The sequence below is a fragment of the Hymenobacter sp. B81 genome (assembly GCF_044628455.1).
In the GTDB taxonomy this organism is placed as follows: Bacteria; Bacteroidota; Bacteroidia; order Cytophagales; family Hymenobacteraceae; genus Solirubrum.
This window is the reverse complement of record NZ_JBIYZW010000002.1, coordinates 835,814-893,484: the sequence shown is the minus strand read 5'-3', so window position 1 is coordinate 893,484 and position 57,671 is coordinate 835,814. Positions and strand designations below refer to the sequence as shown.

The 57,671-nt window shown below is 66.2% G+C and carries 32 protein-coding genes and 1 riboswitch (1 of these 33 cut by a window edge); of the genes, 20 read left to right on the top strand and 12 right to left on the bottom strand.

Translation table 11 applies throughout. The features are described from left to right. The 3 genes from ACE191_RS14925 to ACE191_RS14915 all read right to left on the bottom strand — a co-directional run. Positions 1-325, bottom strand: the start of a protein-coding gene (locus ACE191_RS14925; protein WP_400193036.1) for a lycopene cyclase family protein. The gene continues 845 nt to the left of window position 1, outside the view; 325 of the gene's 1,170 nt are visible here — the first part of the coding sequence; it begins with the start codon at positions 323-325; its stop codon lies off the left edge, out of view. A gap of 186 nt (positions 326-511) precedes the next feature. Then, entirely contained in the window at positions 512-1,375 is an 864-nt protein-coding gene (locus ACE191_RS14920; RefSeq protein ID WP_400193035.1) for a TIGR00730 family Rossman fold protein, read from the bottom strand. A gap of 250 nt (positions 1,376-1,625) precedes the next feature. Further along, positions 1,626-2,891, bottom strand: coding sequence for an ABC transporter permease (locus ACE191_RS14915; RefSeq protein ID WP_400193034.1), 1,266 nt, complete (start codon positions 2,889-2,891; stop codon positions 1,626-1,628). Positions 2,892-3,133: 242 nt separating this feature from the next. On the opposite strand from ACE191_RS14915, the gene queA reads away from it, so the two are divergent. The 5 genes from queA to ACE191_RS14890 all read left to right on the top strand — a co-directional run bounded on the left by queA (position 3,134) and on the right by ACE191_RS14890 (position 6,875). Then, positions 3,134-4,186 (top strand): tRNA preQ1(34) S-adenosylmethionine ribosyltransferase-isomerase QueA, encoded by a 1,053-nt coding sequence (gene queA / locus ACE191_RS14910; protein ID WP_400193033.1) that lies wholly within the window; start codon positions 3,134-3,136, stop codon positions 4,184-4,186. Between the two features lie 163 nt (positions 4,187-4,349). Further along, positions 4,350-5,042, top strand: a complete 693-nt coding sequence (locus tag ACE191_RS14905; protein ID WP_400193032.1) for a 2-C-methyl-D-erythritol 4-phosphate cytidylyltransferase — start codon at positions 4,350-4,352, stop codon at positions 5,040-5,042. A gap of 63 nt (positions 5,043-5,105) precedes the next feature. Continuing rightward, the gene (locus ACE191_RS14900) at positions 5,106-5,906 is read left to right on the top strand and encodes an enoyl-CoA hydratase-related protein (RefSeq protein ID WP_400193031.1); all 801 of its coding nucleotides are present in this window, start codon (positions 5,106-5,108) and stop codon (positions 5,904-5,906) included. A gap of 264 nt (positions 5,907-6,170) precedes the next feature. Continuing rightward, positions 6,171-6,494: a hypothetical protein gene (locus ACE191_RS14895; RefSeq protein WP_400193030.1), complete on the top strand. Its 324-nt coding sequence runs from the start codon at positions 6,171-6,173 to the stop codon at positions 6,492-6,494. Positions 6,495-6,659: 165 nt separating this feature from the next. Continuing rightward, on the top strand, positions 6,660-6,875 hold the full coding sequence (locus ACE191_RS14890) for a hypothetical protein (RefSeq protein ID WP_400193029.1): 216 nt from the start codon (positions 6,660-6,662) through the stop codon (positions 6,873-6,875). Positions 6,876-6,884: 9 nt separating this feature from the next. Here the strand turns inward: ACE191_RS14890 and ACE191_RS14885 are convergent, their stop codons facing one another. The 3 genes from ACE191_RS14885 to ACE191_RS14875 form a co-directional block, all read right to left on the bottom strand. Continuing rightward, positions 6,885-7,628, bottom strand: coding sequence for an SOS response-associated peptidase (locus ACE191_RS14885; protein ID WP_400193028.1), 744 nt, complete (start codon positions 7,626-7,628; stop codon positions 6,885-6,887). Beyond that, positions 7,618-8,283, bottom strand: coding sequence for a hypothetical protein (locus ACE191_RS14880; RefSeq protein ID WP_400193027.1), 666 nt, complete (start codon positions 8,281-8,283; stop codon positions 7,618-7,620). The genes ACE191_RS14885 and ACE191_RS14880 overlap by 11 nt, the downstream gene beginning before the upstream one ends. A gap of 81 nt (positions 8,284-8,364) precedes the next feature. Next, on the bottom strand, positions 8,365-9,474 hold the full coding sequence (locus tag ACE191_RS14875; RefSeq protein ID WP_400193026.1) for a PA14 domain-containing protein: 1,110 nt from the start codon (positions 9,472-9,474) through the stop codon (positions 8,365-8,367). 123 nt (positions 9,475-9,597) lie between these two features. Continuing rightward, positions 9,598-9,711, top strand: a riboswitch (SAM riboswitch). A 70-nt stretch (positions 9,712-9,781) separates the two neighbouring features. Here ACE191_RS14875 and metH point away from each other — a divergent pair. The 7 genes from metH to ACE191_RS14840 all read left to right on the top strand — a co-directional run bounded on the left by metH (position 9,782) and on the right by ACE191_RS14840 (position 19,365). Next, entirely contained in the window at positions 9,782-13,525 is a 3,744-nt protein-coding gene (gene metH, locus ACE191_RS14870) for a methionine synthase (protein WP_400193025.1), read from the top strand. Positions 13,526-13,576: 51 nt separating this feature from the next. Beyond that, complete coding sequence (gene metF, locus ACE191_RS14865; RefSeq protein ID WP_400193024.1) at positions 13,577-14,533, top strand: methylenetetrahydrofolate reductase [NAD(P)H]; 957 nt, start codon at positions 13,577-13,579, stop codon at positions 14,531-14,533. Positions 14,534-14,723: 190 nt separating this feature from the next. Then, a complete protein-coding gene (locus ACE191_RS14860; protein ID WP_400193023.1) occupies positions 14,724-15,215 on the top strand; it encodes a tetratricopeptide repeat protein in 492 nt (163 codons plus the stop codon). A 181-nt stretch (positions 15,216-15,396) separates the two neighbouring features. Next, complete coding sequence (locus ACE191_RS14855; protein ID WP_400193022.1) at positions 15,397-15,981, top strand: energy transducer TonB; 585 nt, start codon at positions 15,397-15,399, stop codon at positions 15,979-15,981. 45 nt (positions 15,982-16,026) lie between these two features. Then, positions 16,027-16,593: a hypothetical protein gene (locus ACE191_RS14850; protein ID WP_400193021.1), complete on the top strand. Its 567-nt coding sequence runs from the start codon at positions 16,027-16,029 to the stop codon at positions 16,591-16,593. Between the two features lie 52 nt (positions 16,594-16,645). Then, positions 16,646-18,154, top strand: coding sequence for an N-acetylmuramoyl-L-alanine amidase (locus ACE191_RS14845; RefSeq protein ID WP_400193020.1), 1,509 nt, complete (start codon positions 16,646-16,648; stop codon positions 18,152-18,154). A 95-nt stretch (positions 18,155-18,249) separates the two neighbouring features. Continuing rightward, the gene (locus tag ACE191_RS14840; protein ID WP_400193019.1) at positions 18,250-19,365 is read left to right on the top strand and encodes a serine hydrolase domain-containing protein; all 1,116 of its coding nucleotides are present in this window, start codon (positions 18,250-18,252) and stop codon (positions 19,363-19,365) included. A gap of 62 nt (positions 19,366-19,427) precedes the next feature. Here the strand turns inward: ACE191_RS14840 and ACE191_RS14835 are convergent, their stop codons facing one another. Together ACE191_RS14835 and ACE191_RS14830 are read right to left on the bottom strand one after the other, a co-directional pair. After that, positions 19,428-21,758, bottom strand: a complete 2,331-nt coding sequence (locus ACE191_RS14835; protein WP_400193018.1) for a BamA/TamA family outer membrane protein — start codon at positions 21,756-21,758, stop codon at positions 19,428-19,430. 16 nt (positions 21,759-21,774) lie between these two features. Then, entirely contained in the window at positions 21,775-26,943 is a 5,169-nt protein-coding gene (locus tag ACE191_RS14830) for a translocation/assembly module TamB domain-containing protein (protein ID WP_400193017.1), read from the bottom strand. Positions 26,944-27,238: 295 nt separating this feature from the next. Between ACE191_RS14830 and ACE191_RS14825 the strand changes: the two genes are divergently transcribed. The 3 genes from ACE191_RS14825 to ACE191_RS14815 all read left to right on the top strand — a co-directional run bounded on the left by ACE191_RS14825 (position 27,239) and on the right by ACE191_RS14815 (position 40,685). Beyond that, complete coding sequence (locus tag ACE191_RS14825; RefSeq protein ID WP_400193016.1) at positions 27,239-29,974, top strand: 4-alpha-glucanotransferase; 2,736 nt, start codon at positions 27,239-27,241, stop codon at positions 29,972-29,974. Positions 29,975-30,272: 298 nt separating this feature from the next. Beyond that, positions 30,273-35,459, top strand: coding sequence for a putative Ig domain-containing protein (locus ACE191_RS14820; protein ID WP_400193015.1), 5,187 nt, complete (start codon positions 30,273-30,275; stop codon positions 35,457-35,459). A 438-nt stretch (positions 35,460-35,897) separates the two neighbouring features. Further along, the gene (locus tag ACE191_RS14815) at positions 35,898-40,685 is read left to right on the top strand and encodes an Ig-like domain-containing protein (protein ID WP_400193014.1); all 4,788 of its coding nucleotides are present in this window, start codon (positions 35,898-35,900) and stop codon (positions 40,683-40,685) included. 466 nt (positions 40,686-41,151) lie between these two features. Here the strand turns inward: ACE191_RS14815 and ACE191_RS14810 are convergent, their stop codons facing one another. Next, positions 41,152-44,913 (bottom strand): T9SS type A sorting domain-containing protein, encoded by a 3,762-nt coding sequence (locus ACE191_RS14810; protein ID WP_400193013.1) that lies wholly within the window; start codon positions 44,911-44,913, stop codon positions 41,152-41,154. A gap of 159 nt (positions 44,914-45,072) precedes the next feature. Here ACE191_RS14810 and ACE191_RS14805 point away from each other — a divergent pair, with 159 nt between their 5' ends. Then, the gene (locus ACE191_RS14805) at positions 45,073-46,032 is read left to right on the top strand and encodes an NAD(P)/FAD-dependent oxidoreductase (protein ID WP_400193012.1); all 960 of its coding nucleotides are present in this window, start codon (positions 45,073-45,075) and stop codon (positions 46,030-46,032) included. A gap of 557 nt (positions 46,033-46,589) precedes the next feature. After that, a complete protein-coding gene (locus ACE191_RS14800; protein ID WP_400193011.1) occupies positions 46,590-49,079 on the top strand; it encodes a DUF5686 family protein in 2,490 nt (829 codons plus the stop codon). 57 nt (positions 49,080-49,136) lie between these two features. Here ACE191_RS14800 and ACE191_RS14795 read toward each other — a convergent pair whose 3' ends face one another. Further along, positions 49,137-50,156 carry a helix-turn-helix transcriptional regulator gene (locus ACE191_RS14795; RefSeq protein WP_400193010.1) on the bottom strand — a complete coding sequence of 340 codons (1,020 nt, stop codon included), beginning with the start codon at positions 50,154-50,156 and terminating at the stop codon, positions 49,137-49,139. Between the two features lie 233 nt (positions 50,157-50,389). On the opposite strand from ACE191_RS14795, the gene ACE191_RS14790 reads away from it, so the two are divergent. From ACE191_RS14790 to ACE191_RS14780, 3 genes are all read left to right on the top strand, one after another. Further along, complete coding sequence (locus tag ACE191_RS14790) at positions 50,390-50,614, top strand: hypothetical protein (protein WP_400193009.1); 225 nt, start codon at positions 50,390-50,392, stop codon at positions 50,612-50,614. 365 nt (positions 50,615-50,979) lie between these two features. Next, positions 50,980-51,105 (top strand): hypothetical protein, encoded by a 126-nt coding sequence (locus ACE191_RS14785; protein ID WP_400193008.1) that lies wholly within the window; start codon positions 50,980-50,982, stop codon positions 51,103-51,105. A gap of 113 nt (positions 51,106-51,218) precedes the next feature. Continuing rightward, positions 51,219-53,003 carry a glycoside hydrolase family 15 protein gene (locus tag ACE191_RS14780; protein WP_400193007.1) on the top strand — a complete coding sequence of 595 codons (1,785 nt, stop codon included), beginning with the start codon at positions 51,219-51,221 and terminating at the stop codon, positions 53,001-53,003. Between the two features lie 207 nt (positions 53,004-53,210). Here the strand turns inward: ACE191_RS14780 and ACE191_RS14775 are convergent, their stop codons facing one another. Beyond that, positions 53,211-55,397, bottom strand: coding sequence for a bifunctional alpha,alpha-trehalose-phosphate synthase (UDP-forming)/trehalose-phosphatase (locus ACE191_RS14775; protein ID WP_400193006.1), 2,187 nt, complete (start codon positions 55,395-55,397; stop codon positions 53,211-53,213). A gap of 278 nt (positions 55,398-55,675) precedes the next feature. After that, the gene (locus ACE191_RS14770) at positions 55,676-57,601 is read right to left on the bottom strand and encodes a hypothetical protein (protein WP_400193005.1); all 1,926 of its coding nucleotides are present in this window, start codon (positions 57,599-57,601) and stop codon (positions 55,676-55,678) included. Positions 57,602-57,671: the final 70 nt, after the last annotated feature.

The window sequence follows — 57,671 nt, the reverse complement described above, 5'->3', positions numbered from 1 at the left end:
CGGGGCGCTCGGCCAGCGCGGCGTGCACCGCACGGTAGAAATCGAGGCCGCGCAGAGTGGCGTAGCGGTAGCGGCCCAGGGGCCGCACCACGTCGAGCCCCGGGCTGCGGAAGGCCAGCTGCCGCCACTCGCCGGCCAGCAGGTGGTCGAAGGGCGTGGGCTGGTCGGTCCAGAACGACCAGGTACGGTCGTTCTGGTTTTTGGCTGCGGGCTCCAGCAGCAGCACGCGCCGCTCGCGCAGGCGCGGCTCCCGGTAAATGGCGTAGGCCAGGCTCAGGCCGGCCGCGCCGCCGCCCGCAATGATGTAGTCGTAGTCGAACCGCACGGGCACAAATAAACACGAACGGCGGCCTTTGCCGCCGCCGGAAGTAATACCGCCAAGTAAGCGCGGAAGTTATCAGCCGGAGCGGAACCGACTGCGGAACCGGCTTCAGACTGGTGTCAAACAAAACCGGCGGGTGCAGCCCTGCCGCACCCGCCGGTAAACAATCTGCTGCCGCAGCCCGCTTGCTTAGAAGTTGGGCGAGAGCAGGTACTTGCTGTAGAAGTCGTCGATGATCTTCACGGCCGACTCGGCGTCGTCCACCAGCTGCACCAGGTCCATGTCTTCGGGCGAGATGTTGTGCTCGTCTTCCAGCATCACCTGCTTAATCCAGTCGAACATGCCCTGCCAGTAGCGCGTGCCCACCAGCACGATGGGGAAGCGGCCGATTTTCTTGGTCTGGATCAGGGTAATGGCTTCGAACAGCTCGTCGAGGGTGCCGAAGCCGCCGGGCATGCCGATGAAGCCCTGGGCGTACTTGACGAACATCACCTTGCGCACGAAAAAGTAGTCGAAGTTGATGATCTTGTCCGAGTCGATGTAGATGTTGTGGAACTGCTCGAAGGGCAGCTCGATGTTGAGGCCCACCGACTTGCCGCCCTCGGAGCGGGCGCCCTTGTTGCCGGCCTCCATGATGCCGGGGCCGCCGCCGGTGATGACGCCGTAGCCGTGGCGCACCAGCTTGGCCGCAATTTCCTCGGCCATCTGGTAGTAGGGGTTTTCGGGCTTGGTCCGCGCCGAGCCGAAGATGGACACGCAGGGGCCGATTTTGGACAGCTTCTCGAAGCCCTCCACGAACTCGGCCATGACCTTGAAGATCTGCCAGGAGTCGGCAATCTTAATCTCGTTCCAGTCCTTATCCACGAACGCCTTGCGGATGCGCTGCTCGTCGTCAATCTGCACCGTCCGCTCGCCGTGGGTTTGCTCGCGGATGTCGCTAATGCTCTTGGCCTTGTTTTCGTTGACGTCGGGCTGCACGATGGTCTGGCCGCTGCCGACGTTGTGGGCCTCTTCCTGGAGCTTGGTTTTGCTGGTTTTTTTCAGTTTGGTCATGGCCACGCTGAGGGTTTAAGACGGGTCCGCCTGGGAGCTTACTACCGCACAGAGTCTGGCGCGGCGAACCGGAAGGTGAAGGGGAAAGAATAAGGCAAAAGAAAAGCCGCTCCGCCGGGAGGCGGAGCGACCAAAAGTACGGACCTGCAAATTAGTTATTTATTAAGCCGGTCCAACCAGGCATGGTAAAATTGTTACTCCCGGCGGCTCCGGCAACCCATTCCCCAACCAGGATCCGGCCCCGCGGGGCTTACTTCGAGCGAATGGCAATAACCGGGTCCATGTTGGAGGCCATAACGGCGGGGATAATGCCCGACAGCACGCCGATGACCACCGACACGCTCAGGCCCAGGGCAATGTTGCCGAAGGAGAGGAACACCTTGAGCGCATCCTGCGGCACCAGCGTTATCAGGAACACCAGGAACAGGCCCGCCGCCCCGCCGATCAGGCACAAAAACACGGCCTCGAACAGGAACTGAAACAGGATGAAGTAGTTCTTGGCGCCCAGGGACTTCTGAATGCCAATGATGTTGGTGCGCTCCTTCACCGACACGAACATGATGTTGGCAATGCCGAAGCCGCCCACCAGCATGGCAAACGAGCCGATAACCGCGCCGGCAATGCCGATGACGCTGAACAGCTGGGAAATGGCGTCGGCCAGCATCTCGGGGCGGTTCAGGGCAAAGTTATCTTCCTCGCGGGGCTTCAGGCCGCGGATGTTGCGCATGGCCCCGCGGATTTCCGACTCGAGGTTGAGCAGGCCGGGGTCGTCGTCGCGGCCCTTCACGGCCAGCACGCCCTGGGCCCCGCCGCCCATGCCGCCGGTGCTCAGGGTAAACATCTTGCTGAAAGCGCCCAGGGGCACCAGGCAGTTGTTGTCGTTGCTGGGCGTGTCGAGCAGCTTTTTGCCTTCCTTCTGCATCACGCCCACGATGGTGAACTTCTGGCCGCGGGTGCGAAACTCCCGCCCCAGGGCCGAGCCGTGCGGGTACAGGTTGTGGGCTACCTCGTAGCCCACCACGGCCACGTTGGCCGAGCCTTCTACTTCCTGGGGCAGAAAATAGCGCCCTTCGGTCACGGGCACGTCGGACACGCGGCGGAAGTCGTAGGTGACGCCCTGCACGGCAATGCCCTCCACGCTGTTGTCGCCGGCCTTGAGGGTGTTGCCGCCCTGGGCCGCGAACAGGGCAATGCCGCGGTGGCTGCTGGCCGGCAGCACGCGCTGCAGGGCCCGAAACTCACGCTGGGTGGGCAAGGGGCGGTTGAAGTATTTCCACCAGGGGTAGTCGCCACCGAAGGCCCAGGGCCACTTCTGCACGTAAATCACCTTGTCGCCCACGAAGCTCATGCTCTGGCGCACGTTGGCCTCCAGCGAATCGACCACCGTAAACACGGCAATGATGGCGAAAATGCCCACCGTGACGCCCAGCAGCGACAAAACCGTGCGCAGCAGATTAGAGCGCAGCGCCTGCCAGGCAAACCGGAAGCTTTCGAAGATCAGGCGCAGGGTTTTCATTCAGTGCAAGGGTGAAAAGGTGAAATGGTGCGGGCAGAACCGCGGCGGCCGCGCTTTGGCTGCGGCTGCGGGGAGCGGGGGCCAATAAGCCAGTTGCTTAGCGGCCCGCTCGTGCTGGCAGCCGCGCGCGGCCTCACCATTTTCGGGCGAAAAGTAACGATATATCCCGCCGCGTTACGTACTTTTGCGACTCGAATTTTTTTTGTATTTACCCCAGGTCTTGCCTGCCCATCCCGACGGCCATGAAACTGTCCGAATTTAAGTTTGACCTGCCCGAAAGCCTGGTTGCGCAGCATCCGGCCAAAAACCGCGACGAGTCGCGCCTGATGGTGCTGCACCGCGACAGCGGCCGCATCGAGCACCGCACCTTCAAAGATATCATCGAATACTTTGACGAGGGCGACGTGCTGGTGGTGAACGACACGAAGGTGTTTCCGGCCCGCCTCTACGGCAACAAGGAGAAAACCGGCGCCAAAATCGAAGTGTTCCTGCTGCGCGAGCTCAACAAGGAGCTGCACCTGTGGGACGTGCTGGTCGATCCGGCCCGCAAAATTCGGGTGGGCAACAAGCTGTACTTCGACGACGACGGCATCGTGGTGGCCGAGGTAATCGACAACACCACCTCGCGCGGGCGCACCATCAAGTTTTTGTTTGACGGCTCGGACGAGGACTTCTACAAGGCCCTGCACGATTTGGGCGAGACGCCCCTGCCCAAGGAGGTAATCCTGCGCGAGCCGGAAGCGGCCGACAAGGAGCGTTACCAGACCATCTACGCCAAGAACACCGGCGCCGTGGCCGCTCCCTCGGCCGGCCTGCACTTCACCCGCGAGGTGATGAAGCGCATGGAAATCAAGGGCGTGGACGTGGCTTCGGTTACCCTGCACGTGGGTTTGGGTACCTTCCGCCCCGTCGACGTGGAGGACCTGACCAAGCACAAAATGGACTCGGAGAACTTCATTGTGCCCGCCGAGGCAGCTACGATTGTGAACCGTGCCCTCGACCGCAAAAAGCGCGTGTGCGCCATTGGCACCACTTCCATGCGCGCCATGGAGTCGTCGGTGTCGGCCAACGCCCGCCTGAAGGCCACCGAAGGCTGGACCGACCGGTTCATCTTCCCGCCCTACGAGTTCAAGATTGCCAACTCGCTGCTGACCAACTTCCACCTGCCCGAAAGCACGCTGATGATGATGGCCTCGGCCTTTGCCGGCCACGAGCTACTGATCGAAGCCTACCAGCTGGCCATCAAGGAGAAGTATAAGTTCTTCAGCTACGGCGATGCCATGCTGATTCTGTAACCAGGGCAATGAGGTGACAGGAGACCCGTAACAGGTCACGCTGGTACTCTCAAAGCCATAAAGCCCGGCCGTGTTTCCACGACCGGGCTTTACTTTTACCTCAATTCTCCGCGTGTCACCTGTTACGGGTCACGTGTTATCTGTCACCTGTTACCCAAAGCCAGTGTCACCTGTCACCCCATCACCCCAGTACCGATACGCCATCATCGTGGCGGGCGGCAGCGGCACGCGCATGGGCGCCGACCGGCCCAAGCAGTTTCTGCTGCTGCGCCACGAGCCGGTGCTGCTGCACACGCTGCGGCGCTTTGCGGCCCCCGAGCTGGGCGTGGCGCGCATCGTGCTGGTGCTACCCGCCGACCAGTTTGCCACCTGGCAGGAGCTGTGCGCGACCCACGGCGTGAGCATTCCGCACGAAGTGGTGGCGGGTGGGGCTTCGCGCTGGGCTTCGGTGCGCCGCGGGCTGGCCGCGCTGGTCGATTGCGCGGCCGGCACCGTGGCCGTGCACGACGGGGTGCGGCCGCTCACGCCGCTGCGCGTGATTGAAACCACCTACGCCGCCGCCGCCGAGCACGGCGCCGCCATTGCGGCCGTGGCGCCCAAGGACTCGGTGCGGGGCCTGTCGAAAGACGGCTCGTACGCCCTGGACCGCGCGCGGCTGCGGCTGGTGCAAACGCCCCAGTGCTTCGAGCTGGAGCTGCTGCGCCGCGCCTACCAGCTGCCTGAGCTACCCACCTTCACCGACGATGCCAGCGTGGTGGAGGACCTGCACCCCATTCGGCTGGTGGAGGGCGACTACCGCAACCTGAAAATTACCACGCCCGAAGACTTGCTGCTGGCCGAGGCGCTGCTGCGCTGAACAGCCGGCGCGGCCCCAGACTGCGGCTGGCCTGCTAACTTGCCAGTCTAACTTTCCCTTCCGATGCCCGACTACACCTGTCTGCTCTACGAGGTGCGCCCCGACGGCGTGGCCACCATCACCCTCAACCGCCCCGACGTATTCAACGCCTTCAACGACGCGCAGAGCTACGAGCTGCAGGACGCCCTCAAGCAGGTAGCCCGCGATGCGCAGGTGCGCGCGGTGGTGCTTACCGGGGCCGGCCGGGCGTTCTGCTCGGGCCAGGATTTGAAGGCCTCGCAGCAGGTGGCGGCCGAGGGCGGGCAACGCTCGTTCTACGACTCGCTGCACAAGCGCTACAACCCCATCATCCGGGCCATGCGCGCCCTGCCCAAGCCCATCATCTGCCGCCTCAACGGGGTAGCGGCCGGGGCGGGCTGCTCGCTGGCCCTGGCCTGCGACGCCATTGTGGCTTCGTCGGAAGCTTCGCTGATTGAGGTGTTCATCAACATTGGCTTGGTGCCCGACTCGGGTTCCTCGTACTTTCTGCCGCGGCTGGTGGGTTCGCTCAAGGCCTTTGAGCTGTGCGCTCTGGGCTCGAAGGTGCCCGCCGAAGAGGCACTGCGCCTTGGGTTGGTCAACCAGGTGGTGGCGCCCGAGCAGCTCGACGAGGCTGCCTACGGGCTGGCTGCCCGCTACGCCGCGGCGCCCACCAAGGCTATCGGGCTCATCAAGCAGATGCTCAATAAATCGGGAGCGGCCTCGCTCGACGAGATGCTCGACTACGAAGCCTACTGCCAGCAGATTGCGGGCGAAAGCGCCGATTACCAGGAAGGTGTGCAGGCCTTCGGCGAAAAGCGCAAGCCGGTGTTTCAGGGCAAATAAGTCCGCGCTGCAACGGTGCGCCAACGGCTGGTTTCTGCATCAGGAAGCCAGCCGTTGGCCTATACCGACGAGTCGATGCCGGAGCGGGCTTGCCGGGGCACTATGCAAGCAAGCGGAAACCCGAACCGGGGCGCTAAAGCGGGCAGGGGAAATTTTCCCGGGCGGGGCTCACCCCCACGCGGCTTTTTGCGTACACGCCCCACGGCCCCGGCCGATTCTGAACCTACAGCCAACCCCTTCCGAACCTCTTTCGCCTGCTGAACTATGGACACTCAACTGGAGCAACACCTCGAAAAGATTATGCCTGAAGACATTGCGCGCACCTTCGAAAGCGCCTACCACGTCATTCAGGGCAACAACGAGCACATGGAAGATTTGCTGCGCCACGGCGGGCAGCTGCTGCGCAAGGCCAGCCGCCGGCTAACGCCCACGCAGATGGTGCTCGGCATTGCCGTGCTGGCCGTGGGTGCCGTGTTCGTGCTTACGCGCTATTCCGACGAAATCAGCGACGCCATTGAGGACTTTACCGATGGCGACGACAACCAACAACCGGCTAAAGACGACAAAGGCCCGAAGAACAAGCAATAGACTTTCAAGGGCTTACCTGCTTCGCCCCGCCCAGCTACTACGCGGTAGTTGGGCGGGGCGAATTGCGTTTCACATCATCATGTGGTTGCACTACGACAAGGCGCGGCTGTAATCTTGCAGCACAGAAAGCTCACACCCGCCCCGAATAATACAACCTCCTTTGCTATGAAAACGCTCTGCTACACCCTGCTGTTTGCCGTACTGGTTTCGGCGCCTCTGGAATCGAGTGCTGCTGAAACGGCGGCTGCCCCGGTAACGACGGAGGCCGCGGCTTTTTCGACCAACGATGCCGGCAGCTACGCGGCCTTCAAGCGCAAAAAGCGCAAGGCCAAGCGCCGCATGGCGGCCCGCCGCCGCAACCGCATGCGCGGGGGCTTCTAGCCCCGGGCGCTACGCCGCCGGCTCCAGCACCGCAGGGTCGTTGTGGGCCGGGGAGTTGACCCGCGTGGTCACGGTGTATTCCTTGAGAATGCCGTCGGGCAACGGGCGCAGCAGCGCCTGGTGCCCGGCGGCTTTTTCGTGGTCGTCGAGCCAGGCCAGCTCGGCGGCGCGGTCGGGCAGGATGACGGGCATGCGGTTGTGCAGGCGGGCCATCAGCTCGTTGGGCTCGGTGGTGATGATGGTGAAGGTGGGCACTACTTCGCCGGTCTGGCGGTCGGCCCACTCGTCCCAGAGGCCGGCAAAGGCGAATGGCTGCTCGTCGTGGCGCAGGATGCGGTGGGGCACCTTGCCGCGCCCGGCGGCTTGTTCCCACTCGTAGAAGCTGTCGGCCAGCACGAGGCAGCGGCGGCGCTGCAGCAGCTGGCGGAAGGAAGGTTTTTCGGCCAGGGTTTCGGCGCGGGCGTTGATGGGGCGGGGGGCCTGCTTCAGCTCGCGCGTCCAGGCGGGCACCAGGCCCCAGTTCAGCAGTTGGATGCGGCCGGGCGCGTGGTTGGTGATGACGGGCAGGGCCTGGGAGGGGGCAGCGTTGTAGGTGGCCGCCAGGGGCTGATCGAATCCGGCCTCGAAGCGCTGCTCGACGCCGGGGGTGGGCGAAATGAAGGTGTAGCGGCCGCACATAGCTTTTGGGGTCTTGGGGTCCTCAACGTAGAAGCGGGGGGTGGTGTTGGGCAGCGAAGGTAGGTCAAGGCTCACTGGGATAGTCACTGCCCTCAATCTCTCTACACTGGCCTTGCTTTAGCAGCTTCAAAGTGGTTGCGAGCTGGCCCTGATCGGCCAAGGTGGTATCGCGCTGACCGCCCGGTGTCAGCGCGACCAGGAACACAGACTTCCGCCAGCTGTTATCGGCCTGCCGGTGCTGCTGGTACCAGATGACGCCTTTCGTGTTGTCCAGCACCTGTCCGTAGAATGCCCGAGCGCGGTAAATAGGTGAGTAGTCGGCGTAGTAGTGTTCGGTACCCGGCCGGGCGTAGCGGTTCTGGCCGTTGGCCACTGCCAGGGTTCCATTGGCCGGGGAGTGGATGTAGAGGCCGGGGTTGGCGTCGCACTGGTTGCAGTAGCGGCCTGCGAAGATGAGATAGGGCGCCTGGCGACCGTTGGCTATCTGGCCGATGTAGGCTGGCTGCAGTAGGCGGGTATCGTACTCTTGACCGTCGCGGAACTTCAGCACCGAGCCGGCTACCTGTTGAAATAGCCACGCGTCCTTTTGGGCCTGGGCCGCTGCCGCAGGCTTGGCCGCGGGTTTTGACGACTCATCGGCGGCCGTGGTTAGCGTTTCCCTATTGATGGTGCAGGAGCCCGCGAGGATCAGCAAGCAGAGGCCAAAGCCGGGTTTAGCAAGCGGAAGCATAACATAATAAAACAAGTGGGTATTATTCTGGGCACTGCGACTAACGGGCGAGCTGACTCTGCCTAAACACGCTGCCCTTCCCTACCGGACGATGACTTCGACGCGGCGGTTGCGGGGGCGCTGGCGGGGGTCGGCGTTGTCGGCCACGGGGCGGGTGCCGCCGTAGCCCTGGGCCAGCAGGCGCAGCGAGTCGATGCCGCGGCCGACGAGGTAGCGGCGCACCAGGGCGGCGCGCTGCTGGGAGAGCTGTAGGTTTTTGGCGGCGTCGCCCACGTTGTCGGTGTGGCCGGCAATTTCGAGGCGCAGGCTGGGCTGGGTTTGCAGCACCCGCAGCAGGCGGTTGAGCTCGGGCTGGGAGGAAGGCAGCATGCGGGCTTTGCCCTGCTCGAAGTAGAGCTGGCGCAGCTCGACGGTGGTGCCCTTGCTGAGGGTGGAGAAGTCAGGCAGCGAGTCGGTGGGAGCGGCTGCCGCGGGACCCAGAGTAACCTGCGCGGGGAGTTGCTCGGTTGCAGCCGAACGAGCGGCAGCGGGGCGCACGGCGGGCCGGGCGGCGGAAACGGCCCGGCGGCCTACTACTACGGCCGTCGGGGTAGGCGTGATTTTGATGGCCGGCTTGGGGGCAGCGGCTACCGGCGGCGGGGCGGGTGCGGGCTTGGCGGCGGTTACGGGCCGGGCCGACTGCGGCAGGGCGGCAAACAGGGCCTGCTGCCCTACGGGCACAAAGTCTTCGGCCCGGTCGGCGCGGCGCCAGCGCAGCAGGGCGCGGCTGTCGAGGATGGTCTGGAAGTAATCGACGCGCAGGCGGTAGTAGCGGCCGGCTTCGAGGCGAATGCGCACGGTGGCGGGTACGTGGTCCTGCTCGCGCCAGGCGTTGATGAGCTGCTTGCCGCCCAGCCACACCCGCAGGCCGTCGTCCATGACGGTGGAAAACTCGTACTCGGCCGTGGCCGGCACCAGAATCCAGCCTTCCCAGCGCACGGAGAAGTACTCGCCGCCCAGGCCCGGCACGGGCGGCTGCTTTTTCCAACTGAAGTCGATGGCGGGGTCGATACGCCGGTGCACCAGGCGCTGGAAGTTGGTACCGTTGTAGTAGGAAGCCTGCAGCCCGGTGCCGGTGGGCAGGGCCGAGGTCTGGGCGCGGCTCAGCAGCGGCAGCAGGGCCAGCAGTCCGGAAAGCAACAAGGGTTTCATAGCTTAATGATAACGCCGGGCGCCAAGTATTCCGTGTGCGGCGGGCGTCCCGGGCTACCGGCTAGCCTTTTCCCGGCGCCGGGCGCGGTTTCATTTTCGGGGCGGCTGTCGTATCTTCGCTGCAGCTTATCCAGAAAGACCGAGGGACTGGGCCCTGTGACGTCTTAGCAACCAGCCACTGCGGCGGAGGTGCTAACTCCCATCCGAAGCGAGTTTCGCGTTCGGAAAAGATGAGCGGAACCGGCACCTTCTCGGGGCGCCGGGGCTTTCTGGATACGCTAGCGCGCACCTATTCCGGAAAGCCTTTATGCCCCAGCTCCCTGCCTCACCCCTCGCCGATTTGCTCGCCCGCCGCGCCATTGTGCTCGACGGCGCCATGGGCACCATGATTCAGCGCCACCAGCTCACGGAAGAAGACTTCCGCGGCACGCGCTTTCAGGACCACCCCAAGCCCCTGCGCGGCAACAACGACCTGCTCTGTCTGACGCGCCCCGACGTGATTCGCGGCATTCACGCCGAGTATTTCGCCGCGGGCGCTGACCTGGCCGAAACCAACACCTTCTCGGGCACCACCGTGGCCCAGGCCGACTACGGGCTGGAGCACATCGTGTACGAGCTGAACTTCGAGGCCGCCCGCCTGGCCCGCGAAGCCGCCGACGAGTACTCCACGCCGGAGTGGCCGCGCTTCGTGGCCGGCGCCATTGGGCCCACCAACCGCACCGCCTCGCTTTCGCCCGACGTGAACCGGCCCGGCTTCCGCGCCATCACCTTCGACGAGCTGGCCGAGGCCTACCACGAGCAGGTGCGCGGGCTGGTGGATGGCGGCGTGGATGCGCTGCTGATTGAGACCATTTTTGATACACTGAACGCCAAGGCGGCCATGTTTGCCGCCCAGCGCTTCTTCGACGAGGGCGGCCGCGTGGTGCCCATCATGATTTCGGGCACCATCACCGACGCCTCGGGCCGCACGCTTTCGGGCCAGACGGTGGAAGCGTTCTGGAACTCGGTGCGCCACCTGCCCATCCTGAGCGTGGGCCTGAACTGCGCCCTCGGGGCCAAGCAGCTGAAGGTGTACCTGCAGGAGCTGAGCCGCCTGGCCGACTGCTACGTCTCGGCCTACCCCAACGCGGGCCTGCCCAACGCCTTCGGCGGCTACGACGAAACGGCCCGGCAATTTGCCGACGTGCTGGAAGAGTACCTGCAAGAGGGCCTGGTGAACATTGTGGGCGGCTGCTGCGGCACCACGCCCCAGCACATTGCCGAGGCCGCCAAGCTGGTAACCAAGTACCCCGGCCGCGCCATTCCGGAGCGGCCCCGCGCCACCCGCCTGAGCGGGCTGGAGCCGGTGAACATTTATCCCGAAAGCCTCTTCGTGAACGTGGGCGAGCGGTGCAACGTGACCGGCTCGCGCGCCTTCGCCAAGCTCATCCGGGCCGGGCAATACGAGGAAGCCGTGGCGGTGGCCAAAGCCCAGGTGGACGGCGGCGCCCAGGTGCTCGACGTGAACATGGACGAAGCCCTGCTCGACTCGGTAGCGGCCATGACCACCTTCCTGAACCTGATGGCTTCGGAGCCCGACGTGGCGCGCCTGCCCATCATGATCGACTCGTCGAAGTGGGAGGTGATTGAGGCCGGGCTGAAGTGCACCCAGGGCAAGAGCATCGTCAACTCCATTTCGCTTAAGGAAGGAGAGGAAGCCTTTAAGCACCACGCCCGGCTGGTGCGCTCCTACGGGGCGGCCGTCATCGTCATGGCCTTCGACGAGCAGGGCCAGGCCGACAACTTTCAGCGCCGCATCGACATCTGCCAGCGCGCCTACCGCATCCTCACCGAGGAAATTGGCTTCCCGCCCGAAGACATCATCTTCGACCCCAACATCCTCACCGTGGGCACCGGCATCGAGGAGCACCGCCGCTACGCTATCGACTTTATCGAGGCCGTGCGTTGGATCAAGCAGCACCTGCCGGGCTGCCTCACCAGCGGCGGCGTGAGCAACGTGAGCTTTGCTTTCCGCGGCCACGACCAGGTGCGTGAGGCCATTCACGCCGCCTTCCTCTACCACGCCATCAAGGCGGGGCTGGACATGGGCATCGTGAACCCCGGTCAGCTCATCGTGTACGACGAAATTCCGGGGCCCTTGCTCGAAGCTGTGGAAGACGTGCTCTTCGACCGCCGCGCCGACGCCACCGAGCGGCTGGTGCAGCTGGCCGACATGCTGCGCCTGATGAGCGGCGGCGCCGGGGCCAAAGCAGCGGTGACGACCGAGGAGTGGCGCGGCTGGCCGGTGGAAAAGCGCCTCTCGCATGCGCTGGTAAAAGGCCTGACCGACCACATCGAAGCCGACACCGAGGAAGCCCTCAAGCTGCTGGGCCGCCCGCTGGCCGTAATTGAAGGCCCGCTGATGGCCGGCATGACCGTGGTGGGCGACCTGTTCGGCGCGGGCAAGATGTTTTTGCCGCAGGTGGTGAAGTCGGCCCGGGTGATGAAGCGCGCCGTGGCCTGGCTGGAGCCTTACATGCAGGCCGAGCGCGACGCGGCGGCGCTGAAAGGCGGCACCGAAGCCCGGCAAACGGCCGGCAAAGTACTGCTGGCCACCGTGAAGGGCGACGTGCACGACATCGGCAAAAACATCGTGGGCGTGGTGCTGGCCTGCAACAACTACGAAGTCATCGACCTGGGCGTGATGGTGCCCTTGGAGCGCATTGTGGACGAAGCCGAGCGCATCGGGGCCGACATCGTGGGCCTGAGCGGCCTGATTACGCCTTCGCTCGACGAAATGGTGTACGTGGCCCAAGGGCTGGAAAAGCGCGGCTTGCGCGTGCCGCTGCTCATCGGTGGCGCTACCACCTCACGCCTGCACACGGCCGTGCGCATCGGCCCGGCTTACTCCGGCCCGGTGGTGCACGTGAACGACGCTTCGCGCGCCGTGCCGGTGGCGTCGGCCTTGCTGGGCCTGGGCCGCGACGCTTTCGTGAACGACATTGCGGCCGAGTACCTGCAGCTGCGCAACGACCACGCCGGCCGGCAAAGCAACAAGGATTACGTGCGCATCGAAGACGCCCGCGCCGGCGGCTTCCAAGCCGACTGGGCCGCGGCCGACATCACCAAGCCCTCGTTCCTGGGCACGCGCGTGTTCGAGGATTACCCGCTCACCGAGCTGCTGTCCTACATCGACTGGACGCCCTTCTTCCACGCCTGGGAGCTGAAAGGCCGCTACCCGCGCATTCTGGAAGACGCTACCTACGGCGAAGCGGCCACCAAGCTATTTGCCGACGCGCAGATGCTGCTCAAGCGCCTGGTCGACGAAAAGCTGATTCAGGCCCGCGCCACCGTGGGCTTCTGGCCGGCCAACACCGTCGACCACGACACCATTGAGCTGTACCGCGACGACACGCGCCAGCAGGTGCAGGCCCGCACCTTCACGCTGCGTCAGCAAAGCCTGAAAGCGCCCGGCCTGCCCTACCTGGCCTTCTCCGATTTCCTGGCGCCCAAAACCAGTGGCCGCGCCGACTACCTCGGCGGTTTCGCCGTGACGGCCGGCATCGGGCTCGATGAACTAGTAGCCAAGTTTGAGGCCCAGCACGACGACTACTCCGCCATCATGGCTAAGGCCCTGGCCGACCGCCTGGCCGAAGCCCTGGCCGAGCGCCTGCACGAGCGGGTGCGCCGCGAGCTGTGGGGCTACGCGCCGCAGGAACACTTCTCGAACGAAGACCTGATCAAGGAAGAGTACCGCGGCATCCGGCCCGCACCGGGCTACCCCGGCTGCCCCGACCACACCGAGAAAATCACTTTGTTTGAGCTGCTCGGCGGCCCGGAGCAAACCGGCATCACGCTCACCGAAAACCTGGCCATGCACCCCACCGCGGCCGTCAGCGGTTTCTACTACTCACACCCCGAGGCGCGCTACTTCGGCCTGGGCCGCATAGCCAAGGACCAGGTGGAGGACATGGCCCGGCGCAAGGGCCTGCCGCTGGCCGAGCTGGAGCGCTGGTTGTCGCCGAATTTGAACTACGAACCCACCGCCGAGCCCGTGCCGGCCGCCCAGTAACCGTCTTTTTTTGTTGAGCCACGCCTCGCAGACTGCCAGTTTGCGCCTCCTATGAAAGTTACCGACCACCTGGCCCGCGCCAACGGCAAAACGCTGTTTTCCTTTGAGGTGCTGCCGCCCAAAAAGGGCGAGAATATTCAGACGCTGTTCTCCAACATCGAGCCGCTGATGGAGTTCAAGCCGCCGTTTATCGACGTGACCTACCACCGCGAGGAGTACGTGTACCGGCAGCACCCCAACGGCCTGCTTGAGAAGAAAACCGTGCGCCGCCGCCCCGGTACCGTGGGCATTTGCGCCGCCATCAAAAACCGCTTCGACGTGGACACCGTGCCCCACCTGATCTGCGGCGGCTTTTCGAAGGAGGAAACCGAAAATGCCCTCATCGACCTGCACTTCCTGGGTATCGACAACGTGCTGGCTTTGCGCGGCGACCCAATCAAGTCCGAGGGCCGCTTCGTGCCCGAGCCCGACGGCCACGCCTACGCCTGCGACCTGATCGGGCAGGTGGCCAACCTCAACAAGGGGGAGTACCTCGACGAGGAGCAGGACGACACCTGGGCCACCAACTTTTGCATCGGCACGGCCGGCTACCCCGAAAAGCACTTCGAGTCGCCCAACTACGCCGCCGACCTACGCTACCTCAAGCACAAGGTGGACCGCGGCGCCGAGTACATCGTCACCCAGATGTTCTTTGACAACGAGCAGTTCTTCAGCTTTGAGAAGCGCTGCCGCGAAGCCGGTATTACCGTGCCCATCATTCCGGGCCTGAAGCCGCTCACGGCCAAAGCCCAGCTCACGGCCCTGCCCCGCTCCTTCTTTCTCAACATTCCCGAGGAGCTGGCCGAAGCCGTGCACCAGTCCGCCACCAACGAAGCGGCCCGGCAGATCGGCATCGAGTGGTGCATCAACCAGTCGAAGGAGCTGATGGCCCACGGCGTGCCGGTGCTGCACTACTACAGCATGGGCAAGTCGGAAAGCGTGCGGCGGGTGGCCGCCGAGCTGTTTTAGCGCCCGTTTTCTTGCTGACTTGCGCTGCCGGGCCCCACCGCCCGGCAGCGGTATTTTGGGGGAGCCGGTTTGGGTTGCACCCGCCGGCTTCGAACGCCGCGCTGTGGGCTGCGTACATTATCGACCGCGCCGGCTCACTGCCCCTGCTGGTTTCCCGCTCCTTATGCGCTGATACCGGATCATTGCCGCCATGACTGACCGCCAGCAACACCTCGACGAGCTTTTTCTGCGCCTGCGCACGGCCACATCCCCGCTCGAAATCGAGGCGCTGCAGCAGGGCATCTGGCAGCTGTGGCTGGAAGTCGACGACCCGGCCCTGAACAAGGCCATGGAAACCGGCATGCGCGCCCTCTCGGCCGGCGACTACGGCCAGGCCATTGCCGACTTCACCTGCCTCATCGAGCAGCTGCCTGACTACGCCGAGGGCTGGAACAAGCGGGCCACGGCCTACTACCTGCGCGGCGAATACCGCGCCTCCCTGCACGACATTGCCCAGACCCTGCGCCGCGAGCCCCGCCACTTCGGCGCCCTCTCGGGCAAGGCCAACATGCAGCGCATGGTGGGCGACCAGCGTGGTGCCCTGCGCACCCTGCGGCGGCTGGGGAGGCTGTGCCCCCACCTGCCGGGCCTGCAGGAACAGCTGCGCGATGTGCAGGACAACCTGGACGAATCGGGTATATAGTCACCCGGGCTTTTTCATCTTTTGAAGATAAAGGCGCTGGCACTCACGGCAAAAAGTTGTAACTTTCCCTTCGCCTAGGCCTGTACCTTAGGCGCTAAGCCCGTTTTTAACGGCTTTTTCGCTCTACCTGCTTCTTTCCCCGTCATTTGCATCCAACTGCGAATGCCCAGAATACCACTCAATGAAAGCACTCGTACTCGCAGCATGTTTGGCGGCCTGTCCGCTGATTTCTTCGGCCCAGGGAAAAGTTCGGACCACCGACCTGGACAGCGGCCGGGTGGACAAAGGCCAGAAGGTGGGTGTGTGGAGCTACTACGCTTTTACCGCCAGCGGCCGCAAAGTGCTGGTGCAGCGCTACGACCACAGCAAGCGCAACCTGCTGTTTTTCCGCCAGCCCGATGAGCGCCCCTACCGCCTGCAGCTCGACGGCGAGTGGAAGCGCGACTACCTCGACCGCCCACCGCTGTTTCTGGGCGGCGACGGCGCCCTCTCGGCCTTTACCCGCCAGCTGCGCTACCCCGACCAGGCCCGCAGCAAGCAGGTGCAGGGCCGGGTGGTGGTGACCTTCGTCATCGACACCCTGGGCGCAGCCCACGACCACAAAGTACTGACCGGCATTGGGGCGGGCTGCGACGAGGAAGCCCTGCGCGTGGCCAGCCTGATTCCGGCCCAGTGGATTCCGGCCCGCAAGAACGGCCGCGCCGTGCCGGTTGAGTACGAGCTGCCCTTCGTGTTCCGGGTGCAGAACGCCTCGGGCGGCCAGTAAGCCCGCCGTAGTATCCCTGCGCAAAGGAAGCGCGTACATTGGGGCATGAAATACGCCGTTGCCGTTCCTTCCTTCCGCGCTGCCGGGGCCGTTTGGCTCGCGGCCGCCCTGCTGCTGACTGCCTGCGACTCTACCCCGCGCGAGCGGCAGGAGGCCGTGCGCAACAGCGCCCGCGAAATCGATACCATTGCCAACGAAGCCGGCAACGTGCTCAAGCGCGCCGGCAGCCGGGCCGCCCGCTGGGACTCCGTTTCGCGCCAGCGCAACCGCCAGCCCCTCGACGATGCCGCCACCCGCGCCTTCAACGAGGAGCTGATGGGTACCTACGCCGACGTGGAAAAGCTCACGGCCCAATCCATCGAGCCGGCCTACGCCCAGCTGCTGCAGCAAACCCGGGCCAAGCGCAAGACCTGGACCCAGCGCGACTGGGACTACGCCACGGCCGTATTCCGCCGCCTCAACGAGCAGTACCGCGCCGTGCGCCTGGATTTGCCCGCCCGCGACGAACTGCGCATCAAGGCCCGCCAAGCCGAGTTCGAGGCCCTGGAAACCAGCCGCGACCTGCGCGACCTGGGCCAGGCCGTGCGCGACAAGCCCGTAGACCGTCAATAACCGCCGCCGTTTTCCCGCCTGCCCCGCCGCCGTGCGGGGCTTTTGCTTGCCCATGCTGCGCCTGATTTTCCGTTGCCTGCTGCCAATCCTGCTGCCGGCAACGCTGGCGGCCCAGTCGCCGCGGCTGATTGAGAAGGCCGAGCTGGTTCCGGCGCAGGACCAGTGGCTGATGCCCGGCGACCGGCTGCAGGTGCGCGTGCTGGCCCTGCCCGGCGCCCGGGTGTCGATGCTCAACGGCCGGCCGCTGGCCGAAATGTCCCCGGCCCTGGTGCAGGGCCAGCGCGGCGTGTACCAGATCAGCTACGTAGTGCAGCCCGGCGACACGCTCTTCGGCCGCCCGCTCAAAATCAGCCTGACCGCGCCCGATGGCCGCCGCGACTCCCTGCTCACGCGCCATACCGTGCGCTTTCTCGACCCCCATCAGCCGCAGCTGGCCCGCACCCGGGGGCCACTGGCCTACCTCAACTACGGCCTGGGCGAAGACCGGCTCGGCGGCGCCAAGTTCGGCTACCTCGACTCGCTGGTGCAGCTGCACCTGACCGGCCGCGTGGGCAACCAGTACCGTGTGCGGCTGGCCGAAAACCAAACGGCCTGGGTGCCCCAGGAAGTGGTGCGCCTGCTACCGCCCGGCGGGCTGCTGCCCCCGGCTCTCACCGGCTCGTGGAGCGTGAGCGGCGACGAGCAGTTCGACTACGTACGGGTGCCGCTGCCCGAGCGCCTGCCCTACCGCTCGCAGCTGCTGCCCGAGCCCACCCGCCTGGTTATCGACGTGTTCGGAGCTACTTCCAACACCAACTGGATAACCCAGCGGGCAGGTCTGCGCGCCATTGGCGACGTGTACTACGAGCAGCCCCAGGCCGACGTGTTCCGCCTCGTTATTCCGCTGCAACACCGGCACAGCTGGGGCTACAGCGTGGGCTACCAGGGCAAGGTGCTCATCGTGCGCGTGCGTCGCCCGCCCGAGCAGCTGCGCCTGCGCGGCCTCACCATTGCCGTCGATGCCGGCCACGGCGGCAGCAATCCTGGCGCTACGGGTGCCACCGGGGCCCGCGAGAAAGACCTCACGCTGGCCATTGCCCGGCAGTTGCAGGCCAGCCTGCAAAAGCAGGGCGCCACGGTGCTGATGACTCGGGAAGCGGACGTGAGCGTGGACAACGCCGACCGCATTCTGCGCCTGCGCCAAGCCCTGCCGCACCTGCTGGTGAGCATTCATGTGAACTCGGCTGGCAGCCCCGAGGTGCAGGGCACCGCCACCTTCTACCGCTACGTGGCGTTCCGGCCGCTGTCGAGGGCCATCTACGACGAGCTGCTGAAAACCGGGCTCAAGCCCTGGGGCAACGTGGGCGCCTTCAACTTCGGCCTGAACGGCCCCACCGAATACCCCAACGCGCTGGTGGAAACCGCTTTCATCTCGAACCCCGACGACGAGCGGCGCCTGATTGACCCGGCCTTTCAGCGGCAGTTGGCCGAGCGCATTGCCGCGGGCCTGAAGCAGTTCCTGAAAGATGCCCGCCAGCCCGGCCTGCGGGGCTGGCTGAAGCGGCGGGCCGCCCTGAATTAAGTAGCGGCTGTGGACGTCACATGATTATGCGATGGACAGACATACGAAGACGTTCGTAGAATTGCAGCACCTCTCACTTCTGCTGATTCGAAGCTATGCGTGCTGTCGTTTTCGTTGCCTTCCTGCTGGCTGCTGTGGCCTTGCTTCCCGGCCTGGCCCCCTCGGCCGCCGCGGCCCCACCCGATTCGGTTGATGCCTTTATGCGGCGTGCCATGCTGCGCCACCACATTCCGGGCGCGGCCGTAGCCGTGGTGCGCAACGGCCGGGTGCTGAAGCTGCAGACCTACGGCGTGGCCAACCTCTCGTGGCAGACCGCCGTGACGCCACAAACTGCTTTTCAGTTGGCCTCGGCCACCAAGCCGCTCACGGGTACCTTGCTGGCTGTACTGGTGCAGGAGGGCCGACTGAAGCTGGACGCGCCCATCACCGCCTACCTCGACTCGGTGCCACCGGCCTGGCAGAGCATCACGGTGCGCGAGCTGGCGGCCCACCAGTCGGGCATCAGGCTGGTGCCCCTGGAAACCACCCGCAACACCCGCCACGCCCTGCGCACCGCGGCAGCCCTGCCCATGGACTACGCGCCGGGCACCAAGGACTTTTACGTGAGCACCGACTACGCCCTGCTGCAGGCCATCATCGAGCGGGCGACCAAGCTGCCGTTTGAGGAAGCCCTGCGCCAGAAGGTGCTCACGCCGCTGCGCATGACTGCCACCCGCTTCAACCAGGCGCAGGACGGCGGGCTAGTGCGCAGTGCCCGGGTGCTGCCGCAGGTAGCCGAGGTGTATTCCTGGCACGCTCCCGCCGGGGAGTACCGCGTCAGCGACATGCGCTTTCCCGATTGGTTTGCGGCGGCCGGCGGCATTTACGCTTCCATTCAGGATTTGAGCAACTGGCTGGTGAGCCTCGACCGGGCCACGCTGCTGAAGCCGGCCAACGCCGCCCTGCTCTGGGCGCCCAACCGCCTGCGCAACCACACGCCCACCAACTTCGGGCTGGGCTGGATTGCCGAAACCTATCAGGGCCACCGCTTGGTGGGCCACAGCGGCGGCCCCGCCCTGGCCGACATCGTGCGCTTTGCCGAAGGGCCCGAGCCGCTCAGCATTGTGGTGCTCACCAACACCCGCGGCGGCTTTCCGCCCTACCTGGCCAAGGCCCTGGCGCACTACTACGTGCCCGGCCTCCAGCAGGACCGCCCCGAAAACTACAAGTGAGGCAAACGAAGCAGGCCGCTCCAATTACCGGAACGGCCTGCTTCGCTTGGCTGATTGTTCGTTTAGAAGGGGTAGCCAATGCCCAGGTTGAGGCGCATGCTGCGGCTGGGGCTGCCGCCGTAGGGCACGCGCACGGGCACGGCCGCATCGAGGCGGATGACGATGAACTGGATGTCGATGCGGATGCCGGCGCCGGCGCCCACCGCCAGCTCTTTAAAGAAGGAGCCCGGCTTGAACTGGCCGCCCAGGCGCGTGGAGTCTTCGTTGACCAGCCACACGTTGCCCGCATCCACGAACAAGGCGCCCTTCACGTAGGGAAACAAGTCCTGGCGGTACTCCAGGTTGCCTTCCAGACGGATGTCGCCCACCTGGTCGTAGAAGCGGGTGCCCAGCTCCGATTGCGCGGGCCGGTAGCTGCCGGGGCCGATTTCGCGCGGGGCAAAGGCCCGCACGCTGTTGGGGCCGCCGATGCCGTACTGTTTGAGGTAGGGCATCACGTCGGAGTTGCCGTAGGGCCGGCCTACCCCGATGAGCAGGCGCGAGGCAATCTTGTTGCCGCTGGTGGGGTTGGAAGTGACGCGGTAGTAGTTGCGCAGCTCCAAATCGACCTTGGCGTACTGCGAGTACTCCTGGCCCAGCAGCTCGCGGCCCTGCTCGCCCTCGCCGCCCAGCCCGCCCAGGCGGCTCAGCCCGCTGGCCAGCAGGCCCGCCGACTCGATGCCCCCGCTGAAGTACACCTGGCTGCGGCGCTGCTCATACACCTGGGTGTTGTAGGTATAGCGGTACGAGCCGGCCGGCACGAACTGCTGCCGGAAACTATTGGCCAGGAAAGGCCGGTCGCGCAGCAGGCGGCTGAACTCGGCCGAGCTGTCGGCCAGGCGGATGTACTGCAGGTCGATGGGGCGCAGTTCCTGCTCGTTGGTAATCTTGGTTTTCCAGCTGTAGCCGTAGTTTAGGTTGAAGTAGTCGACCTTAAACGCCTCGCGCCGCTCCACGAAGCGGTAGCCCGCCCCGAATACGGTGCGCGGCTGAAAGTCGGAGTTGGGCAGGCGCACGTCGAGGAAAGGCAGCGGGGGCGTGATGAGCCGCGGCACCAGCAGCTGCGCGTTCACGCCCAGCTCGTAGGAGGTCAGGCCCAGCGCCGGGCCATTGGCGCCTTCGGTGGCGCTTTTGCCGCCCTGTCGGGTTTCAAACGAGCCCACCAGGTTTAGCAAGAGCTGCTCGGCACCGCGCAGGGCCGAGCGGTTGCGGTACTGCACCGTGAAGCCCGGCCCGGTGAAGCCGTTGGTTTTGTTGACCAGCTGAATTTCGGCCCGTAGCGACTTTTTCTTGAGCTGCGTCATGCGTACCGAGGCGTTCAGGAAGCCGTAACCGGCCGAGTCGGGCTTCTGGCGGGCCTGCCGAAACTGGATGTCCACAAACTTGAAGGTGCCCAGGCTCATCAGGCGGCTCAGGGTCTGGTCCTGCCGGCGGCGGCGGTACAGGCTGTCGGGGTACAAAAACACCGCGTTGGTAATGGCTTTGGCCTTGAAGACTTTCTCGTCGGGCACATAGCGGTACTTCTTGTACATAATGGGCCGTACCGACTCGGTGGTATCGGTGAGGCCGTAGCGGGTGTTCAAGGTCACGCGGTTGAGCACGTAGGGCTGGGCGGCGCGGTCGGGAATGCTGCCTTTCACCCGCAGGTACACGTCCACCTGGTTGTGCTCGGTGCTGTCGACCTCGTAGAGAATGTAGTCGGGGTTGAAGAAGTAGTAGCCGTGCTGCTTGAGCTGGTCGTCGATGCGCGAGCGTTCGGTGATGAGCGTGTTCAGGTTGTACGGCTCGCCCACCTTCAGCAGCGTGCCCGCCTGGGTTTTGCGGATGTCGTTGTCGAGCAGGGTGTCGCGGTCGGGAAAGTGAATTTCCTTGATGGTGTAGGGCCGCTGCACCGTGGCGGTGTAATCCACGGTAGCGGTGCGCCCCTTCACGTTGGGTTTGGTTTGCACCCGCGGGCTGGCAAAGTAGCCGTTGTTGTAGAGGCGATTGATCATCAGCCCCTTCACCTTCTGGGTATCTACCTGGCTCAGCAGCACCGGGGCCTCGCCGTACTTCTCGGCCAGCCACTTGCCCAGGCCCTTAGTTTTGCCTTCGCCCATGTGCCAGAAGTAGAGCTTGGGGCGCAGCCCCAGAATGGAGGCGTTGGGCTTGGGCGTAATCACGGTTTCCAGCTCGGTCTGAATTTCTGCCTCGCGCGGAATGGGGTAGGGCGAGGTGAGCTTGACCGTGCTGCCGGTGTAGAGCTTGTCGTTGTCGGGAATAAACTTGGTGCCGCTGCACGAGGCCAGCAGGGCCAGCGCCGCCAGCACTGGTCCCCAGGTCATCGTCCGCATTCCCGTCGGTAGTCGTTTCATCAGGGTCATCGGCGGGCTAGTTCAGGGCGTTGTTTTTGAGCGTGTCCTGGGCGGCGGCTTTTTCGGCCTTGCGGGCGCGGCGGTCGGTGCGCACGGCCTGCTTCACCTCGGGCGCCACTTTGGCAAACAGCTCCTGCAGGTTGTTGTAGTCGCGCTGGAAGATCAGCGAGGTGCCGGTGCGGATGAACTGCCCGTCGATGTCCTCGTAGGCGTTGTTGCGGAAGGCGCGCAGGCGCAGGCGCCCGTCGCTCAGGATGTTGTACTCGATGCTCACGTCGCCGGCAAACTGGCTGGCCGCCGAGGCCCCGCCCGCGGCCTGGTTGCCGCCCCCGCCCAGCGGCACGTCGGTGCCCAGGCGCACGCTCAGCCGGTCGTTGAACAGCTGCCGGCGCACGGCCACGTTCAGGTCGGTCTGGTTGTACTGCTGCCCGGTGCCCGACACGGCCGCGTAGGAGTCGACGCCCAGTTCCAGGCCGATGCCCGCCAGGTACTCGCCGGTGAGGTTGTTGAGCTGGTCGGTGAGCACCTGGCTGGCCGAGCCGCGCAGCTGGTTTTCCACCAGCCCGCCCGGGGCAGCGGTGCTCTTCAGCGGGTTGTCGGCAATGAAGCGGTTGAGGGCGAGCAAGGCGAACACCTGCTTGTTTAGCTCGTTCTGCTCGGAGGGCTGGCGCAGCTGCTCCAGCTTGGCGCGCACCGGCTCGGCCACCGGGCTGGTGGTGTTTTCGGGCACCCGAATATCGAAGCCGATGGTGGGCTTGAGCAGCTCGTCGGTGACCTTCAGCAGCACCTCGAAGGGCAGGCGGTTGCGCGCCAGGTTGCTGATTTCCGAACCCGCGTCGAGCTGATTGGCAATGAGGTCGGCGGCCACGGCGCGCACCCGGTAAATGGCCGTCACGCTCACCTGGGCGTTGAACGGGTCGCCGTTCCAGAGAATAAACGAGCCGGGCTCGATGTCGAATTTGCGCTCGGCCAGGTCGTAGAGCGAGAGTTGGTACTGGCCCTCGGTCACGCCCAGGCGGCCGGTCAGGCTCTGGGCGCCGCGCTCGTCGAGCACCGCGTTCAGGGTGCCCTCGGCCCGCACGCGCAGGTTGTCGCCGGCCGCTTCGTCGATGACGATGGTAAAGGGCGTACGGTCGGTTACGGTGATGGTGGCGCGCACGTCGTAGCCCGTGGCCACGGCGGCGCTGTCCACCTCTACCTGCGCCAGCAGCGCCGAGTCGGGCTTGGGTGCGTCCTTGTCGATGAACACCACAATGCCTTCGCGCTCCACCGCCACGGGGTCGTCGGTGGGCACCACCACGGTCAGGTCCGAGCCGTCGGCCACGGTGGCACGGGTGCGCACCACGGGCCGGTTCAAGTCGCCGCTCACCCGCGAGTCCGAGTCAACGAACAGCTTGCCGTAGTACAGCGGGTTGTCGCGGCGGGTGCTTTGCACGGCCAGGAAGTTGTTGGTTACGGCCGTCAGGTCGAGGCGGTACTGGCCCACCTGCGCCAGGTCGCGGGCCGGAATGATGTAACCATTGACGACGGCCTCACTACCCAACGAGTCGATGATGGCGAAATCGTTGAAGTGCAGGCCCCGCTCGTTGAGCACCAACTCCTCGTCGCTCACGCGGAAGGGCGCGCCCAGCTGCGAGAGGGTGAAACCGGCTTCCTGGAAGCGCACCGCCCCGCGCAGCTGCGGGGCGGCCGTGGTGCCCCGGATGGTGAGCTGGCCGGTGAGGGCGCCGCTGGTTTCGCGGATCTGCCCGGCCGAGAAGGGCTCCACGGTTTTTAGGTTCAGCCGCGCGATGTTGGTGGTTACGTCGATGGCCCCGCTGGTCTGGTAGTAGCCCTGCACGCGCACGTCGTTGCCGTCCTGGCTGCTGAGCTGGGCCGTCAAGTCGTAGCGGTCGGCCACGTTGTTGACGGCCTGGGCGCGCACGTCGCCGAGGATAAACTTGTTGTAGGCCAGCTGCGTGAGCGTGAGGTCGGCGGTGAAAGCCTGGCCGGGGCGGCCCAGGTTGTAGGCCACGGCCTGCCCGTTGAGCGTGCCGCCGATGAGGGAGTCCTGCAGCCCGGCGGCGCGGCCGATGGCGTAGAGGTCGAAGTTGCCGATCTGCACCTGCAAGGGGTTGCGGGCGCCAGGCAGGGTTTGCAGGGCCAGAAAGCGGTCGGCGGCGCCCTCGTTGCGGCTCAGACGCACGTTCTGGGCCTCGATGGCGCCGGTGGCGGGCGTGTAGCGCACGAAGTTGTTGGGGGCCACCACCCAGTCTTTGCGGTCCACGGCCAGATCGGGTGCGAAGCTGAACTGGTAGGTGCGCCCGCCGCCCAATACCTGCAGGGTGCCGCCCAGGTTCAGCCGCTCGGCCGAGTCCGACTCGGCGATGCGCAGGCGGGTGCCGATCTGGTTGTTGGCGATGCTGCCCGTCAGGCTGGGGTTGGGCACGCGCAGGGTCGTGTCCTGCCGAATCTGGTCGAGCAGCACGGCGTAGTCGAGCTTCTGGGCGTCGGAGCCCACGCGCAGCTTCAGCGAGTCGAAGGCAATGCCCTGGTAGCGCATAAAGGCCACGTCGGAGCGCACAGCCAGGCTGGCGGCGCGGCTGTCGTAGCTGCCGCTGGCCTTGAAAGGCGAGATGCGCGTGAGGCCGGTCACGAACTTGGGCAGCAGCCGGGCCCCCGATTGCGGCACCTGCACCTCGAAGGTGAAGTTGCGGGCCACCGACGAGGCGCGGTACTGCACGTCGGGCAAATCGAAGTAGCGGTCGACGTGGCGCTGCAGCTCGGTTATCATGTCGCCCAGGCGGGTATTGCCGCGCACGGTGGCATTCAGAATGCTCGAAGCGAAGTCTACTTCGGTGCGGCCGGTCTGCTGCACGATGCGGGCATTCACCGAGTCGAGCGGAATGGTTTGGTTGTTCGACACCACCACGATGTTGTTGCCCACAAGCGTGCCGTTGATGGTATTCAGGTCGGAGCCCGACAGGTTGGCGTCCAGGTCGCCCTGCACGCGCAGGTCGCCGCCCGAGTAGAAGCCCAGCGCCGTCAGGTTCAGGCTCTGCAGGTTGCCGCTGAAGGCGTACACCGGCGCGTTCGGGTTGCGCAAATCGATGTTGCCCTTGATGGCGAAGGCCGCGTTGGCGTCGCCGCTGCTGCGGGCGTCGATGGCGTACTGCTGGCCCGTGATGCCCACCGTCGCGTCGATGTTGCGGTAGGTGTAGTTGCCGTAGCGGGCGCGGTCGAGCCGGGCCACCAGCTTGCCGCGCATGGTCGTGGGCTCGAAGCCGGCGCCCACGTAGGAGCCGCGGCCCGTAACGGGGCCGATGTCGGGCTGCTTGAGCAGCCGGCCGAGCTGGAAGTTCTGGAAGCTGAAGCGCGCGTCCACCGGCTCGCGGCCCGCGGGGCCGGGCCGTAGGTTGGCCGCAATGGTGGCCCCGCCGAAGGAAGTGTTGGCTTGCAGGTTCAGCGCCAGGTCGTTGGCGGTGGGCCGGCCGCGCACGGTGCCGCTGAGTGTGGCGCGCTCGGGCAGCTCAATCACGTCCTGGGGAATCAGGCCGGCCGGCAGCAGGTCGTTGAGGTCGCGCTTCGTGGTGGTCAGCTGCCGGATGTTCAGATCGGTGTAGAGGCGGCCGTCGGTGTTGGGCAGCCCGCGAATGCGGCCCGAGGCGCGCACCACGGTGTTGCGCAGCCCCACGATTTCCACGTTGTTGAGCGCGAAGTTGTCGAGGCGTCCGTTCACCTGCCCGCTCAGCAGCACCGACTGGTTGGGCCCACTGGTGAAGGGCTTTTCGGTGATGAGGTCGGGGGCCAGGTACAGAATGTCGCGGAAGCCCAGGCGGGTGTCGCGCAGGTCGGCCTCCAGGCGCGTTTTGCCCAGCTGCCGGGTGTCAGCCAGCGCCCCGAGCGAGTCGAACCCGATGGCCAGGGTCCGGCGGATGCGGGTGTGCGGGGTCACCAGGTCGAGGTTGTCGAGGCGAATCTGCACCGAGTCGTACACCACGTCGGCCGCGGCCCGGTCGACGCGGAAACCGCTTTGCTCGCGGCCGGCCAGCAAATCGATGCGGCCGGTGGTGCGGTTTTCGGAGTAGCTCAGGTTGCGCGTTTTCAGGGCCAGGTCTTCAAACAGCAGGTGGTTGTAGTCCATGGCCGGCAGGCGGGTGCGCTGGGGTTTTTCGTCGAGGTTGTCGAAGGCGAACTTCACCCCGCTGATGTCCGACTCGCGCAGCGTGAGGGCCCAGGAAGTAGCCGCGCCGGTGGCCTGCGTCACGGCCGAGTCGAGCTTGCGCACGGCTTCGGCCGGGTTTACCACCCGCTCGGCCACGGGCACCGTGGAGTTCTGGGCGTAACGGATGTCGGCCTCGCGCAGCACCAGCTTGCGCAGGCCGATGCGCTGGCGGATCAGGTCGATGTTGTCGGCTGTTACTTCGGCCTGCCCGATGCGGGTGCTGATGTATTGCTTGGCGGCTTCGTTGCGGTAGTTGAGCGCCACGTTGTCGAGCACGGCCTGGTCGAGCCCCAAAGTGAGCGTGAGCGGCTCGGCGGGCGTGTCGGGCGGCACCTTGGTCTGCGTAATGTTGATACCGGTGTTTTTGAGTGCGGCGCGGCTCACCCGGTACACCGAGCGGTCCACGTCCACTTCATCCATGCGCACGGCCAAATCGCCCACCCGGGTGCGCACGTTCATCCCATCTACTTCCTCGCGGTAGGTCAGGAAGATGTTCTGCAGGTGCGCGTCGCCGATGTCGTACTTGAAGCCGCCCGTGGAGTCGGCGGGCGTTACGGTGGTGGTGTCGCCGGTGGCAAAGGCCGCCAGGATGTAGTCGAAGTTGTAGGTGGAGTCGGGCAGGGTGCGGGCAATGTGCACGGTGCCGTCCACCAGCTCCACGTTGCTCACGTTGATTTCGGACTTGGTCAGGGCCCACAAATCGATGCCCACGGCCAGCCGGCCCACCGAAACCAGGGTGTCGCCCTGCTGATCTTCCAGGTACACCCCGTCGAGGGCCAGGCCACGGCGCCAGTCGGTGCGAAACTTGGCGATGCGCACCTCGGTGCCGATTTTATCCTGCAGGTAGCCGGCGGCCTTGCGGGCGGCAAAGTCCTGCGCCGCAGGAAACTGCAGGGCCACGACGACCCCGATAATGAGCAGCAGGACAAACGCCAGCAGCCCAAGCACGACGTAGAACAGGCGGCGTAGGGAAGTGGACACAGAGTAGCGTTAAACGGGCAGACGGAGAGAGGCAGGCTTTCCCAACGAAAAAACCCGGTCACGGGTTAGCTTGCCGCTACGTGCCGGCCCCGGCCTTGCCCCCGTCGGCCCGGCGCTTTGGGTGCGGCAATTGCTCTCGGTGGCGGGGGCCGCAGGCGGCACGGGGGCGGCTTTTTCTTTTTGCCGGGCCGCAATCGTTTCCGGTCCGGCCGGAATTTGATTCCGGTTACGGAGCGCGTAGCTTCGGGGAATGTTTCGCCGAAACGCCCGTTTCGGCTGGCTTTGCATTTCCCCTATGCGCGTTCGTTTCCGCCTTCCCTATTTCACCGCCTGGGGCCAGCGCCTCGAAGTACGCGGTGCCGGCCCGGCCCTGGGCGACTGGCACCCCGAGCGGGCGCTGCGCCTTGCCTACGACCCGGCCACCGGGCTCTGGGAGCAGGAAACCGAGCTGCCCGCCGGCACCGCCGAGCTGCGCTACAAGTACGTGCTGGTGGAAGCCAGCGGCGCCACGCACTGGGAAGGCGGCCCCGACCGCGTGGTAACCCTCGGCGGCGAGTCCTACGGGCGCCTGATACTCGACGAGTTCTGGCACGCCCCCGAGCTGCCCGACTACGAACTGCAAACCAACGCCTTCACCCAGGCCATTTTCCGCCGCCCGGCCGACTCGCAGTGCCGCCCGGCCCCGCTGCGCGCCCGCACCGCCGACGCCACCGTGCGCTTCGCCCTCACCGCCCCGCGCGTGCCCGCCGACCGCTGCCTGTGCGTGCTGGGCTCCGACGAAGCCCTGGGGGCCTGGGACAACCGCAAGGCCGTGGTGCTGTCCGACGCCGGCTTCCCGCAGTGGCAGGCCGACGTGGCCCTGGCCACGCCCGAGCGGCCGGTGATGTACAAGTACGGCCTCTGGGATGCCGAGCAGCGCCAGTGCGTGGACCTGGAAGCCGGCCCCGACCGCGTGCTGCCCGCCCTGAGCGGCCGCGACACCCTGCGCTGGCGCCGCGACGAGCAGTACCGCCACCGCGAAGGGGCCTGGCGCGGGGCCGGCGTGGCTCTGCCGGTGTTTGCCCTGCGCAGCCGCCAGGGCCTGGGCGTGGGCGAGTTTCCCGACCTGAAGCTGCTGGTAGACTGGGCCGTGCAAACCGGCCTGAAAATGGTGCAGGTGCTGCCCATCAACGACACCACCGCCACCCACACCTGGGTCGACTCCTACCCCTACGCGGCCATCTCGGTGTTTGCCCTGCACCCCCAGTACCTGCGCCTCGACGCGGTAGCCGAGCTGCAAGACCCCGCCCTGCGCGCCGAGCTAGACCAGCTGCGCGCGGAGCTCAATAGCCGCGACCACGTGGACTACGAGCCGGTGATGCAGGCCAAGTGGCGTTTGCTGCGCCAGCTCTACCAGCAGGAAAAGGCCGGCTTCCTGGCCGACCCCGACTACCAGCAGTTCTTCCGGGAGCAGCAGCAGTGGCTGGCGCCCTACGCCGTGTTCAGCGGTCTGCGCGAGCGGTTCGGCACCGTTGACTTCCGCCAGTGGCCCGCCGCTTTTCAGCAGCCCGGCGAGCTGACCACCACCCTGCTCGACCCGGCTCACCCCGAGTTCGACGAGTTCGGCCTGCACCTGTTCACCCAGTTCCACCTCGACCGGCAGCTGCTGAGCGCCGTGGCCTACGCCCGGGAGCACGGCGTGGTGCTGAAGGGTGATTTACCCATCGGCATTTACCGCCACTCGGTGGAAGCCTGGACCCAGCCCGAGCTCTACCACCTCGACCAGCAGGCCGGCGCCCCGCCCGACGACTTCTCGGTAACGGGCCAGAACTGGCGCTTCCCTACCTACAACTGGGAAAAGATGGCCGAGGACGGTTACGCCTGGTGGCGGCAGCGCCTGGGCCACCTCAGCCGCTACTTCGATGCCTTGCGCATCGACCACATTCTGGGTTTTTTCCGGATCTGGGAAATTCCGGCCCACGCCGTGGAAGGCTTGCTGGGCCACTTCTCCCCCGCCCTGCCCTTCTCGCGCCAGGAAGTGGAGCAGCGCCTGGGCTGGTTCGACTACGACCGGCTGGCGCGGCCCTACATCCGCTGGCACATTCTGGAAGAGCTGTTCGGCGCCGAAGCGTCGGCCGTGCGCGACGAGTTTCTGGACGAAGCCGGCTACGGCGCCTTCCGCTTCCGCGAGTTCGTAGACACCCAGCGCAAAATCGAAGCCGTGGTGGCCGACCGCCTGGCCGCCGCGCCCGCCGATCAGCACCCCGCGCTGCTGCGCCTGCGCGAGGGGCTTTACCGCCTGCACACCGAGGTGCTGTTCGTGGAGGCCGAGGGCTCGGGCGGCCAGCTCTGGCACCCGCGCATCACGGTAGACAAGTCGCGCACCTTCCGCGACCTGGACGACGAGTCGCGCCGCCGCATGCACGAGCTGTACGTGGACTTCTTCTTCCGCCGCCACGAGGAGTTCTGGCGCGAACAGGGTTTGGTGAAGCTGCCGGCCATCCGCTACGCCACCAACATGCTCATCTGCGGCGAAGACCTGGGCATGGTGCCCGCCTCGGTGCCCGGGGTAATGCGTCAGCTGGGCATGCTGGGCCTCAACATTCAGCGCATGCCCGCCGCCACCGGCATCGAATTCTCGCACCCCAACGACGCGGCCTACCTGTCGGTGGTGTCGCCTTCCTGCCACGACATGAGCACCGTTCGCGGCTGGTGGGAAGAGGACCCGGCCCGGACGCAGCGGTTTTTCGAGCAGCTGCTGGGTCACCGCGGGCAGTCGGCGCCCTACTTCTGTGAACCGTGGGTGGCCCGCGAGATGGTGGTGCAGCACCTGCACTCCCCCGCTATGTGGGCTATTTTCCCGCTGCAGGACTTTCTGGCCCTCGACGAGCAGCTGCGCCGGGTAAATCCGCAGGACGAGCAGATCAACGTGCCGGCCAATCCCGAGCACTTCTGGAAGTACCGCCTGCACCTGCCGCTGGAAGAGTTAATTCAGGCCACCGGCTTCAATCAGCAGGTCCATCAACTCATGGAAGCCAGCCAGCGCAGCTAGCAGGTATTAGATTTTTTTTAGCCCGTTGAACTGTCCGGGCCCGGCAATTGTCCCGGGCTCGGACAGTTTTTTTATGCCCGGCCCTGGTACTGATGAGCTTCCCCGCAGAAGGCAATTTGTTCGTCGGATAAGTCAGGATGGCACCTTGCAAAATATCATTCTTGCTATATACCCTCACGAATAATCATTCTCGCAATAGCAGCATTATCAGCTCATTGAGTTAATTTTACGCGCCGTTATAGAATTCACAACTATAACTGTACCAAGACTCGCTTTTTTCACACTTCTCATACGCTTAATGACAACAAGATTACGACTGCTGACCTTGCTGCTGGCGCTGCTGCCGCTGGCAACCTGGGCTCAGACGCCTTTTCTTCGGGAAAGCACGGGTAGCCCCTACCCGGCCGGTTTTGAGCATCCTATTCAGAGCCGCCGCCCGGCGGCGGCCAGCACGGCGGCCCGGGCGGCAGCCTGCGCCGTTACTACCACGTTGAACTTTGCCCAGCGCACGGTTGGGGAAGACTGGAAAAACCTTGCTCCTATTGTGGTGGGCGCGGCCCCGCGCAACACCACCATCAGCACGGCCGGCACCTACGTCGAGCCGGTGGGCGGCACCGAAACCTCGCTGGCCGTAGGCGACCCCAACTTCCTGGGCAACACGCTGATGTGGTACACCAACTACACCGCGGCCACCAGCTCGACCACGCAGATTACCTATTCCTTCAACCGCCCGGTCAACAACTTCTCGCTGCGGATTCAGGACGTGGACGTGGGCAGCAACTTTATCGACGCGGTAACCTTCGACGCGCTGCAGCCCGACGGCACCCCGCTGAGCCTCTCGACCGCCAACGACGCCTCGGTGCAGTACAACTCGGCCTTCACGCGGCTGCAGAACAACACCATCCTGGGCATTCAGAACAACGCCGACGGCCAGGCCAACGGCACGGTGACGGTGACTTTCAACAAGCCCATCACCAGCTTCAAGATTACCTACCAGAACCGGATTCAGAACCTGGCTGACCCGGGCGTGCAGTACATCGGCATCGACTACATGACCTGGTGCACCCAGGCCAACATCACCACCACGCTGGTGGGCCCCGACCACGCCCAGCCGACCACGCAGGTTACCTACAACGTGGTGACCCGCAACTCGGGCGACTACGCGGCCACCAATGTAATTCCGCAGGTGCAGCTGCCCGCCGGCATGCGCACCCGCCTGACCCTGCCCACCGGCAGCGTGTACGACAACGTAACGGGCCTGCTCAGGCTGCCCGCCGTGGCCAACCTGGCCGTGGGCGCCACCAATACCACCTCGTTCAGCTTCACCATGAACGGCACCGCGGTAACGGGCACGGCCAGCGCCACCATGGACACCGACGACTCGGACCCGGCCGACAACAACGGCTCGTTGCCCGCGGCCACGGTAACCACCGGCGTAAACGTGCGCCCCAACGCCCGCAACCAGAGCGCTACCATTCGCAGCAGCGCCACGGCATTTTCCAGCCTGCCCGCCCTCGACGCTACGGATGCCGACGGCGACGCCATGCAGAGCTTCACCATTGTGGGCTCGACCCTGGCTAACCTGACCACCTACGGCCGCCTGTACTACATGGATGGTGCGACGCGCCGCCAGATTTCGGGCAGCAGCGACGTAACGCTGACCCCGGCCCAGGCCGCCAGCCTGCAGTTTCAGACCCTGACGGGCGCTACTACCGGCACTACCAGCTTCCAGTACACCGCTACCGACGTACCCGGCGGCGTCGACTTGAGCCCGGCCACCTACACCATCGATATCGTGGCCGACCTGCCGGCCGTGTACACCTCGCCCAACACCTATTTCCGCAGCACGCTGACCAACGGACAGGTTCTGGCTACGGTGAGCGACCCCGACGGCAACATCACCGTGGCTACCGTTACCCGCACCGGCGGCACGGCCGGGGGCATCAACTTCAACCCGGTCAACGGTGCCTTCACGGCTTCGTTCAGCAACAACCCTGGCCGCCCCGCGACCGGCCTGCACACCTTCTCGGTAACCACTACCGACGCCCTGGGCGGCACCACCACCCAGAACGTGAGCATCCGCATTCTGGGCGACGCCGCTGAGGTAGAGGCCGTGTACTCCACGCCCAACCGCTTCAACCGCGACGGGCTGGCGCTGAACTCGGTACTGGCCACGGTTACCGACGGCAACGCCGACATCGTATCGGCCACGCGCACGGCGGGCACCCTGCCCACCGGCATGGGCTTCAACACCACCACGGGCGAGTTCTTTGTTAGCTCCAACACGCCGCCCACCGCCGCTACCCGCAACTTCACGGTAGACACCCGCGACGCGGCCGGCGGCACCTCGTCGGACGTGCCGGTGAGCATCGTCATCTTCAACGACACGGAATCGGCCTACACCGTGGCCGCGGCCCGCAACGTGGATAACTACCCGGCTGGCTTTTCGCTGGCTTCGGCTTCGGATGCGGATGGCGCTATCAGCTCGGCTTCGCTGGCCTCGGGCACCCTGCCCGCCGGCGTAGCGTTCAACACCACTACCGGCGCATTCACCGTTTCGGACCCCGCGCTGCTGGTAGCCGGCAACTACGCCTTCTCGGTTAACACCGTGGATGCCACCGGCGGCAAAACCACCCAGCCGGTCATCTTCAGCCTGACGCCGGACCGCGAAGCATCCTACGCGGCCTCGCCGGTTTCCTTCAACCGCGACGGGCTGGCCCTGAACAGTGTGCTGCTGGCGGCCCCCGCCGACGCCGACGGCACCATCTCGACTTTCACGCTGGCCTCGGGCACGCTGCCGGCCGGCATCAACTTCACGGCCAGCGGCCGCTTCGTGGTCAGCTCGAACACCCCGCCGGCCGTGGGCACCTACAACTTCGTGGTGAACACCGTGGACGCTACCGGCGGTAAGACCGCCGTGCCGGCCACCATCAACATCTTCGAGTCGGAGGCCGTGTACACGGTAGCGCCGGCCCGCAACGTGGAAAGCTACTCCGCCGGCTTCTCGCTGGCTTCGGTAGCCGACGCCGACGGAGCTATCAACTCGGCCACGCTGGCTTCGGGCACCCTGCCCGCCGGCGTAGCCCTGAACGCCACTACCGGCGAATTCACCGTCTCGAACCCGACCTTGCTGGTAGCCGGCAGTTACGCCCTGAGCGTGGCCACTACGGACGCCACCGGCGGCAAGACGACCCAGCCGGTTAGCCTGGTCTTCACGGCCGACCGCGACGCCGTGTACTCGGCGCCGGTTTCCTTCAACCGCTCGGCCCTGACCAACAACCAGGTGCTGGCTTCGGTAACCGACGCCGACGGGGCCATCAGCTCGGCCACGCTGGCCTCGGGCACCCTGCCCGCCGGCATTGCCTTCAACCCCAGCACGGGTCAGTTCACGGCCGCGTTCGGGGGTAGCACGGGCGTTACCCGCCCGGTGGCCGGCACCTACAACTTCACGGTGAACACGGTGGACGCCACGGGCGGCCGCACCACGGCCCTGCCCGTGCGCATCACCATCTTCAACGACACCGAAGCCGTGTACTCGACGCCCAATAGCTTCAACCGCGACGGGCTGGCTAACGGCACCTCGCTGGCCACGGTTACGGATGCCAACGGCGCCATTACCGCCGCGACGCTGGCCTCGGGTACCCTGCCTTCGGGTATGGGCTTCAACCCCGGCACCGGCCAGTTTACGGTGAACAACGCCATGGCTCCCCTGGCCGGCACCTACGACTTCACGGTAGCCACCACCGACGCAACGGGCGGCACCTCGCCGGCCGTGGCCGTGAGCATCACGGTGTACAACGACACCGAAGCGGCGTACTCGACTGCCAACACGTTTAACCGCGACGCGCTCAGCAACGGCACTTCACTGGCTACGGTAACCGACGGTAACGGCGCCATCAGCTCGGCTTCGCTGGTTTCGGGCACCCTGCCTTCGGGCATGGGGTTCAACCCCGCTACCGGTCAGTTCACGGTGAATTCGGCTACGGCTCCCGCCGTCGGCGTGTACAACTTCACGGTGAACACGGTAGACGCCACGGGCGGCCGCACCACGGCCCTGCCGGTACGCATCACCATCGGGGCCGACCAGGAAGCCGTGTACAGCTCGCCCAACCGCCACAACCGCGAGGCGCAGGTGCTGAACTCGGTACTGGCCACGGTAACCGACGCCGACGGCGCCATTAGCTCGGCAGCTATTACGGCCGGTACCCTGCCCTCGGGCATGGGCTTCAACCCGGCTACCGGCGCGTTCTTCGTGAGCGTAGGTGGCGCGGGCCGGCCGGCCAACGGCACCTACACCTTCACGGTGAGCACCACCGACGCCACCGGCGGCACCAGCAGCCAAGTGGTATCCGTGGTGCTGTTCGGCGACGCCGACGCGACGTACTCGACGGGTAACGTCTTCAACCAAGATGCGCTCAGCAATGGCCGCACCCTGGCCACGGTCACCGACGCCAACGGCGCCATTACCACGGCTTCGCTGGCTTCGGGCACGATGCCCGCCGGCCTGCAGCTCGACGCCACCACCGGCCGCGTGTCCGTAGCCAACGCCGGCGCCGTAGCCACCGGCAACCACGTTCTGTCGGTAAATACGGTGGATGCCACCGGGGGCCGCTCGGCCGTGCCGGTGACCATCACCATCAACCCCGACAAGGAGGCCCAGTACACGGTGGCGCCCAAGCCCAGCGGCGCCTACGCCGACAACCAGGCACTAGCCACGGTAACCGACGCTGACGGCACCATCACGGTGGCCCAGCACAGCGCCGGCGTACTGCCTCCCGGCGTGGCCCTGGATGCGGCCACCGGCCGCCTGTTCGTGAGCAACCGCCGCGAACTGGTGCCCAACGGCAACTACCGCGTCACCATCACCACCACCGACGTCACCGGCGGCATCACCACCCAGGAGCTGCAGCTGAGCATCAACGCCCTGCCCCTGCCGGTGGAGCTGACGCGCTTTGAGGTGCAGGCCGCGGGCTTCGACGCCCAGCTGAACTGGACCACGGCCTCGGAGAAAAACAACGACCGGTTTGAGGTGGAGCGCAGCTTCGACGGCCACGCGTTTACGGCCGTAGGCCAGGTACAGGGCCACGGCAGCACCGCCCAGGCCACTACCTACGCCTTTGCCGACCGCGGCGTGGGCCGCCAGCCCCGCCTGGTGTACTACCGCCTCAAGCAGGTCGACTTCGACGGCACCACCCAGTACGGCCCCATCCGCTCGGTGCGCTTTGGCGCCAGCCCGGCTACCCCGGCCGTGGAGCTGTACCCCAACCCGACCACCGGCCTGAGCTACCTCGACCTGCAGAGCCTGCCCGCCGGCACCTACCAGGTGCGGGTAAGCGACCTGGCCGGCCGCACGGTGCTCACGACTACGGCCGGCACGGGCAGCCCCGAAAAGCTGGACCTGAGTGCCCTGCCCAGCGGCTCGTACGTGGTAACCGTCAGCAGCCCGGCCCTGCGCCTGACCAAGCAGCTCGTCAAGCGCGACTAGTCCGGTTTTACTTGCCCGGCAAAGCCCCTTCCCTCCCCGGGAAGGGGCTTTCTGTTTTTACTGCCCTGGGCCGCGGGGAACTACGACTTGCTGAATAGCTGCTTCAGCCCGCCTAATGCTCCCAAGAATAGTGCGCCGCGAATCATCTTTTAGCGCACAAGATTCTCGGAATGTTTCTGTTAAATGCAAATAATATATTTAGCTTTGCCCGTCCGAACCATCCTGAATTTTGCCGATTAAGCACCATTCAGCTGACTATGGGTCTGTTTGACTGCCTGCCCGGGCACGGGTTTTGGGGTATGAATTCTGGGTTGTCCTTGACGATTTTCTCTTTACCCGCTATCTGCTTTCCCCAAGCACAAGGCCCCGCCGTGGCCGTCAACCCCGCTCCTGCCCCGATCTAATTTGCCATTTCGCTCTTCTAACTTTTCCGTGCGCATGAAAAACCTTACTACTGTTTACGGCCCGGAGCCGGCCGGCCGCTCGTTGCGACAACGAGGGGCCGGCGCCACTGCTCCGGCTGAGCGGCTCACCCGCTCGATGTACTACCTGCTGACGCTGCTGGGCCTGTTGCTGGCCCTGGCCCCGGCCGCCCAGGCCCAGACGACCTGCACGCAGACCACCAGCCTGCTGTTTTCGGATGCTGCCTACAGCGGCAGCTGGATTAACCGAACCGCGACTCCCGTACCAGCCAACTCCGAGCTGACGACCATTGAGACCGGCGCGGTGCCCAATGGCGGTGGTAGCGTAACCCTTACCCGCAGTAACGCTCAACTGGGCGGCGCCCAGTCGCTGGAGTGGTCGGCCGACTATGGCAGCGGCGACGACGATGAGACGTCGGTAACCTTCACCTTTTCGCGGGCTGTCACCAACCTGCGCATCAGCGTCATCGACATCGACGCCGCCAGCTCAGCGGCCGGCGCCAACTTCATCGACGAAGTAACCTTTGCCGGTGCCAATGGCGGCACATCCGTTGTGCCTTCCCTTAGCAAAAGCGGAACTGGCTCGGGTACCGTAACCATCACCGGAACCACGGCCCGCGGCAATAACTCCAACGCCACGGCCGCCAACTCGGTCGTGACGGCGCAGTTCGCTTCTCCCATTACTACTCTCACCCTGACCTACCGCAACCGCAGCACCGATAACAACCCGGACGCGCAGGCCATCGGTATTACCAGCATTCTGTGGTGCACGGCCCCTCCCCAGGCCGTGAATGACGTGGCGGCTGCGGTCAGCTACCTGGCTACCGGCATCAGCCTCGACATTTTGGCCAACGACCTGCAGGACGCCGAGCTTCGAGCCACCAACAAAGTAGATCTGAACCTCAGCTCCGGCGGGGTTCAGAGCACCTACACCAACCCCGCTACCGGCATTCAGTACACGGCCAACACCAACACGGGTGCCATCACCTACACCAATCCCAGCAAATTTGTGGGCACCACCACGATCAGCTACGAAGTCGTGGATGTGAACTTACTACGCTCCAACACGGCCACGCTGACCCTGACCCTGACCAACACCGCCCCGGTAGCCACCGACGACCCGCTGACCACCGGCACCGGCCAGAACGCCACGGTGAACGTGCTGACCAACGACACCGACGCCGACGGCAACGCCTCCATCAATGCCGCTTCGGTGCTGCTGATTCAGGGCGCCAGCACCGGCACTTCGGGCATCGCCGGCTCCAACGGCGGCGGCACCTTCTCCGTCAGCAATACCGGCGTGGTCACCTTCGTGCCGGCTGCCGGTTTCTCGGGGACTTCGGGGGTGCGCTACACCGTGCAGGACGAGAAGGGCCTGACGTCCAACCAAGGCATCATCAACGTCACGGTGGTGGCGCCTCCGGTGGCCAACAACGACTCGGATACGCGCTCGTACACCAGCACGGCCACTATCAACATCCTCGGCAACGACTCGGGCGGCCAAAGCACCCTTAATGCGGCCACGGTTACCCTCATCGGCACCACTACCGGCACCAGCAACATCAGCGGCACCAACGGCGGCGTGTTCTCCGTCAATGGCAGCGGCGTGGTGAGCGTGGTATCGGCGCCGGCCTTCACCGGCAGCAGCCGAGTTACCACCATCAACTACACCGTACGAAACCAGCAGGGACAGACTTCCAACCCGGCCACGCTCACGGTTACCTTCACCAACGCCGCCCCCGTGGCCGTGGCCGATGCAGCCAGCACCGGCACCGGCCAGAACGCCACGGTGAACGTGCTGACCAACGACACCGACGCCGACGGCAACGCCTCCATCAATGCCGCTTCGGTGCTGCTGATTCAGGGCGCCAGCACCGGCACTTCGGGCATTGCCGGCTCCAACGGCGGCGGCACCTTCTCCGTCAGCAATACCGGTGTAGTCACCTTCGTGCCCACCGTCGGCTTCTTTGGCACCTCGGCCGTGAACTACACGGTGCAGGACGCCAGGGGCCTGACCTCGAACCAGGCCACCATCACCATTACCGTCACGCCGCCGCCCACCATCAGCGGCCGGGTGTTTGAAGACGTGAACTACGGCGGTGGCTCGGGTGTGGACTACGCCACGGCCAACGCCAGCGCCGCTACCTCGGGCTTCCCGCTGCTGAGCGGCAGCGCCACCGACCGCATCGGCCGGCCGAACGTGCGCGTGGAGCTGTACCAGGCCAATGGCACCTACACCCAGCAGTTTGTCACCACCGGCCCCAACGGGGAATACAGCTTCCCCAGCACGGTGGCCCTGCCCAACACCGGCTACATCGTGCGCGTGGTGAGCGGCACCGGCACCGGCCTGCGCTCGGTGCGCACTCCCGGCGCCACGGGCGTGTTTGCCGTGCCCACCTATGTGGGCGCCGGCCCCACCGCTTCCGAGCGCGTGGGCGGCCAAGACCCCACCCGCATTGACGCCGGCAACAACACCGGCTCCCAGGCCATCAGCTCGCTCACCGCGGGCGGTGCCACGGCCCAGGTGCAGTTTGCCCTGACTACCGGCGGTGCTGGCACCACCAGCACCGCCGACTTCGGCTTCAGCTACGACGTGGTGGCCAACAGCAACGAAACCGGGCAAGGCTCGCTGCGTCAGTTCCTGACCAACGCCGGGGCCCTGGCCAACACCAACCTCGACCAGCGCCCCTTCAACAACAACGGTACCCCGCTGGGCCGCGACTTTGCATCCGGCGAGGAAACGTCCATTTTCATGGTGCCCGACGGCAGCCAGCGCCCCGGCCTGCGCAGCGGCCTGACCAACCAGCTGCGTAACGCGGCCGGTGCCCTGGCTGCCACCGGCGACCGGCGCGTGCTCATCACCCTGGCTTCGGCCCTGCCCCAGATGGCCGCGGCCGGCACCGTGGTCGATGGCACCACCCAGAGCACCCTCTTCAACTCCAACCCCGGCCAGCTGGGTAGCGGCGGCATCGGCCCCGGCTCGGTGCGCGTGGGCACCAGTGGCCGCGTGCTGGCCCTGGTCGAGCGCCCGGAGGTGGAAATCTCCTCGCCCTCGTTTAACATCTTCACCTCCACGGCCAACAACAACGCCCTGCGGGGCGTGTCGGTGCACGGCGGCGGGCTGAACGTACAGGTAACCGGCGGCACCAACTTCATGCTCGACCAGGCGCTGGTGGGCATTGACGCCTTCAGCCTTGCGGTGCCGGCGACCAACGCCACCTCGGGCACGGCCATCACCCTGACCAATGCTTCGGGTACGGTGCAGAACTGCATCATTGCCTACGCCGGCAACTCGGGCCTGAACTACTCGGGCGGCAGCGGCCAGGCAGGCTACACCATCCGCCAGAACGAGTTCGTGCAGAACGGCCGCACCACGGCCGGCGGCGACGCCATCAGCGTGGGCGACAACGGCGCGGCGGGTCCCCTGCTGATCGAGGAAAACATGATCCGCCTCTCCAACAGCAGCGGCATTCAGTTTGAAATCGGCAGCGTGAGCAACAACATCGTGCGCCACAACACCATCCGCGACAACGGCGAGGGTGGCCTGGCCTCCAGCCGCCTCGAAGGCTCGGGCATTCACTACCTGCGCCGCAACACCTCGGTAGTGAGCAACAACCAGGACCTGATCGAACAGAACGTCATTACCAGCAACCAGTCGTCGGGCATCGTGGTGAACACCGGCCAGTGGGGCCTGCGCTTCAGCCGCAACGCCATCTACGACAATGGTTCCCGCACCGACGCCGGCGCCCGCGGCCTGATCAGCATTGACTTTACGGCCGGTCCCAACGACCGCGTGGGCGGCGACGCCAACTACGGTCAGGGCAACGGGGTGACGCCCAACGACGGGGCCGTAACGGCAACCGGCGCCGCGGCCGCCCCCAACCGCGGCATGGACTACCCCGTCATCACCAGCATCACCAAAACGGCCCAAGGCAAGCTGCGGGTGCAGGGTTACGTAGGCTCGGCCCCCGGCCAGTCGCTGTTCGGCGGCGCCATCATTGAAGTCTTCAGCGCCGATGACACCGACACCAACCAGAACGGCCCCACCACCACCACCAGCGGCGACAACGTAGCCCACGGTGAGGCCCAAACCTACGTGGGCACGGTAACAGCCGCCGCCAACGGCAACTTCGACGGCGTCATCGACGAGCCGGCCGCCAACATCAACATCGGCGACAACATCACGGCCACGGCCTACCTGCCTGCCTACGGCACCTCCGAGGCGGGCGTGAACCGCGTGAGCTCCTTCCAGGTGCTGCCCGTGGAGCTGACCCGCTTCGTGGCCACCCGCCAGGGCACCGACGTGGTGCTGGACTGGGCCACGGCTTCGGAAAAGAACAACGACCGGTTTGAAGTTGAGCGCAGCCTCAACGGCACCGACTTCGTGCGCGTGGGCTCCGTGGCTGGCCACGGCACCACGGCCGCGCCCCACAGCTACCGCCACACCGATGCCGGCGCCGGCACCCTGGCCCGCCAGCTCTACTACCGCCTGCGCCAGGTGGATATGGATGGTACGGCCACCCACTCGGGCATCCGCACGGTGGAGTTTGCCGCCAGCACGGCCCCGGTAACGCTGGCCCCCAACCCCACCACGGGCCAGCTCCACCTCGATCTATCGTCGCTGCCCGGCGCCACGCTCACGGTAACCGTGACCGACCTGCTGGGCCGCCGCGTACTCACCCAGACGGTGGAGCGTAGCACCAAGGCCCCGCTGTCGGTGCGCGCGCTGCCGGCCGGCACCTACCTGCTGAGCATCGACGCCCCGGGCGTACACCTGACGCGCAAGTTCATCAAGCACGACTAAGCCCCGCGCTTATTCCGGCAAAAGCCCCGCATCAGCTCGATGCGGGGCTTTTTTTGTCCTGGGCTAGGCCTAGGCTGCCGAGGCCGGGACAGCCGGTGACCTAACACTTTTCTCGCGGCCTTAAAAAAGTGTTAGGTCAATGGCTACTAACATTTTTCTGTCGATGTGTAAAAAGTGTTAGGTCATCAGTTACCTAACACTTTTTATGCGGGGCGCCCCGGTTGTTAGGCAGGCGCAGACTGGCCCAGAGCAGCAACGCCACCCATGAACCGGATTTCCCCGACCAGCCTATCCAGCCGGGGCTTCGATAAGCTCACCTAAAATTGCGGGCCACGAAACGTGTGGGTACCACCCCGCACCCACACCAGTTCACCGAAGCTGAAAACGAGTGAGAATACCGGGGATGGTTCACAAAAAAGCCCCGCACCAGATCGGTGCGGGGCTTTTGCTTGAAGCGGAAGTGCCGTTAGCGCAGCACCACGCGGTGGGTGCTCAGCTCGGCGCCGCTGCTCAGACGCAGCAGGTACACCCCGGCGGCCTGACCGCTCAGGTCGAGCGGGTGGCTGGCGGTGCCGGCCCGCAGCTCGGCGCGGTACACCGGGCGGCCCAGCACATCGAGCACTTCCAGCTGCAGAGGCCGGGCGGCCCCGCGCACTTCCACGGTCAGCTGCCCGGCGGATGGGTTGGGAAACACCTCCGTCTGCCAGCTGGCGCGGGCGGCGGCCACGGCCGTTACGCAGCCGGTGCCCACGAACTCGTCGGCGCCGATGTCGGGCGTGGTCGAGCGGGCTTCGCCGTCGATGTCGATCCAGGTGCCCGGCAGGGCCAGGGCCTTGCCCTCGAGGCCGCAGTTGTCGGCGGCGGTCAGGTGCAGGTCGTTGGCCGACACGAACACCGGCGGCACCGACACGCTGCGCTGGTCGGCGCCGGTGGCGGTGCGCAGGGCTGGCAGGGTGGCGGCGTCGGTGCCGGCCACGCTGGCCAGCACGCCGCGGGGGCCGCTCACCACGTAGTCGTTGGCGTTGGAGGTCGTCAGTGCCGAGGCCGCGCCGGCCAGCAGCAGGGCGTGGGCTTTGCCGCCCGCGGGCGTCACGCTGAGGTTATTGACCAGGATGTTGTTGACCGCCGTCAGGCCCGTTACGCCGGTGTTCACGGCCAGGGCCGCCGATACCGGGGTGGCGCCGCCGGCCAGGGTACCGCTCAGGTTCACGGTGTTGTGCGTGAGGTTGTAGCCCCCGCCGCTGGCCACGTAGATGCCGTGGGGCGCAAAGGCAAAGCCATCGTCGCCGTAGCTGAGCACGTTGCCGATCATGTTGGCGTCGACCAGCACGCTGGCGGCCGCGTCAGTTGAAGCCAGGCGCAGGCCCACGGCCCCGTAGGAAGTAGCGGCGGTGCTGCCGGTGTGGGTGATGTCGTTGATGACGTTGGCCCGCACGAAGCCCTCCCGCGAGGTGCCGCTCACCTGCACGCCCGACACGGCCGGGCTGGCGGCGCGCGTCACGCCCGAAATCAGGTTGTCGCGCACGTCGAAGTGCTGGCTGCTGAGCACCACCACGCCGGCGGTGCCCAGTTTCTCGGCCGCGGCCACCGCCCCGATGACGTTGCCCTGCACCCGCACCGAGTCGCAGTTGCTTTGCAGCTGCACGCCCACGTTGGCGCGGCTGATGCGGCAGTCCTCAATGCGGCCCGCCACCACGCCGTCGAAGGCCACGCCGTAGCCGGTGGTCGACGAGCCGGCGCTCAGCTCGGTGTTCTGAATGATCAGGTTGCGGCCCGAGGCGAAGACGACGCCGCTGGCGCCGCCGGTGCCGTTGTTGCGCAGGCGCAGGCGGCGGTTGGTGCCCGCCGTGCCGCCCCCGTTCAGCACCACGTAGCTCGCGTCGATGATGAGCAGCGGGGAGCTCGACGAGCCGCTGAACTGCACCGGCCCGGTGCCGGCGGCCGGCTGAATCACTACCGCATTGGGCGTGGCCGTGGGCGTGGGCCGGGTGCCGGGGTTGGCGTTGATGGTGATGGGGTAGGTTTCGCTGGGATAATCCGCGTCGATGAGGCGCAGCAGCAGGTTGCCGCCCAGCTGGCTGCGGTTCAAATCGGCCACGGCGGCGGTCAGCGTGGGGTAGTCGGCCGGGGCCGAGACGCCCACCGTCTTGATGCCGCTCAGGAAACCCAGCACGCGGAACACGTTGGGCTGGTTGGGGGCGCTGCTGATGGCGGCCACCGAGGTAGCGGCAAAGCCCGCGCCCGGGCTGGCGCCCACGTTGGGTGTGGCGGCCAAATCCTGGGCCACCACGAAGTACTCGATGGAGTCGCCGGCGGCCGGGGCCGTGCGCAGCTTGCTCACGTCGAGGCTGAAGCTGAAGGGCGAGGCCGCATCGGGGGTTTCGGTCCACTTCCAGCCGTTGCCCGAGGCGTCGTTGGCTACCCCGAAGGCGTTGGCGTCGGTGGTTTTCTTGTAGTACAGCCGCGGGCGGGTGCCGGGGGCCACGTTCACCCCGCTGGGGTCGGTGATGCTCACGCCGCTGAGCGTGCGGTTGGTCAGGGCAGCGGTGTTGCTCAGCTCAGTGTACACGATGGCCGGCCCGGCCAGGTCGGCGCGCACGAAGCTGCCCTCGTCGGCGCCGATGTCGGGCGTGGTAGTGGAGCGGGTTTCCAGGTCGATGTCGGTGGCCACGGCCAGCGCGCCGGCCAGGGCCTGCCCGGCGCTTTCGGCCTGGGTGGGCACGGTCGGGCTCAGGTGCAAATCACCCGCGGCGGCATCCACGAAGGTGGGATTCTCGCTCACCGAGGTTTGCTCGGCCGGGGCGGCCAGCTGCTGGTAATCGGCCAGCGTGACGGCCACCACGGGCGGGGTGGCCACGCCCACAAAGATGGGGTGCTCGGCCGAGGGCGAGGCGCTGTAGTAGAGGTTGTTGCCCGAGCCCGGGGCCAGGGTCGCCAGCGAGGCAGTGGCCTTGAAGAAGGCCGCGCCCACCCCGCCCCCGCCCGGCGTGAGGCCGGTCACGCGGTTGACGAAGATGTTGTTGGCCACCAGCCCGCCGGTATTGGCACCCGAGATAAAGAAGGCGCCGCTGCGGTTGCTGGCCACGGTGGCGGCGTACTCCACCAGCACCGTGTTGTGCAGCACGCGGTTGGTGGTGCCCCCGCGCAAACTCAGGGCCCGCACCGCCGTGCCGGCCGTGCTGTTGGGCGCCTGCACCCCGCTCACGAAGTTATTGACCACGTTGTTGGTGGTGCCGCCGGTGATGTCGATGCCCACGGCGAAGGCCGTGGTGCCGGTGGCGCGCACGTCGTGGATGCGGTTGCGCAGGATGTTGTGGGTCGCGCCGTTGTTGACGTAAATCACCTCCAGAATGCCGCTGCCGGTGGCGCGGGTCAGGAAGTTGCTCAGGCGGTTGTCGGTCAGGTCGGCGCTGTTGTTGGTGCCGGTCGAGTACAGACCGTACACCGAGCCGGGGCCCTGCACGTCGCTGATGTCGAGGCCGAACACCTTCACCTGCTGCTGCCCGCTCAGGTACACCGCGTACACGCTGCCCGTGGCGGGCGGCCCGCCGGTGGCGGGAATGCCCAGCTGCCGAATCTCGCTGCGCCCGCCCGGCAGGGTGCCGATTTCATTGTCGCTGTCGTTGTTGGCGCTGGGTCCCACGAAGTAGTAGGCCACCGTGCAGTTGCTGACGGCGTTGTTGTAGAAGCGGTTGGCGTTGTTGCCGCCGTCGAGCAGGTACACGCCGTAGCTGCGGGTGGGGTTGCTGCGGTTCAGCTCGATGCGGCAGCCCTCCACGCGGTTATTGGTGGCCCCGCCCTTCAGCCAGAGGCCAAACTCGGAGTGGGCCACGCCGCTGTTGCTGGGGTTGTCGCGCAACACCAGGCTGTCGAGGCGCACGTAGTCGGCCCCGTCCAAGGTCAGCACGGCGTCGGTGGTGCCGCTGCCCACCTGCTGCAGCACCGGCAGCCCGCCGGGGCCGTCCTTGGTGAAGCGGATGGGGTTGGCGGCGGTGCCCGAGGCCGTCAGGGCCGGGATGGTTTCGGTGAACGTGGCGCCGGCCTTCACGCGGAAGGTGACGCCGCCCGGCCCCACCCCGCCCGCGTTCAGCGCCTGCACGGCGGCCGTCACGGTGGCGTAGTTGTCGGGGCCCGCCCCCGCGGGGTCGATGGTCTTGGTGCCCGATAGCTGGGCAGCGGCGGCGTGGCTCAAAGCCAGGGCCGCCAGCAGCAGGTAAGGGTGTCTCATAGGCAGCAGAAAAAGGAAAAGTCATTCAAGTACTGCAAAATCCCGCAGTGCATCAACGTTCCGGCCGCCCGCCTCCAGCGGAGCGAGGGTTTGCCAACAGCTCGGCCGTAACCCCCGGGGCCGCTTGGGGGTTTTAGGCCGGTACCCACTCGCGCTTTTATGGTCACCAAACCCCGTCGCCCCATTCGCCGCCCCCGCCACGTGCCGCCCACCGACTACGACGTGGTGATAGTGGGGGGCGGGGCCGCCGGGCTGAGCGCCGCCCTGGTGCTGGGCCGCTGCCGCCGCCGGGTGCTGCTGTGCAGCAGCGGCGCCCCGCGCAACGCCCCCGCGCCCGCCATGCACGCCTTCCTCTCGCGCGACGGCACGCCCCCGCAGGAGCTGCTGCGCATCGGCCGCGAGCAGCTGCAGCCCTACGCCACCGTGGAGCTGCGCGAAGCCTGCGTGCAGGCCGCCCGCCGCGACCCCGCCACCGGCACGTTTGCCCTCGACCTCGACAGCGGCGCCACCGTGTCGGCGCGCAAGGTGATTCTGGCGACGGGCGTGGTCGACGTGCTGCCGCCCGTGCCGGGCATGCGCGAGCTGTGGGGTCGGGGCGTGCTGCACTGCCCCTACTGCCACGGCTTCGAGGTGTGCGAGCAGCCCCTGGCCGTGTATGGCCGGGGCAAGGCCGTGGCCGGGTTTGCCCTGCTGCTGAGCCGCTGGTCGAAAGACGTGGTGGTGTGCACCGACGGGCCGGCGGGCCTCACCGAGCACGCCCGGCGGCGCCTGCGCCGCCACGGCATTGCAGTGTACGAGCAGAAGCTCACCCGCCTGGTAGGCCGCCGCAACGGGCAGATCAACTACCTGGAGTTTGCCGACGGCGAAAAGCTGCCCCGCTACGCCCTGTTCGTGCACCCCGATCAGCAGCCGCGCAGCGACCTGGCCGACCAGCTGGGCTGCCGCCGCCTCACCCGCGGAGCCGTGTGGGTGGACAAACGCACCATGACCACCGTGCCGGGCGTGTACGCCGCCGGCGACGCCACCCCCGCTGCCCAGCAGGTGCTGGTAGCCGCTGCCGAGGGCGCCCAGGCTGCCATCAGCCTCAACGAGCAGCTCACCCGCGAAGAGTGCGCCTAACCGCCGCGCAACCAAATTCTGCAATGGCGCAACGAAAGTCGCACCGGCGCAACCAAAGTCTGCGTTGCCGCAACCAAAATCCGCACCGGTGCGACAAAAGTCCGCCCCGCCGCGATAAAAAGCCGCGTGGTTGCGGTTCCGAACCGCAACCACGCGGTAAAAAGCCGCGACTTCGCGGTTCCAAGCCGCAACATTGCGGTTCCGAGCCGCGAAGTCGCGGCTCGGAACCGCAGTGGCGCGGTAAAATGCTGCGACTTCCCGGTTCCGAGCCGGTCGGTCGCGGTAAAAAGCTGCGAAGTCGCGGCTCCCGAACGCGACTTCGCAGCCCGGAGCCGCGATGGGCGCACGCGGGCGGCGGGTGGAGCCGGCGGCGGCGGGCAAGCCCCGCCAAGAAGCGGCGGCGCGGCGGAATTTATCCCACTTTCAATCAGCTACTTGCCCGGAAAATATATCCCACTGATAACCTTCTTTAAAGTAATTGGCTCTCTAGCGCGTCGTACCTTTGTGACGATCAGGAAGTGCGTAAGATGAAGTCAGTATATCCGTGGCTGGGACTGTTGCTCCTGCTCACGCTTGGCAATAGCGCCTGGGCCCAGCGCATGGTGTTTTCGGGCCGCGTTACCGAAGCCGCCACCGGCCAGCCCGTACCCTTTGCCTCGGTATTTGTGAAGGGCACCACCTTCGGCACCACCGCCGACGACGAGGGCCGCTACCAGCTGCCCGTCGGCCACCCCGTCGACTCGGTTACGGCCTCGGCCGTGGGCTACCGGCCGCGCAGCCGCGCCGCCGGCTCCCAAGCCCAGCAGGTGCTGAACCTGGCCCTGCCCTCGGCGGCTGTGGCCTTGGGCGAAGTCACCATCCGGCCCACTGAAAACCCGGCCTACGCCATTCTGCGCCGGGTGCAGCAGCACAAGAAGCGCCACGACAAGCGCGAGCTGTCAGCCTTTGAGTTCGACAGCTACAACCGCATCGAGGTGTCGCTGTCGGACATTTCCAACCGGCTGGCGCGGCGCAAGGTCATCCGCGACATGACGGCCGTGGCCGACGGCGTGGGCGAATTGGCGCGCAATGCGGCGGGCAAGCCCACCGTGCCGCTGTTTGCCTCGGAGGTGCTGTCGCGCTACTACGTGCGCCACCGGCCCGCCCGCGAGCGGGAAGAAATCAAGCACTCCAAGCTGCACGGCGTGGCCCCGCAGGACGGCACGCTGCTCTCGCAGGTGCTGGGCTCTTCGTTTCAGGACTACGACTTCTACCCCAACTGGCAGGTGGTGATGGGCAAGGACTTTATCTCGCCCATTGCCGACGGCTGGCGCCTGACCTACGACTACGACTTGGAAGACTCGGTGATGATTGGGGCCGACCGCTGCTACCAGCTCAAGGTGATGCCGCGCCGCCCGCAGGATCTGGCCTTCACCGGCCGCATCTGGATTACCACCGACTCCTACGCCCTGCGCCGCGTCGACCTGGAAGTCGACCCCAAGGCCAACATCAACTTCGTCGACCAGATTCGGGTGTACCAGGATCTGGCGCCCACCGCCGCCGGGCCCTGGCTACCGCAGCGCACCCGGGTGGTACTGGGCCTGAAGCCCACCAAAAAGCAAAGCGGCCTGCTGGTGCGCTTCACCACCGTCAACTCCCGGTTCGACGCCGGCCACCCGCGCGCGCTGCCCTTCTACGACCAGCCCTTCGCCGCCGCGCCCGACGCGCTGAAAACGCCGGCCGGCTTCTGGGAGCAGCAGCGCCCCGACACGCTCTCGCGCCAGGAGCAGCAAACCCTGGCCGTGCTCGACTCGGTGGGCAAGCTGCCCTCGGTGCGCACCTTCCTGGAAGTGGCCGACCTGGTGGTGAACGGCTACCAGGAATTGGGCCCGCGCGGGCGCTTCGAGCTGGGGCCGATTTTCAGCACCTACAACTACAACAACGTGGAGGGCCACCGCCTGCGCCTGGGCTTCCGCTCGACGCCCGAGCTGAGCCCCAACTGGCTGCTGCAGGGCTACACCGCCTACGGCACCCGCGACGGGGAATTCAAGTACAGCCTCTCGGCCGACCGCGTGCTCTCGCGCCCGAACTGGACGGTGTTCAGCCTAAAGCACAGCCACGAGCTGGATTTGGTGGCCTTGCTCGACAACGACCTGGCCCTGGAAAGCCCGCTGTTTGAGGCCGCGGCCCGCTTCGGCAACATCCGGCCGCTGCTGCCCCTGTGGCGCGACGTGACCAGCATCGGGGCGCAGTCAGATCTGTTCCACAACTTCACCCAGAAGCTCACGCTGCGCCGCCAGCACTTCGACCCCATCTACAACTTTGCCTACTACACCACGCCCGAGCACCAGCCCGGCGCCCCCACGGCCGACCAGCTGACGCTGGCCGAGCTGGTAGTGGAGTCGCGCTACGCCCCCGGCGAGGTGCTGATTCAGAATCAGAACCGCCGCTACGCCGTGGGCCTGATGAAGTGGCCGGTGTTTACGGGCCGCTACACCCTGGGCATCGACGGGCTGCTGGGCAGCGACCTGCGCTACCAGAAGTTCAACTTCACCATGACCCACAGCGTGCAGCTGGGGCAGCTGGGCCGCACCGAGTACATCGTGGACGCGGGCTACATTCCCAGCACCGTGCCCTACCTGGTGCTGAAGGCCCACCTGGGCAACGAGTCTTTTATCTACACCACCAACGCCTACAACCTGATGAACTACTCCGAGTTCATCAGCGACCGGTACGCCTCGCTGCACGCCGAGCACTACTTTGAGGGCCTGCTCATCAACGCCGTGCCCCTGCTCAAGAAGCTCGACTGGCGCCTGGTGGCCTCGGGCAACCTGCTCTACGGCGGCCTAAGCCAGGCCAACCGCGAGGCCGCCCCGGCCACCGACCTGGCCGGCACGCCCCTGCCCACCTTCCGCACCCTGGGTAGCACGCCCTACGCCGAGCTGGGCTACGGCGTGGAGAACATCTTCAAGTTCGTGCGCGTCGACTTCGTGCACCGGCTCACCTACCGCGACCTGCCGGGCGTGAAAACCTTCGGCGTGAAGGTCTGCGCCCAGTTCAAGCTGTAGCCGCCGGCGCGGCGACCCACGCGGGCCCAAACCCCGAAAACGAAAGCCCGGCCGGCATCAGGCCCGCTGCAGCCACGGCTCGGCCGGCGCGGCGACGTGGCGGGAGCGGCGTAGCTGGGAGGGTGCCACGCCAAACTTGCGCTTGAAGGCCGTGGCGAAGTGCGCCGGATTGCTAAAACCCACCGACTCGGCCACGTCCTGCAGGGGCTGCTCGGTGAGGGCAATCAGCTGCTGGGCAATGGTGAGGCGGCGCTCGGCCACGTAGCCAAACACGGTGGTGCCGAACAGCTGCTTGAAGCCCTTCTTGAGCTTGAAGTCGTTGGTGCCAAACTGCCGGGCCAGCTCCAGCAAACTCGGCGGCTGGGCGTAGTGGCAGTCGAGAAAGTCACGGATGGCGTAAAACAGGTCACGCTCCTGGGTGGAAAGCCGCGTCAGGGCCCGGGCCATTTGCTCGTGCTGCTCCACAAACAAGTCCAGGAACCGGGCTTCGAGGAACATCTTCTTGAGCGCGCCGGAGTACGGGCACTCGGCAATCTGCTGGATGATGGCGCGGGTGGCAGCCGAGGCGGGCGCGCCGTCGGGCACCAGCACGAAGGGCTCGTTACCACTCAGCCGCCGCTCGTGCAGGCGCAGCCACTCGTCGTTGCTTATCACCAGGTTGCGGAAGAACTCCGGCTTCAGGTGCACCGCGAACATGTGAAATTGCTGCCCGGTGCTTTGCTGGGGCCGAAAGGTGTAGTGGTTGCGCGTGGTCTGGTCGGCCACGATGTTCTGCCGGCCTTCGCCCAGGTGCAAGGGCCGGTTGGCGCAGCTGCGCGATTCGACGCCGCCGGTAAACTGGAACAGCATGCCCACCCACGGACCCAGCACTTCCAGTTCGGCTTGCAGGGGCTGGTGCAGCCGCCCGGTCATGCTGGAGAGCTGATACCCGTCGAGGAAGTAATCGGTAATGGTGGCAGAACTGCCCTGCTGGCCGCGCCAAATGGTATCGGCCTGAATGACGCTGGCGTGCTGCTGCACCTCCGTCTGGCAGTTGTCCAGCACTTCGGGCGACAGAAATTCAAAGAAAGTATCCATAGGACGAGCGGTGCGACAAAAGTAATGATGAACAGGACTTTGCGCCCCCGACCTGTGATAGGAGCAAATACGAAAATCCGTTTGAGAAAAGGAAAGCTCCGCCCCGCGAAAGTATCCTACGGCCGTGCCTTCAGACCTTTGAGACGCAAATGCTTGGTGGCCCGGCCGCTGGGTTAGGCCAGGTAGCCGGGCCGCCACGCATTTGCCTGCCCTCTTCTCTACCCACCGTTGCTATGACTACCTTTTTCTCCCAACCGGCCGGGCGCCTGAGTTTGCCGACCCGCCCCGGCTCCGTGCTTTGGACCGCACTGCTGGCCACCTGGAACGCCGGGCTGCCCCAGGAGCCGGGGGCCTCGCCCCGTTACCAGCAGCTGCTGCGTCGCCAGCACCGCGTTACCCGGCTGTTCTGGCTGGGCACCGCCGCCATCTTTCTGAGCGCCCTGCTAGTCGCGGCCTAGCCCCGCGGCCAACCGCGTTCAAGGCATTCTTGATTTCAATCAAGTCGGAGCCGGCAAAAAAGCCCCTGTTTTGCGGGGCCAAAGTCCCTGCTCATGCCCGCTGTGTCCGCCCGCCTGCCGCTGCTATCGACCTGCCTTCGCGGGTTGAGCGGGTGTGCCGGGCCGGTTCGCCCCCGGGTTATTACGGTTCAACCGGGTTTGCGCCCGTTTGGGCCGGCTGAGCTTGCGCTAGCCTTGTTTCGCTTGCATCTTTACGTAGACCCGCAGCCAGTCAAGGGGTTAGAGTTTTGCCCCCCAGGCAACCCTTTTTCCCGCTGCGGACTCTATGTGCTGACTACCGCCCCGCTCTTTGCCTACCTCTTGCTATGACACACCCCACTGCCCCCCGCTACGTTTCGCTGGAAAAGAAGCTGCGCCTGACCAACGTGCTGCTGCGCGTGTGGCTCACGGCGGGCGCCGCCGCCACCGCCGCCTCGGCCCTGCTGCTCTAGGCCCGTTACGGCCAGGCCGATAACGACCCGGCCGCCGCCCGAAAGCAACCCCCGGCGGCTGCTTCGGGTACACGGTAGCTCATGCGGCCCCGCACCCGGCCGCGGCCCGGCCTATGAGCAACCGACACACCTACGACCTGGGCCTGGTAGGCAACTGCGCCTACCTTGCCCTCATCCGCCAGGATACCTCCCTGCAATGGCTTTGCTGGCCGCGCTTCGACAGCGGCTTCGTTTTCGGCGGCCTGCTCGACGAGCAGCAGGGCGGCGCCTTTAGCCTGCTGCCGGCCGACGGCGAGTACCGCACCCGCCAGTACTACCTCGACAACACCAACGTGCTGTGCACCGAGGTGGAGTGCGCCCGGGGCCGCTACCGCGTCACCGACTTCGCACCGCGCTTTCACCAGTACGAGCGGTACTACAAGCCGCTGATGCTCATCCGCAAGCTGGAGCCCCTGGAGGGCACGCCGCGGGTGCGGGCCGTGTGCCGGCCGGTGGGCGACTACGGTCGCACCCCGCTCACGGCCCGCCGCTCGTCCAACCACATTGCCTTTCGGGGGCTGCCCGAGGAAATTCGGCTGACCACCAACGTGCCGCTGAGCTACGTGCTGGAGGAAGAAGACTTTGCCCTCACCGAAACCAAGTACCTGGTGCTGACCTACGGCGCGCCGCTGGAGGCCGCGCTGGAAAATACCTGCGAGCAGTTTCTGCGCCACACCGTGCAGTACTGGCGCACCTGGGTGAAAAGCACCAGCATCAGCAACTTCTACCAGACCGAGGTGATTCGCTCGGCCTTGGCCCTGAAGCTGCACCAGTACGAGGACACCGGCGCCATCATTGCCGCCACTACCACCTCGCTGCCCGAGGCCCCCGGCTCGGGGCGCAACTGGGACTACCGCTACTGCTGGATGCGCGACACGTTCTACATCCTCAATGCCTTCAACAACATCGGGCACTTCGAGGAAATGGAGCAGTACTTCCACTTCATTGCCAATATTTCGACCAAGGTGGGCGACAAGTACCAGCCGCTGTACTCCATCAGCGGGGCCTCCGAGCTGGTGGAGCAGGAGCTGGATCTGACGGGCTACCGCGGCAACCGCCCGGTGCGCATCGGCAACGACGCCTACACCCACGTGCAGAACGACGTGTACGGGCAGGTGCTGGTGGCTTTGCTGCCGCTGTACGTCGACCGGCGCTTCGTGACGCGGGAGCGGGCCAATTCGGAGAAGCTCATGTTCGATGCGCTGTCGTTTATCGAGCGCACCATGGAGCAGCCCGACGCGGGCCTCTGGGAATTCCGCAACCTAGCCCAGTACCACTGCTACACCTACCTGTTTCACTGGGCGGGGGCCCACGCGGCCTACAAGGTGGCCCAGTACCTGGGCAACGCAGGCATGGCCGCCCAGGCCAGCCGGCTGATGGAGCAGGCGCGCGAGAAAATCGAGGCCTGCTACGACCCAGTCCGGGGCGTGTACACCAACGCCATCGGCTCGCCCCACCTCGACGCCAGCGGCCTGCAGCTGATTCTGATGGGCTACCTGCCGCCCGACTCGGAGCGGGCCCGCACCCACCTGGAGGCCCTGGAGCACGAGCTAAAAACGCCCGAGGGCCTGTTTTATCGCTACCGCCACGCCGACGACTTCGGCACGCCCGAGACGACCTTCCTGATCTGCTCGTTTTGGTACATCGAGGCGCTGGCCTGCGTGGGTCGCCTCGACGACGCGACGCGGGAGTTTGAAAAGCTGCTGGGCTACACCAATCACCTGGGCCTGCTGAGCGAGGACGTAGACGCGCGCACCGGCTCGCAGTGGGGCAACTTCCCGCAGGCCTACAGCCACGTGGGCCTGGTGAATGCCGCCTACCGCATTGCCAAGAAGCTGGACCGCCCGAACTTCCTGTAGGCTGCCCCCTGATTTTTTGCACGCTGCCCGGGCACTCTCGTGAGTTGCCCGGGCAATTTTGCGCGCTGCCTGAACGCTTTCGCGGGCTGCCGGGCAATTTTGCTGGACTGCCGAACGGCTTTTACAAGCGGCCGCGGCACTTTCGCCCGCACAACTTTCGGATGGCTCCTGACTGTCTGCACATAGAGGACGTGGCAGCCGGCCGCGCTAGGGCTGCTCGGCGAGGCTGGCCAGCAGGCGGCGCACCTCGGCGGGGCCGGGCAGGTGAAAGCGCGCCAGGGAGCGTTCGTGAGCCCCGACCTTAACGGTGTAGGCCGAGCGGGGCATGGCCCGGAAGGTGTCCTCGTCGGTGCGGTCGTCGCCGATGGCCAGAATAAAGTCGGGTTGCAGTTCCTGCAGCCAGCGTGAGGCCGCCACGCCCTTGTCGACGCCGGCGTTCTTGATTTCGATGACTTTGTTGCCCTCCAGCACCTGCAGGCCGGTGCTGCCGGCCACGAAGCTCAGGTGCGACACCAGCTCGCGGGCACGCAGCTCGCCCAGCTCGTCGTCGGTTTTGCGGTAGTGCCACACCAGGGAATACTCTTTTTCCTCGATGAAGGAGCCGGCCGTGCGGTTGACGTGCAGTTCGAGCACCGGGCGCAGGTCGCGCTTCCAGTCGTTGCGCAGGGCCTGAATCATGCCCCAGTCGTGGCCGCGGCGGCGCAGCCACACGCCGTGCTCGGTGATGAAGTCGAGCGGCAAATCACCCAGCCAGGTGCTGAGCGTGGCCCGATCGCGGCCCGAGATGATGACCACGTGGTTGCGCTCGTCGGCCGTAAGGGCGCGCAGCAACTGGCGCAGGGCCTCGTCGGGCTGCACGCGCTGGGGGTTTACGTGAAAGTTGACGAGGGTGCCGTCGTAGTCGAGCAGCAGCAGGCGGCGCTGGGCGCTGTGAAACTCGCGGCGCAGTTCGTCCGCTACGGCAGGGCCCAGGGTATCGGTGGCCATAACCTGCTGCTTGATTTTGATGTAGGCGAGGCGGTTCATAAACAGCTCGACCCAGTTGTGAATGTCGTAGCGACGCACCAGGGCCTGCATGCTGGTCAGGTGCTGCTGCTGCTCGTCGACGGGCATGGTGAGGGCGCGCAGCAGGGTTTCGGACACGGCGGCGGTATCGGTGGGGTTGATAATGAGCGCGTCGGACAGCTCGCGGGCGGCCCCAGCCCGCTCGCTCAGGATGAGCACGCCGCGGCCTTCGTTTTTGCTGGCCACAAACTCCTTGGCCACCAGGTTCATACCGTCGCGCAGGGGCGTAATCAGAGCCACATCGGCCAGGCGGTAGAGAGCGGCCAGCTCTTCGAGCGGAAACGAGCGGTAGAAGTACTGGATGGGGTTCCAGGTGATGGTGCGGTAGGCAGCGTTGATGCGGCCCACGCGCTCGTCGATTTCCTCCTTGAGCTGCTTGTACTGGCTCACCTGGTCGCGCGAGGGCACCACCAGCATCAGCAGCGTTACGTGGCCGTGCAGCTCGGGTTGCTGCTCCATCAGCAGCTCAAAGGCCTGCAGGCGCTCGGGTATGCCCTTAGTGTAGTCAAGGCGGTCGATGCTGAGCACCACTTTTACCTCGCTGCCCAGGGCTTGGCGGTAGTCCTGCTCGATGCGGCGCGCTACTTCCGACGCGGCCTCGGAGGCGTACTTGTCGTAGTCGATGCCCATGGGAAAGGAATCGACCAGCACCGAGCGGCTGCCGGTTTCAATGAGCCCGTTCTGGTTGGTGTGGCCCAGCAGGCGGCTCACCGAGCTCAGGAAATGCCGCATGTAGCTGTAGGTGTGAAAGCCGATGAGGTCGGCGCCGAGCATGCCGCGCAACAGCTGGGCGTTCCAGGGCAGCACCCGCATCAGCTCGTAGGAGGGAAACGGAATGTGCAGGAAAAACCCGATGCTGGCCCCGGGCAGGGCCTCGCGCAGCAACTGGGGCAGCAGCAGCAGCTGGTAGTCGTGCACCCAGATGGTATCGTCGGGGCGGGCCACGGCCAGCACCGCCTCGCAGAACTTCTGGTTGACGGCCTGGTAGGCTTGCCAGAGCCGGGGCTCGTAGACGGCGTGCTGGGGAAAGTAGTGAAAGGTCGGCCAGAGGGTTTCGTTGCTGAAGCCCTCGTAGTAGTCGCGGATTTCGTCCTCGGTGAGAAACACCGGCCGCATGTGGTCGGCCTGCAGCTGCTCGGTGACGTGCGCCTGCTCGGCTTCGTCCTGCAGAAAGGTGCCGGGCCAGCCCACCCACAGATTGTCGCCCTGCCGGTAGACGGCCCCCAGCCCGGTAGCCAGGCCGCCTTCACTGGGCGAAAACGCCAGCCCGTCGTCGGTGCGGCGCACTTTGGTGGGCAGGCGGTTGGATACGATAATAGTCCGGGACATGCGCGGAATTCGGTTGGTTCAGCCTAGGTCTTACGGGCAATCAACCATTTCTGCCGGAATTATTCTCCTAGCCTTGCTCCGCGCTGACCGCCGGCCAGGCCCGCAACCATCACATCATCATGCGGTAGCGGCGCTTGTTGCCGGGGGGTATATTTGCTTTTGATGTTGGCGCTGCTGAGGCGCCGCGTCTCATTGAGTAATGGTGAAAGCTCCGCTCCTCTGGGCCGGAGCTTTTTGCCTTTTCAGCCCCCTGAAGTTTGCCGGGTGGCCGCGCCCAACTACTGCTCCGCGCGCCTGTGCACCACCAGCCGCCGCGGGCCCAGCAAGGCAGCCAGGTCGGGCAGGTCGTAGCGGCGCAGCACGCCGGGCAGCACCAACGCGTAGGGCGCCGGGGCTACGGGCTGCTCCAGCAGCAACTGAAAAGAGGGCAGCCCCTGGTACAGCTCGAGGCGGGCAACTGCCGGGGTGAGCACGGCCGCGTGCAGCGCCGCCGGGGCTGCCCAGCCCGCCGCGTGGATTTCCAGCGGGGCCGCGCGCCAATCGGGCTCCTGCTCTACCAAGCGCAGCAGTGCCAGCACGTCGGCTACGTGCGCGGCCAGCAGCGGCTCGCCAGCCGCCAGGGCCAGCTGGGCCGGGGACTTGGTATCGGAGCCGGGGCCGCTTACCGGCTGGGCGCTACCCAGCCCCCGCAGGTCGGCCAGCACTACGGCCCAGCCCTGGCGGCGGTACGCCGGCAGCAACGCCGCGCTGTCGGCCAGGGCCTGCCGGCCGCGGTCCGACAGCCACAGCACGACTTTGCTGGGGGCCGCGCCATTAGCGGGCCGCGCCACCCAAACCGATAGCGGCTCCTGGTTCGGGCGCCGAATCACGCCGGCCCGCAGCCCGGCGGCCGCGCCGGGCTGCCATTCCACGCTCACCGCGGGCTCGGCGGTCGGCAACCCCAGCTGCTGGCGCACGGCGGCCGTTAGCTCGGCGGGGCGCAGCTGGCGGCGGCGAGCGGCCCACTCGCGGGCCAGCAACAGGTGGCGCTGGGCCAAGTCCTGCTCGTCGCCGAAGGTGGTGTTGACCTGGCCAGTAAGGGTGCAGCGCAAGGCTTTTTCCGGTAGCACGGCTTCTTCGCCGCCCCCCACCGCTTGCTGGTCACCCGCCAGCTGGCGGCGCAGCCACTGCGCTACGGCCTCACGCTGCAGCCGGGCCGCGTCGGCTTCCACCGCCCCGGGCAGCTCACCGATCTGTCCGGCCTCGCCCAGGGCCGCGTACACCGGCTGCAGTTCCTGGTAAATGCTCGGCTGAGCGGAAGCGGCGGCCGCGTGGGGGCCGGCAGCCAGCAGCAGCGGGCGGGGCGCCACCATAATAGGCCAGTCGGCGGCGGTGAGGCCGGCTCCCTCCAGCCCCGGCACGGGGCCACAGTCAGCGGCGTGGTAGCCGCTGAGCGCGGCCACCCGCACGCGCTCGTCGTAGCCAGCCAGCCAGGCAGCCCGGCTGGCACCCTCGCCCTGGCCCAGGCAACCCAGCCGCTCGGGGTTTACTTCGGGGCGGGTGAGCAGGTAGTCGAGGCCGCGCACGTTGTCCCACAGCTCGGCGGCGGCGGTGCTGGTACCCAGCAGGCTGGCGCCGGCGTTGAGCAGGTGGCGTTCGGCCGCGGCCTCGGCCACCAGCGGCTGGCCCTCGGCATCGGTCAGCTGGCGCCGCTCGCCCTGGCAAATGGGGTCAGCCACGAGCACCACCAGGCCGTGGCGGGCCAGCAGACCGGCCGTTTGCTGGGTTGCCACGGCGGCCTTACCGGCGGCATCGGCCGCGCCCAGCAGTAAAACGGCCGGGAACTGCCCGGCGCCATCGGGCACGTAAAGGTTGGCGGTGATGCGGTGCCGCGGCAGGCTTTCGTAGATGACGCGCTCGACGCGGTAGCCGGTCTGCGGCACGGTGCCCACCACCACGGCCTTGAACTTAGCCTTGAGCGGCAGCGGCCCCAGCAGCCGCCCGAAGCGCGCCCGCACCGTGTCGCGGTAGGCCCGCGTGCCCGCCGCCGACGCCAGGGCCTGGCGGAGGTGAACCTGGCGCTGGCTGCCCAGCCCGGCCGGTTGCGGTGCAGAGTGGGCGGCGAGGTTGGTGGTTTGAGTAGCGGGCGGAGCGGACAGCAGCTGGGCCCGCAGCGCACCCGGCAGCAGGCAGCCGGCCAGCAGCGCGGTAAAAAAGTGTTTCATAGCAGGGCGTAAGGCGGCGAAACGGACGGCTCCGAAACGAGAGCGGCGCCCCGGCCAGCAAGGCCGGGGC

Excerpts from the sequence above, each read along its gene's own strand:
- ACE191_RS14920 (WP_400193035.1), bottom strand. The coding sequence starts at position 1,375 with ATGACCAAACTGAAAAAAACCAGCAAAACCAAGCTCCAGGAAGAGGCC.
- ACE191_RS14785 (WP_400193008.1), top strand. The coding sequence starts at position 50,980 with ATGACACACCCCACTGCCCCCCGCTACGTTTCGCTGGAAAAGAAGCTG.
- ACE191_RS14900 (WP_400193031.1), top strand. The coding sequence starts at position 5,106 with ATGCCCGACTACACCTGTCTGCTCTACGAGGTGCGCCCCGACGGCGTG.
- metH (WP_400193025.1), top strand. The coding sequence starts at position 9,782 with ATGCCCCAGCTCCCTGCCTCACCCCTCGCCGATTTGCTCGCCCGCCGC.
- metF (WP_400193024.1), top strand. The coding sequence starts at position 13,577 with ATGAAAGTTACCGACCACCTGGCCCGCGCCAACGGCAAAACGCTGTTT.
- queA (WP_400193033.1), top strand. The coding sequence starts at position 3,134 with ATGAAACTGTCCGAATTTAAGTTTGACCTGCCCGAAAGCCTGGTTGCG.
- ACE191_RS14850 (WP_400193021.1), top strand. The coding sequence starts at position 16,027 with ATGAAATACGCCGTTGCCGTTCCTTCCTTCCGCGCTGCCGGGGCCGTT.
- ACE191_RS14875 (WP_400193026.1), bottom strand. The coding sequence starts at position 9,474 with ATGAAACCCTTGTTGCTTTCCGGACTGCTGGCCCTGCTGCCGCTGCTG.
- ACE191_RS14780 (WP_400193007.1), top strand. The coding sequence starts at position 51,219 with ATGAGCAACCGACACACCTACGACCTGGGCCTGGTAGGCAACTGCGCC.
- ACE191_RS14805 (WP_400193012.1), top strand. The coding sequence starts at position 45,073 with ATGGTCACCAAACCCCGTCGCCCCATTCGCCGCCCCCGCCACGTGCCG.
- ACE191_RS14770 (WP_400193005.1), bottom strand. The coding sequence starts at position 57,601 with ATGAAACACTTTTTTACCGCGCTGCTGGCCGGCTGCCTGCTGCCGGGT.
- ACE191_RS14895 (WP_400193030.1), top strand. The coding sequence starts at position 6,171 with ATGGACACTCAACTGGAGCAACACCTCGAAAAGATTATGCCTGAAGAC.
- ACE191_RS14795 (WP_400193010.1), bottom strand. The coding sequence starts at position 50,156 with ATGGATACTTTCTTTGAATTTCTGTCGCCCGAAGTGCTGGACAACTGC.
- ACE191_RS14835 (WP_400193018.1), bottom strand. The coding sequence starts at position 21,758 with ATGAAACGACTACCGACGGGAATGCGGACGATGACCTGGGGACCAGTG.
- ACE191_RS14790 (WP_400193009.1), top strand. The coding sequence starts at position 50,390 with ATGACTACCTTTTTCTCCCAACCGGCCGGGCGCCTGAGTTTGCCGACC.
- ACE191_RS14860 (WP_400193023.1), top strand. The coding sequence starts at position 14,724 with ATGACTGACCGCCAGCAACACCTCGACGAGCTTTTTCTGCGCCTGCGC.
- ACE191_RS14810 (WP_400193013.1), bottom strand. The coding sequence starts at position 44,913 with ATGAGACACCCTTACCTGCTGCTGGCGGCCCTGGCTTTGAGCCACGCC.
- ACE191_RS14820 (WP_400193015.1), top strand. The coding sequence starts at position 30,273 with ATGACAACAAGATTACGACTGCTGACCTTGCTGCTGGCGCTGCTGCCG.
- ACE191_RS14890 (WP_400193029.1), top strand. The coding sequence starts at position 6,660 with ATGAAAACGCTCTGCTACACCCTGCTGTTTGCCGTACTGGTTTCGGCG.
- ACE191_RS14915 (WP_400193034.1), bottom strand. The coding sequence starts at position 2,891 with ATGAAAACCCTGCGCCTGATCTTCGAAAGCTTCCGGTTTGCCTGGCAG.
- ACE191_RS14880 (WP_400193027.1), bottom strand. The coding sequence starts at position 8,283 with ATGCTTCCGCTTGCTAAACCCGGCTTTGGCCTCTGCTTGCTGATCCTC.
- ACE191_RS14815 (WP_400193014.1), top strand. The coding sequence starts at position 35,898 with ATGAAAAACCTTACTACTGTTTACGGCCCGGAGCCGGCCGGCCGCTCG.
- ACE191_RS14825 (WP_400193016.1), top strand. The coding sequence starts at position 27,239 with ATGCGCGTTCGTTTCCGCCTTCCCTATTTCACCGCCTGGGGCCAGCGC.
- ACE191_RS14845 (WP_400193020.1), top strand. The coding sequence starts at position 16,646 with ATGCTGCGCCTGATTTTCCGTTGCCTGCTGCCAATCCTGCTGCCGGCA.
- ACE191_RS14775 (WP_400193006.1), bottom strand. The coding sequence starts at position 55,397 with ATGTCCCGGACTATTATCGTATCCAACCGCCTGCCCACCAAAGTGCGC.
- ACE191_RS14855 (WP_400193022.1), top strand. The coding sequence starts at position 15,397 with ATGAAAGCACTCGTACTCGCAGCATGTTTGGCGGCCTGTCCGCTGATT.
- ACE191_RS14840 (WP_400193019.1), top strand. The coding sequence starts at position 18,250 with ATGCGTGCTGTCGTTTTCGTTGCCTTCCTGCTGGCTGCTGTGGCCTTG.